The following is a 47,864-nucleotide window of genomic DNA, read 5'->3' as shown; positions in this document are numbered from 1 at the left end:
CATGCGGGGACACTCGACATTGCGTGCTGGATACTTGGGCTTACTGGCAAGACAGATGTCCAACCCCTCCTCAGGATCCTCCCTGATAGAGGCCTCATACTCACGGACGTAACGTGTTACGGTCTTTCTGTTAAGACCTACTCTACGGGAAATCTCCCGTAAACTCAAACCATCAACACGATGGTAATGAAGGATTTGTTCTTTCTGATCCATCTCAATCATCTTTAAACTCTCTGTACGTTAAACAGCACTCATGCGAGCAACTATTATATAACGTAGAACTCTGATTGGATGGTATACTTTTCGATTATTATGGTGGTATACTTTTCAATTATTATCTACACATATTCAATCAATAACAATTTAAAATTTTAAAGATTATGAATACAATAACAATTTCAACTTCAAGTTTATCAAACCGCATGCATGCTCAGTATAACCAACAACCGGCGCATATGACGTCGCTCGAGATTGCTGAGATTTGCGGAAAACCCCACAACGACATACTGAAAGCCATCAGAAAGATGGAGCCTGCGTGGGAAAGGGTATCATTGGGAAAATTTTCCCAGTCATTCCGAAAAGTGATACAACCTAACGGTGGCGTTCGTGAATTCCCCTGTTATGAACTCACCAAAACCGAAACGCTGTACATTGCAACCAAGTTTCGCGACGAAGATCGTGCTAAGCTGGTGTTACGATGGGAACAGTTAGAAATGGAACGCTTGGCACTACACCCGCCAATGCGATTGCTGACAACGAAGCAGGAGGTGCTGCACGAGTCGGAAGAGATAGTTGGCGAGCAGCTGGATGCGGCGAACGAAGAGAGTGACGGCTGCCTGACCGTGACAGAGATTGCAGCCATCTACAACATGACAGCGCACGACCTGAACTCGTTCCTGGTTGACATGAAGATTCAACGGTGGCGATGCGGACAGTACCGACTGCTACCCAAATACGAAGGTTTAGGACTTACGGCCGACCGCCTGAACGTGAGTTACTCGCTGAAAGGCAAGCTGAAATACGAAACCTATCTGGTTTGGACGGAGAAAGGACGTGACTTTATTGTAAACCTGATAGAAAACGGTCATGGCTGGGATTAAACGAAAAGAATATCTGCTGTATCTGGCGGATGTGAGGGCCGAAGAGCAGCGAGCGTATGATCGAGGCTATCGGATTACACGAAAAAGCATCGAAGAGGTAAGGAAGGAATTCCAATCCAAATTCGGAAGCATTTATTGGGAAATGTAAAAAGGTAAAAATGTAAAAAAGTAAAAAGGTAAAAAAGTAAAAAGCAATAATTTTAAAAAACAAAAGTAATTATGAACGCAATGATTTTAAGAGTAAAGAAGTGCGGAGCAATGACTACCGTGCAGAGTGAGAAAAGTGAGAACGGCGTGCTGAACAAGCGAACCTTGGTGCTGCAGGAACTTGGCGGTAAGTATGCTAACAGTTATGTGGTGACGGCACTGGGCAACCTGGCTACCATCGAGTTTGCTGAGAACGAACTGGTTGTTGCCGATCTGCGATTCCAGACCCGCGAGTACAACGGGCAGGTGTTTATGGACATAGTTGCAAACGAAATCGTAAAAATGTAGAAAGATGAAAAGAATCAACAAACTAAACAAGACAGTGACCGTTAACGGCATGATGGCTGTAACAAAGAGTGAGTTAGAAATGGATTATGTGCAGTTTCTGCCCGATAATCCGAGTGTAGGACAAATGGATGCATTCCGTGGTCGTGGCTTAGGACAGCTGTTGAGCAACGGGTCGTTTGAGTTTATACGGACCAAACGGCTGCGCCGCAAGCCTGAATTCCGAGGGTGTTATGCCAGTTTGTCGTTTGGCGGTGACGGCTTCGACCGTGTAACTTTTGTGGTGCCTAATGCGCTGCGCACCCAGCTGCCCACCATCCTGCGAAAAGGTATTTGTCAGATTATCAGCCACCTTGTAAAGAAGGGATGGAGTAAATGATTTACCGCATAGAAAACAAGGGTAAGAAGTTTGCCTATCTGGTAAAGAATCGCGAAGAGTTCCTGGCGCTGAGAAACGCCAAGGAGAATCTGGATAATCTGGCTAAAGCCCGCCAAGGCGACGAGAAGGCCAAAGCCCAGTTGGTGCAGTTTGCGTACAACATTGGTGTGCTGCAGCGTTCGGCTCTGGCTGGTTGCAAGAGCATCGGCAGCTACTTTTTCCACGATGTGGATTGCTACGATGCTGCCCAGAGTGCGGTAATGGCGCAGCAGATACTGGCCAAAAAAGATGAGATAGGCCTAATGATGCTGGAGAAGAGCGCGAGTGGGGGCTACCATCTGGTTTGTAAGCGCCAGCCGGGCACCACCATCTTAGAGAATCAGGTACGCATTGCTACCATTCTGCAGATTGAGATGGATACCAATGTGAAGGATCTGCAAAGGGTGGTGTTCTCGACAAGTGGCGATGAAAAAGATTTACTTTATCTTGACGACGAGCTGTTTGGAGAGCCCATGACGGCTGAGGAGTGCGAGGCGGAATATGCCCGGTTAAAAGAGCGTGAGCGCAAGGGCTTGGAACAAGTGCCGCCCGGTGCCAAGAAAGCGCGGAAGCACTATAAGCCGTGGTTGGAAGTTTTAGCAACGGACTACAGGACTAACAGGAGTGATTCTGCTGTTGGTTGTGTCACGGCAATCGATGAGCGGGCGAGATTCGTGATGGAGGCTGTGCTGAAAGCTAAGAATCTGGATAAATCGGACTTTACGGACATCGGTGGCCGTCATAATGCAGTAAAGATTTTCCTGAGCGGCACCAACCAGTTGTTGAGCAAGGAGGAGGCCAACGGGGCGCTGGCCGAACTGATGCCTGAACACTGGGCTGACGATAACATCCAGAAATGCCTGAACGATTTCTACGACAGGTATTACGACCCGGAGCGCAAACTGAACAAGGACGAAGAGGCCATTTTTACGAAGAGCAGGAGAATAGCGAATGATAAAGAAGCGGAAGTGATGGATCGTGCTGCTTCGATTCCACCGGAGATGCCGGCGAAGTTGCCTAAACTGATTAAACTCCTGACCAAGAACACCCCCAACCAATACAAAGCTGCTGTGGCGCATGCGGTGTTCCCCTCGCTGGGTACACACTTGAAAGAGGTGGAATTCGAGTACACCGATTACGTGAAGCATGAGGCCACGCTGATGAACTGCTTGATGGCACATACGGGCGCAGGAAAGGGTTGTATTGATGAACCCATCCGCCATATTATGGCCGATATCAAAGCGCGTGATGTCGAGAACACCCGCCGTGAGGCTGAGTGGAAAAAGGATTGCCAAAAGAAAGGTGCCAACAAAGACAAGCAGGTGCGCCCCGAAGGACTGGTGATACAAGAGATTGATCCCGATATGACCAAGCCTGCACTCGTTACCCGTATGGACGAAGCCGAGGGCCACTTTGTGTACGTGAAGCTGAACGAGATTGATCTGTTTGAGCAGTTGAAAGGTCAGACGGGCAAGCAGCATTTCCAGCTGATGTGCCTGGCTTTCGACCCTGGTGCCGAGTTCGGACAAACGCGTATCGGCACGCAGAGCGTAACCGCCCGACCTAAGTGCAGGTTTAACTGGAACGCCTGTACCACCGTGCAGAAGGGTAGGCGGTTCTTTAGCAGGGTGCTTACCGATGGGCCTATCAGTCGTATCAACTTCTGTACCATCCCCGAGATGGAGATCGGTGCCGAGCAGCCCATCTACGGCAAATACGACGAGGCGTTTGACGAAGAGTTGAAGACGTATATCAACAACCTGACATCGGCCCATGGCGTAGTGGATTGTCCGCAGGCATTCAGGCTGGCCAAAAAGTTGCAGGAGGAGTGCGCTGAAGTTGCCCGGTTGTCGCAGGATGAAACCTACTGGAATCTGTCGCATCGCGCCATTGTGATAGCCTGGTTAAAGGCTTGCGTGCTGTACGTGGCTAATGGCTGCCAGTGGGAGAAGACGATGGAGGAGTTTATCCGATGGAGTCTGCAGTACGATCTGTGGTGTAAGATGCAGTTCTTTGGCGACGACATTGAGAAGGCTGCCCGAGAAGGCGAGCGCACTGGCACCCGTGGGCCTCGAAATCTGCTGGAGCTGTTGCCCGATGAGTTTACATTAGAAGATGCTAAGCGCGTACGATTGCAACAGGGGCTGACTGCAGGTCACAAAGAAACTTCGCACATGGTTAGGACCTGGCGTATGCGTGGATACTGCGCACAGAGCACAGAGCACAGTTTTATTAAGAGCGAAAAATACAAGGGAAAGGCAAAAAAGTAAAAAGGTAAAAAAGTAAAAAGGTAAAAAAGTAAAAAGGTAAAAAAGTAAAAATGGAACAGAAAGTACAATTGAATAGTAAAGCAAAACTCTCCCAACATTTCGTGTTGGGAGAGATGTGTAAGACGAGTGTGAAGACCGCAGATGGAAACATCCCTTCGCACGTACATATTGAGAACCTGAAGCGCCTCTGTGGCTGGTTGGAGATGCTGCGCAGCGAGTGGAACAGCCGCTATGGCGGAGGTAACGACCCCATCATCATCAACAGTGGCTACCGGTCGCCCGAGGTGAACAGAGCCGTGGGTGGCGTCGCCACCAGCAATCACCTCACAGGGTGTGCGGCTGATATCAAGGTGAAGGATATCTGTCAGCTCATCCGCTACGCCACTATCTTGCTCGACATCGCAGACGAGAGCCAGGAGGATTTCGACGAGCTGCTGATAGAGCGAAATGCCAGCGGCGCCATCTGGCTGCACTTCGCCGTCCGACCATCAGGCAACAGGCGCAGGGTGAGGTTGATTCAGACGTAATCAATAAAGTAACAGTTGAATATCCAAATTTTCCTAATTCCCAAGGCCGAATCATTGTGCTTTGGGATTTTTTACGTATATTCGCAGTCGGAATTTAGAAGAAGAAAAATGGATCGCAGTCAAGAAATCATCCGAACCAGTTGGATAGGCATCGCCGCTAATGTATTGTTGGCAGGCTTCAAGGCCGCAGTAGGCATTCTGGCCAGCAGTGTTGCCATCGTGATGGATGCCGTCAACAATCTGAGCGACGCGCTGTCGAGTGTCATCACCATCGTAGGTACCAAACTCTCGCAAAGGGCCCCCGACCGTAAACATCCCTTCGGTTTCGGGCGTATCGAGTATTTCAGCGCCATCATCATTGCTGTCATTGTATTGTCGGCAGGTATCACCTCGCTCATCGAGTCGGTCAAGAAAATCTTCGACCCCACGGAGCCTTCGTACACTACCACCACACTGGTGGTCATCGTGGTGGCCATCGAAGTAAAGCTCGTCCTTGGCCAGTACGTCAAGAAGAAGGGCGAGCAACTGAAGAGCGACGCGCTGATTGCCTCTGGCTCCGATGCGCTGTTCGATGCTGTCATCACGCTGGCAACGCTTATTTCGGCAGGCGTCATGTTGCTGTGGGGTGTGTCGCTCGATGGCATTCTGGGTGCACTGATTTCCGTCGTTATCATCAAGGCTGGTATCGAGATGTTAGCTTCGCCTGTCAACGAACTCTTGGGTACAAGCATTTCGGCTGACTTTGCCAAGCAGATTCAGAAGGAGGTATCAGATTTCGAGGGCGTACATGGTGTATTCGACCTGATACTACACAACTACGGTCCTGACGTAAAGATTGGTTCGTTGCACATCAACGTCTATGATACGATGACAGCCCACGAGATTCACGGACTGACACGACGGATTTCTACACAGATGTATGAGAAGCATGGTATTATCATGACCGTTGGCGTATATGCCATCGCTACGGGTGATAACAAGCGGGCTGAATTGCAAGCAACGGTGACGCAGACCCTTGCAGCCCACAAGGATATCGTTCAGGTGCACGGCTTCTACTATTCAGAGAAAAGGAAGTATCTGTCTGTAGATGTTGTGCCTGATATCTCCGTTCACGACGAGGCAGCCTTTATCAGTCAGCTTACCGCAGAACTTCAGCCGTTAGTTCCCGATCAGCAAGTGGTTGTCGTAGTGGATCATAACTACACAGATTAACAGCATAATAATCGCCAATGCTATCGTAGGCATCGACCTGGACTATGAGACCATCGGTGACAGTGGTTCGATGCTGATGGTAGCAGCCAGCGGCACAGCCGTAGTACTGTAACCGCCTGGTTCGAATCTATTGTCGAGCGTGAATGATAGTCGGGCATCGGTGGCTATGAGTACACCATCTTCTATACCGTTTCCAGACTTCTGGGGACGGTATTTTAGTATCTGGTTGTCGTATAGACCTATATAAGTAAGCTTACCTGTACTGGCATCCATCCACCAAACCTTCTTCTTGTCGCCAGATATCTTGCGAAGATCAATCTTCATGTCGCGGCTCGTGTAGTTGTAAACCAATAGATAATCGTTGCCACGGGTGCCCATTAAACGATTGTATCTGGTGCCGTTATCAAGGATGATACTCTGATCGGGCACACGCTCGAAATACGGAAAGGCGAGTATCAGACGTTTAAGATGTTTCATCTGGTTGAATCCAGGATCATTGAGTGCTTCGGTCCACACCTTTTTATTAAAATAGGCTGGGGGATAGCCTGGCTTGTAAAACTGCATGATGGCATTATGACCATAAGTGTGGCCGCAACTGCCTGCAAACACGCTCCAATAGGCATAACGGCGCACATCGCTGGCCTGCCACAAGCCTTCGTCGGGATAGTGCAGACCTTTGGGGATGGCCTCGTATATAGGCTCATCGTCGATGACTGGTTTGATGGGATTATGAGTCCAGGTTGAATCAACGTACATCCAGTTATCCTCTTCGGTATTGTCGGGGATAGGGTAGGTGGTGTCGTTCATGCGCTGACCGTATCTGCGATGCCCACTCTGGAAGGTGTGGAAATCAATCCACGAAGCCTTACTCCACCATTTGGCCGATGTATAGCGACCACGTGGATGATACGTCATGAGGTGATTATGATCGATAGCCTTGATGGTGGTGGCGAGTGTTTCCCAAACATCGGCCTTTACATCTCCTTGAATGTCGCCACCGATAATCCAGATGATGTTGGGACTATCCTTATAGCGGTTGGCCAGGAAACTGCCGTAGGTCTTAGCCTGCTCAACCGTAAGTTTGCCGGCCTTTACCACGCCGCCCCAGATGCACACCATACCAATGTAGATGCCGCGCTGTTCAGCCTGTTTGATCATGTAGTCCATGTGGTTCCAGTAGCCATAATCTGCCGTAGTTATCAGGTTACCTTGTTGGTCGTGCGAAGGTTGTCCGTAAACATTCGTCGAGGGCACATCATTAAGCACCTGTACCTGTGCCATATTATAACCCGCATCGCGTGCCTTATCCAGATAATACACCATCTCCTCACGATTCAATCGTTCGGGCATGAGCCAGGCCGTTTCGCCCATCAGGAAGAAGGGGGTACCATCGGCGTGTTGCAGGAAACGCTGATTAGTTGACACCTCTAATCGTCCGTGTTGCCACGGCTTCTGTTGCGCCATCATATGGTATGGCATGAGTTGCAGCAACAGCGCTGCCAAGAGTAGTTTTACTGTAGTTTGCATATTCATATTCATCAAAAACACTGCAAAGATAGGAATAATAATTTGTTTATTAACCAATTTATTACAAATAAATCATAAATCCCAAAGCATAATCAAATTGCTTTGGGATTTTCTTTGAATGACAATGTTCTATAAGTGATAAAATATGTCCGATAGGTTTCATCGATGATTTTATTTTCAAAACATTATTTATCTTTGCAGCCAAAAATTAAATAAGTAATCTTTTTATTATTATGATGAAACCATTTATCTATCTATCTCTTGTAGCCATACTGCTAACAGGAACAACCACCATGCAGGCTCAAACCAAAGTAAAAGCAAAAAGCCAGGCAAAAGCTAAGAGCCAAAAGACCACCGCGAAAACTACCCCAAAGGCCACTGCAAAGATACTCTACGTAGAGCCTGAAGACCGCAACTATGCCCAGAATCTGGGCGGACACATGTTCTGGGACTATACAGCCAGAGAACCGGATGGACTGCATGCAGAGTACGACATCAGCAAAGAGGAGAGAAAAGCGTTGGTAGATAAATACTCTTACAAGACTTACGAAGAGGCATTAGAGAATCTGCCCGTTTTGCCTGCCGCATCAGAGGTGGACACACGAGAGAAGATGGCTCGATACGCCGTTGAGCTTGGGGCACGTGGCGAGGCACTCGATAACTACGAGCCAGAACCAGAACTGAAAGCAGAAGCAGACAGAATTAGTAAGCTAAGAATGGAAATAGCCAAAAAGGCACGTAAAGGACTGCCCTTCGACACCATCCATATAGACAAGAAGAATGCTCAATATCTGAAGGTGCTGGAGAAACTGAAGACTATCTGCACACCGCTGTACAACAAGTATAATGACAATGTTTTATACAGTGATGCAGCTGATCACGACAGAGGATGCTGGTTACTGGAGAAACAGGGTGGTGCACCTCGTTTCTACTATAACATCTATTCGCCTGTGGTAAAGCAGATGATTAAGGAGTGGTTTGGCTCTGACGAGTGCAAGCGTGTGCAGCCCATAGAAGACGAGCTGCGTGCACGTGTAGCAGCAGAGAACCCAAAGAAGAAGACGCCCGACTGGTTTGTGGAAGGTCGTAAGCGCGAGGCCGAGATAGTAGCCCAATACAACCGTAAGATGATAGACCGCTGGAAACAGAAGTCGCCAACGACAGTCTTAGCGCAATGTAAAACGGCCATCACCAAACTGATAGCATGTAATAAAGAGTTGACTGCCATCCGTGGCAATGACCCCATCAGTTCAGAATACCTCTCAGCCCGCGTGTCAGTAAAAGGATGCATCAAAGATATGTTCAGTTACTATCTTTATCTGATGGATATTTCTGACATTCCTCTGGTGCGCACACCAAAGACTCAGGAAGGCGCCAAGAAGTTTAAACTGGAGGATTCGCCCTGGAAATTGTCATATCCTTATAATATAAGAAGAGAATAAGCATTGCAATGCTGAAAACTTATATCATTTTTTTGTGTTCATCATCTGCTCTATTTCATCGCGGTGCTCAAAAAGGGTGCAGCCGCCGGTGTGCTCCCAACCTAAGGCACGAGCAGCGCGGATTTTCTTGAACAATGGCGATTTAAGTGCCTGGCGCACACCAAGTTCCACCACATTGCTATCGCTGAATGGTGAGAACGGACAGGGCTCGGCCGAACCATCAGGACCGATATGGAAGAAGCCACGACCAGAGGCCAGACAACCACCTAAAGCCTTCTCATCGCCTGGGAACGACAGGAAGATGATATTCTGATATATCCTCGGCTATTCCGTTTGAACGGGCATAGCAGCCCTTGCAGTGCAGATTGCAGGTGGTTGAGATACTGCTGATCAAGAAGGGAGGCACATCCAGACCTTCGCTCTCTGCCATCTTCTTACGGCGTTTTTCCGATTTCTCAAACAGTCGCTGCATCTTGAAGGCAAACTTCGCTTCACGGGGATTGCTCAGCACATTCTTATAGGCTGTAGCCATAATGTTGCGAATGCTGCCATTCATGTATTCAGCCAAATCAATGGCACTCTGACTTTCCATATATTTTTTGTTTTATCTTCTTTTTTTAGGTGCTACTTTACGCTTGGGAGTAGCTTTTGGAGCAGGTGGGGCAGGGAGGTCCTTGGTAACGGTGGCCTTCAGGATGCGGATATCCTCCAAGGGGCGATCGTTCTTATCTACTGCCACGCCTTGAATAGCCTCAACCACATCCATGCCTTCAACAATCTCTCCAAAAACGGTGTATTGGCCATCCAAATGGGGTGTACCACCAACAGTCTTGTAGGCCTCAATCATCTCGGGCGTCAGCTTCACCTCGCCATTGGTGGCCGAATCGAGCTTCTCCTGAATCCTGGCCAATCGGCGATCGTCGTACACCTTGCCCCATACAATGTAGAATTGACTGGCACCTGAACGGCGCTCTGGATTCTTCTTGTCGCCCTCACGCGCAGCGGCTACAACACCACGACGATGAAATATTTTAGGCAGGCGGAACTCTGCCTCGGTGGTATAGTCGTAATCACCTGAACCTAACAACTGTCCAGGTTTGGCTTTCTTACTGAAGATATCGCCCGTCTGGATCATAAAATCCTTTATCACGCGATGGAACAGCAGTGAATCATACGAGCCCATTTTTGTGAGTTTCAGGAAGTTGTCGCGGTGCTGTGGTGTTTCGTCGTATAAAGCGATACGGATGTTACCCTTGGTGGTCTCGAAGAGCACTTCGGTGGTGGTGGTTTGTGCATTTAATTGCGAAGATGCCAGAAAAATGGCATAGACAAAAGTGAGTAATCGTTTCATATTGCATGTATTTGGGCTGTAAAAGTAACAAAAAGTAGCGAATAATGCGAAAATTTAGCGTATTTTTTTGCATTATTCGCATAAATTCTTAACTTTGCACCCGATTTTGATTTGATTACAAACACAACAGATAAACTTTAAAATAACGTGATGAAAACTAGTAAATTGTTTCTGACTGCCGGGCTCCTGATGGCGGGGCTGAGTGCTCATGCCGAAGAGGGACCACTATGGATGCGGTACACTGCCATCTCGCCTGATGGCAAGACCATCGCCTTTTCGTATAAAGGCGACATTTATACAGTAGCTGCTACAGGAGGACAAGCTCGACAGCTTACCACCAATGCAGCCTACGATGCTTATCCGGTATGGAGTCCTGACGGCAGCAAACTGGCGTTCGCTTCAAGTCGCGAAGGCAGCATGGATGTATATGTGATGGCAGCTCAAGGCAGCGAGCCTGTTCGCCTGACAACCAACAGCACCAACGAGACGCCTATGGTTTGGCGTGATAACGAACACGTGCTGTTCTCGGCTTCGTGGATGCCATCGGCACAGTCCATTCTCTTTCCAGGCAGTAATCAGGTGTACGAGGTGAGCATCAAAGGCGGTCGTCCACGCATGTTCTCAACACTACCCATGGAGGATATCAGCTTTGCCAAGGATGGTCGTATACTGTATCACGACTATAAGGGCTACGAGGATCCTTTCCGCAAGCACCATCAGAGTCCTATCTGTCGCGACATCTGGATGATGCAGGATGGACACTATACCCGTTTGACCAACTTTAAAGGCGAGGATCGTACACCACGTTGGGCTGACGACAACTCGTATTATTACACCAGCGAGGAAGACGGCACATTCAACGTATATCGCCGGAATATCGACGGTACAGGCAAAAAGCAGCTCTCGCACCACACAATGAATCCCGTACGCTTTCTCACAGTGAGCAACGAGGGAACGCTCTGCTACAGCCAAAACGGCGAGATTTACACACTGAGGGAAGGTGCTGAACCACAGAAGGTGAAGGTGAATATTACTGCCGACCGACAGGACAAGGACCTGATCCGCCAGTTGCGTTCAAGCGGTGTGACTGAAATCAGTCTATCGCCTGATGCCAAGGAGGTGGCCTTCATCCTACGTGGCGACATCTTTGTAACTTCGGTAGAATACAAGACCACCAAGCAGATAACAAACACCCCACAGCAGGAGCGCAGCGTGAGCTTTGCGCCAAATGGACGCAGCTTGGTGTACTGTGCTGAGCGTGGTGGCGTATGGCAGATATATCAAACCAAGCTGAAGAACAAGAACGAGAAACTCTTTACCTATGCTACCGCCTTGCAGGAAGAGCGACTGACCAACAGCAACGAGACATCGCTGCAACCTCAGTACAGTCCCGACGGAAAAGAGGTGGCTTACTTCAAGAACCGTTCTGAGCTGTGTGTGATTAACCTGAAGACCGGACTGGAGCGCACTGTGCTTGATGGTAAGTACAACTTCTCGTACCGTGATGGCGACCTCTGGTTTGAGTGGAGTCCCGACAGCAAGTGGCTGTTGGCCAGCTATATCGGTACTGGTGGATGGAACAGCAGCGACATCGCTCTGGTAAACGCCAGTGGTAATGGCGAAGTACACAACCTGACCGAGAGTGGCTACAACGAGAGTTCTGCCCGTTGGGTGCTTGGTGGTAAGGCCATGTTGTTTGAAAGTGATCGCGCTGGCTATCGTAGTCATGGCAGCTGGGGTGCTGAGTCAGACTATTATGTGATGTTCTTCGACGTTGATGCTTACGACCGCTTTACCATGAGTAAGGAGGACAAGGAGATACTGGAAGAGGCTGAGAAGGAGGCCAAGAAAGAAGAAAAGAAGGACGATAAGGACACCAAGAAGAAGGACAGCAAGAAGAAGCAGACCGCTGAGAAGCCCAAAGCCGAGAAACTGCTGGCATTCGACCTGGAGAACTGCCGCGATCGCATTGTGCGCGTAACGGATAATTCAGCTCGTATGGGTGATGCCGTACTGAAGGGCGACACCCTCTACTATCAGGCTGCATTCGAAGGGGGTATGGACTTGTGGGTACACTACTTGCGTGACGACAAGACTGAACTGCTGATGAAGCGTGTTGGTAGCGGCAGAATGTATGCCGACAAGAAATACAACAACTTGTTCCTGGCTTCGAGAGGCGGCATCAAAAAACTGGAACTGGGTAAGAAATCAACCAAGAATATTGATTTCGAGACCGTATTCAACTATCGTCCCTACGAGGAGCGTGAATATCTGTTCGACCACATCTGGCGCCAGGTAAAGGATAAGTTCTATGTAGAGAACCTGCATCAGGTGGATTGGGAAGGCTATCGTGACAACTACCGCCGATTCCTGCCTTATATTAATAATGAATACGACTTCAGGGATATGCTGAGCGAGATGTTGGGCGAGTTGAATGCATCGCACACTGGTTCAAGGTACTATCCTAATGGGGCTACACTCAGTACTGCTACATTGGGCGTATTTATCGACCAGAACTATCAGGGGGATGGATTGCGCATCGAAGAGGTTATCAAGCGCTCACCATTGGCACAGAAGAAGACTGGTGTGGTAGCAGGATGCGTGATTGAGGCTATCGATGGCGTGACTATCAAGGCTAACGACGACTACTTCCCCTTGTTGGATGGTAAGGCTGGTAAACCTGTACGACTGACCATTCTGAACCCTGCTACAGGAAAACGTAACGATGTGACTATCAAGGCCATCAGCCGCAGCGCACAGACCGAATTACTGTATAAGCGCTGGGTTGACCGTCAGCGCGAGATGACCGACAGCCTGTCGGATGGTAAGCTGGCTTACGTGCATGTAAAGGCGATGGACAGCCCAAGCTTCCGCACTGTTTACCGTGAGCTGCTGAGCGACAAGAACCGCAATCGTGTGGCTGCTGTAGTTGACGAGCGCCATAACGGTGGTGGCTGGCTGCACGATGATTTGTGCACGCTGCTGAGCGGCAAGAAGTATCAGGAGTTTGTGCCTCATGGCAAGTATGTAGGTTCCGACCCATACAACAAGTGGTTGAAGCCATCGTGCGTATTGATTTGCGAGGATGACTACAGTAACGGGCATGGTTTCCCATGGGTATATAAGGAGCTGAAGATTGGAAAGCTGATTGGTGCACCTGTAGCCGGTACCATGACTGCCGTATGGTGGGAGACCCTGCAGAACGGTATGATTTTCGGTATTCCTCAGGTGGGCTGCCGCGATATGCGTGGTGTGTTCGGCGAGAACACAACACTGTATCCTGATGTAGAGGTATATAACACACCAGAGGATTACATCAACGGTCGCGACCGTCAGCTGGAGCGCGCCGTGCAGGAGATGCTCCGTTAAAAATACTTGGTGATGTGGGCGTTGTCGAAGTTGTTCATCTCGTTCATCATACGAACAGCCGAATCAACAATCGGGAATGCACAGAGTGCGCCAGTGCCTTCGCCTAATCGTAAACCCAGATGTAGCAAGGCTTTTGCACCCATCGCATCGAGCATGCGTTTGTGTCCGCTCTCATCACCACAATGTGTAAAGATCATATAGTCCTGTGCGGCAGGATATAGCTGAACAGCAGCCAGTGCACAGGCCGTCATAATAAAGCCGTCGATGAGTATCACCAGATGCTTTTCGGCGGCTTTTAGCATGGCACCGACGGCTGCTACCATCTCGAATCCTCCGAAATAACGGATGTGTGTGATGGGTGATGATTGGCGGATGTTCTCTTGATAGTTTGTGACTGCCTTTGAGAGTATCTCATATTTATGACGGATGCCTGGGGTATCGAGACCTGCACCAGCACCGATACAATCAGCTAAGGGTATACCAGAAAACAGGTGCATCCAAATGCTGGAGGGCGAGGTGTTTGCAATACCCATCTCGCCGATACTCAGTACACGACAGCCCTCGGTGATGCAATCGTCTACCAGGTCGCAACCTATCTGGATGGCGAGATTGAACTCTACTTCGGTCATCGCCGACTCATAGAGAAAATTACGTGTACCACAAGCTATCTTGCGGTCGATAATACCATCGATACTCGTAAAATCATAATCTACGCCTACATCTACGATGCGGAGTTTAAATCCGTGCTGACGACACAACATATTTACGCCACCGCCGCCATGAGTGAAGTTTATCATCTGCTGCCAGGTGACACAGCGAGGCGATACACTAACGCCCTCGCGCTCAATGCCGTGATCGCCACCAAAGAGCAAATGACAAGGGTGGGCGAGTGATGGTTCTAACGTATGTTGGACCAAACAGATTTGCCGGGCTATTTCTTCCAATCTACCTAACGAGCCCTTGGGTTTGTTCAGATTGTCAATCTTTGCCTGTATCGCTGGGACGATGGTCTTGTCTGTGGGGTGTATATCGAATGTTTTCATGTCTATTTGATTTTGACGGGGATGCCCGAGACCATGAGGATCACTTCATCGGCCTTTTGGGCAATATACTGGTTCATCCATCCCTGCAGGTCGGTAAACTTACGTTGCAGGGCATTGGTAGATGTGCCGCCACTTCCAATCTCGTTGGTTACAAAGATATAAGTGGCATCGGGCACAGTGAATTTATCAAATTCGGCTTTGGCTTTATCAAGGGGATTGTTGCTGGCTTGTAGCCAATTTGTGAGCCAAAGGGTTATGCAATCAATCACTACCACACGACCTTCGAGGTTGTGCTTCGAGAGTTGGAGTTCTTCCTCGATATTGGTCCACTCAGGACCGCGACGCTCCTGATGCTTACGTACTCGTTCACGAAACTCATCGTCCCAAATGTGGGCTGTAGCCAAGTAAACGGGATTCGTACTCAGTTGCAGTGCTAATTCTTCGGCCTTGGTGCTCTTACCCGAGCGCTGACCGCCTGTTATCAGAATAATCCTTTTCATTGCGTACAAACTACCAAATAAACACTCAACTCAACCAGCAGGCAAACGGCTCCGCAACAGTCGCCGGTATAGCCGTGAATCTTTCGCCAGATAAGCAGATATAGGAAATACATCACGAGGGCAGGGATAAAGATTATCAGGTCCCAGCGTATGCCCGTGTACCAGATATAAGCGGCCATAGGTAGCAATCCTTGAACAGCTAACCCAACTCCTGCCGGCCAACTGATTTTGCGATAGACGGTTTTGTTCTTTGCATCTTCCTCGCGCCGTGCGTAGGGCATCATCGTGATGAGTTGCGATGTGACCATTTTTGAGTATGGGTCGGCAGCCAGGATGGTGAGTGCAGCCAACTGTGGTGTCATCGAAAGTAGCGAAGCAGCCAATAACAGTTCGTAACAAATCAGTCCTATCACGCCATAGGTGCCGATATGTGAATCTTTCATGATGGCGAGTATGCGCTCTCGACTGCTGCCGCCACCTCCGAAACCATCCAGAAAGTCAGCCAATCCATCCTCGTGCAGAGCACCCGTTACGAGCAGTCGAACCACTATCGCCAGCAGCACAGCCACCATATACGGCAGATACCAACTGCCGAAATACAGCGTGGCAGCCATTGCTCCACCGGTGATCCATCCTGCCAACGGCCAGTGTTCAACCACCGTAGCGTAACATTCCTTAGGTGGCTGGTGCAATCGCCAAAACGGCAATCGCGTAAAAAATATCAGCGCCGCCCAGATGCGGTCGTACCAATGCGTTCTATCTATATTTATCTGCATAATTTTCGATTTTGAGGGCAAAGATACTAATTATTTTTGTACTTTTGCAAACAGAAACAAATAAATTATAGCATCGTGTTCATAAACCCTGTATCACTGATTTTAGGTTGGCTGGCCGATTTGGTATTTGGCGACCCAGAGAAGTTGCCACATCCCATTGTATGGTTCGGACGGATAATTGCCTTTGGCGAGAAGCATCTTAACCATAGTGCCCACCGCAAACTAAAAGGTGCACTGTTGGCAGTAGGATTGATAGCAATGGTGTTTGGTGTCACTTGGGCTATACGCAAGCCGCTCGTCCAAGAATGGTCAATGATATTCGATGCTATTATTGTATTTTACTGTCTGGCAGGCACTACGCTGATACGTGAGGTGCGACAAGTATTTGTAGCGCTCGAGCGTTCGTTGGATGAGGGTAGGGCGCAGGTGGCACGAATTGTGGGGCGCGACACATCCGAACTCACAGCCCAAGAGGTACGAAAAGCTGCACTCGAAACACTGGCCGAGAACCTGAGTGATGGTGTGATTGCTCCGTTGTTCTGGCTTGCGCTACTGGGTACACCAGGTATGTTGGCCTATAAGATGGTGAACACACTCGACTCGATGATTGGCTATCGCACCGAACGCTATCTGCTGTTTGGCTGTTGGGCTGCCCATATCGATGATGTAGCTAACTATATCCCGGCTCGTTTAACAGCGGTGTTGATGGTTCTTGGCAGACCCAAGCACCTTAGTTTTGTGATGCGTAACGGGCGAAATCATGCATCACCTAATAGCGGCTACCCAGAGGCTGCATTGGCCAGTATACTGAATTGCCGTTTCGGCGGACCGCATAAGTATTTTGGCGAAGTATTCGACAAGCCTTATATTGGTGATAACGATAGAGAGTTGAACACGGCAGATATGAAAACAGCTGTCCGCGTGAATCGGACAGCTGAAATTCTAATGCTAATCATTGTTTTTGCAGAGAGTACAATCAGCCTACTTTTAGCTGTATCGACTTACTGATTCCCCGTTTCTTATCCATCACCTTCAAGGTAACTGTACCAGACTGTTTGGCAGCACGTACAACGACAACCAACTGACCGTTGAAGAGCTTCATTGTGGGCTGCTTAAACGATTCCAGACTGGTGGCATCACCATTGCAGACTGCCTCAAAAGTTCCCGCACCCGTAACCTGGAAAGTGAGTTGGTCGTCAGCCTGAGGAACTAATGTACCTCGACTATCAGTCAGTGATACGGTAACGAATGCCATATCCTCACCATCGGCATTGAGTTGGAAGCCCTCGTTGCTGGTTGCTTGATTGTGCTGAGTCCAGACATCAAGTTTCAGTACGGCAGGCTTATTTGCCGTACGGATAGTCTTCTCGCCAACACGTTTGCCATCAGCATCATAGACCACAACCTTCAATGAGCCTGGCTGATATCTGACATGATTCCAACGGAGACGGTAACGATCCAAGCGTGATGTTGGATCCTTCGTGATCTTACCTTGACTCTTGCCATTCACAAAGAGTTCTGCTGTAGGATAGTCAGTGTAGCAATACACGGGCGTTATTTGTCCGATACGTTCGCGCCCGAAGCTCCAATGGGGCAACAAATGGATGGTATGCTGTTTCTGGTTCCAGTGTGAACGGTACAGATAGTAGCGGTCCTTAGGCAGTCCTGCGAGGTCGCAGATACCGAAATAGCTACTACGAGCGGGCCAGTACTCATCGTAGGGTGAAGGCTCACCCAGATAGTCATATCCTGTCCAGACGAACTCACCAATCACCCAGGGATAATCGTCCTGCATGGCCCAATCGTCATCAGGCAGATTGCTCCATGGGCAATACTCCAGATCGTAGCTCGAGCATTGTCCATCGGCCTTCTCGATTGCTTTGGGATCGTAACCTGGTGCCCATGAGGCGTAACGTGCATTATCGTCGGGTTCTACGGGGAACTTGTAGATACCGCGACTGCTGACTGTCGAAGCTGTTTCGGAACCAAGTAAGAAACCTTGAGGCAATTGCTGGATGCTGTTCTTATATTTATGTACACGATAATTGAAACCGGGTATATCCATCAGCTTGGCCACGCCACTTTCTATTGATTTCTCAGCATGATCGAGTCCCTGTGTTACAGGACGTGTAGGGTCGAGGCTATGGCAGATATCCTGTAAATACTCCGAAATCTCCGCACCATCCTCGCTTCCTTGTTCTGGAATCTCGTTTCCGATGCTCCACATCACGATGCTGGGGTGATTACGGTTGGCAAGTACCAAATTCTCTACATCACGATAGCACCATTCCTCGAAGAAACGTGCGTAGCCGTTCTTACACTTGGGATAGATCCACATATCAAAACTCTCTGCCATCACCATCATGCCTAACGAATCGCAAATGTCCATCTGCATCTGTGAGGGCATATTGTGCGATGTACGGATGGCGTCGCATCCCATCTCCTTCATCGTCTTGATCTGTCGGATGAGCGCCGCCTTGTTTACTGCTGCTCCAAGCGGCCCAAGATCGTGATGCAGACACACACCCTTGATTTTGCGCGTCTGACCATTCAACTGAAAACCACCATCCTTCGATACCTTGACGGTACGAATGCCGAACTTCTGGGTGGTAGCATCTAATACCTGACCATTTTCAAGATATTTAATGCGCGCAGTGTATAAATAAGGTGTCTCAGGTGTCCATAGCTTTGCATTTTCCACAGTGATGCTCATATCTGCAGTTCCCATGCTGCCCACCTTGTTACTGATGCCTTTGGCAACCATATTTCCTTCGCGGTCATAAATCTCCACCTCGAATAAGAAATCTGTATCTGCGGGACTTCCTGTACCTACGGTGATATCGAGTTTGGCGTCGCCAAAACGCAGGCTACGTGTACGGATAAAAGTCTTCCATGGGTCAATCCAATCTTCACCCGTGAGTACAAGTTTCACGGGGCGGTAGATGCCTGCTCCAGGATACCAGCGACTACTCTCTTCGAGGTTCTGCAAATCAACCTCAAGTAAGTTATCGCCCGCTTTCATATAGGGGGTAATGTCAACGCGGAAGGTGTTATAGCCATAAGCCCAGAATGCAGCCTCCTTACCGTTGATATAAACATGCGGTTCTGCCATCGCACCATCGAAAACCAGTTCAGCATGTGGACAATCCTTGGGGATGGTGAAAGTGCGTTTATAATATCCTTTTCCTATCCAAGGCAATGCACCTGATCGACCGCTTTTCTCTGTAGCTTCGGTCTCACCGTTCTGTACAATAGCTACTGTTTGCAGATCCCATTTCTTATCGAACGGACCAGCAATAGCCCAATCGTGAGGTACGCTTACATCCTGCCACGACAATTTGTCGTGCGAGAATTGCCAATTGTCTGTCAGTGTCAACTCTTGTCGCTGCTGAGCACCTACAGCTAAAGGAACAGCTAAAAGCCATGATAATAGTTGTTGTTTCATTTCAATTTGTTATTAGTAATCATTATTTTGCTGCAAATTTACTAATAATTTTCCGAAATAGTTGGCTATTTGATAGTTTATTTGTACTTTTGCGGCTAAATTTTGGGATTTAAACAAATATTGAAATATGAAACACCAGTTGAGAAGTGCTGTATGCACCGAAGGCAGAAGAATGGCTGGCGCCCGCGCCTTGTGGGTAGCCACGGGTATGAAACACGAGCAGTTTGGTAAACCCATTATTGCCGTCGTCAACTCGTTTACCCAATTTGTACCCGGTCATACACATCTCCACGAGATAGGTCAGATTGTACGTGAGGAAATAGAGAAAATGGGCTGTTATGCTGCTGAATTCAATACTATCGCCATCGATGATGGTATTGCAATGGGACATGATGGTATGTTATACAGTCTGCCTTCGCGTGACATCATTGCCGACTCTGTGGAGTACATGGTAAATGCCCATAAAGCAGATGCTATGATTTGCATTTCGAACTGTGATAAGGTAACCCCAGGTATGCTGATGGCATCGATGCGACTGAATATCCCTACGGTGTTTTGTAGTGGCGGTCCTATGGAGGCTGGCAAATGGAGAGGCGAGAATGCCGACCTGATTACGGCCATGATTAAAGGTGCCGACCCAACGGTATCCGACGACGAGATGAAGGAGATAGAACAGTGTGCATGTCCTGGTTGCGGTAGCTGCTCAGGTATGTTTACTGCCAACTCGATGAACTCACTCACCGAAGCTATCGGTCTCTCACTGCCTGGCAATGGTACCATCTTGGCTACCCATACCAACCGTATCGAGCTGTTCAAGGCTGCTGCCCGTCAGGTTGTAAAGAATGCATTCGCATACTACGAGGATGGCGACGAAAGCGTATTGCCACGTAACATTGCTACCCGCAAGGCCTTTATGAATGCAATGGCGCTGGATATTGCCATGGGTGGTAGTACCAATACGGTACTGCACTTGCTGGCTGTAGCCCAGGAGGCTGGTGCCGACTTTACGATGAAGGATATTGATGCACTGAGCCGTAAGGTTCCTTGCTTGTGTAAACTGGCTCCTAACACCCAGAAGTACTCGGTACAGGAGTGCGGACGTGCTGGTGGTATCCTTGGTATTTTGAACGAACTGAATAAAGGTGGGTTGATTGATGGCAGCGCCCCACGTGTTGATGGACTAACACTCAACGAGGCCATGCAAAAATATAGTATCGTGGATGGTGCTGTAGATGCTGAGGCTAATCGCATCTATCAAACGGCTCCAGGCAATCGTTTCTCAACCAAAATGGGATCGCAAAGCGAAGAGTGGGGCACACTTGATACCGACCGCGAGAACGGTTGTATTCGTGACTTAGCCCATGCTTACACCAAGGATGGTGGACTGGCAGTGCTGTTTGGTAACATTGCCCAGGACGGTTGCGTAGTAAAAACCGCTGGTGTAGATGAGAGTCTGTGGCACTTTGAAGGCCCTGCTGTTGTATTTGATTCACAAGAAGACGCATGCGAGGGAATTCTTGGTGGAAAGGTAAAGAGTGGCGACTGCGTGGTGATTACCCACGAGGGACCAAAGGGCGGTCCTGGCATGCAGGAAATGTTGTATCCTACCAGCTATATTAAGAGCATGCATCTGGGTAAGGAGTGCGCACTGATTACTGATGGCCGTTTCTCGGGTGGTACATCAGGTTTGAGCATCGGACACATCTCGCCAGAGGCTGCTAATGGAGGTAACATCGGCAAGGTAAAGGATGGCGATATTATCGTGATTGATATCCCCAGTCGTTCTATCTGCGTAAAACTGAGCGACGACGAGCTGGCAGCACGTCCACAGCAGCCACTAAAGCGTAAACGCGTGGTTAGTAAGGCGTTACGTGCGTACGCACAGAGCGTATCAAGTGCCGATAAAGGTGGTGTTAGAATAATCGACTAAAAGGTCAATGTTCAATGATCAATGTTCAATGAATTATGAGAGATAGAATTACAGGAGCAAAAGCGCTGATGAGAGCACTGAAGGCCGAGGGTGTGAAGACCATCTTTGGTTATCCCGGTGGATCGATCATGCCAACATACGATGCGCTCTTTGATTATACACGAGGCGAAAAGAAATGTTTCGACCACATATTGGTGCGCCACGAACAGGGCGCTACCCATGCTGCTGAGGGGTATGCCCGCGTTAGTGGCGAAGTAGGTGTAGTTTTGGTGACCAGTGGTCCTGGCGTAACCAATACATTGACAGGTATTGCTGATGCCATGATGGATTCGACACCTATTGTGGTGATTGCCGGACAGGTGCCAACAGGCGCTCTGGGTACTGACTTCTTCCAGGAGGTAGATTTGGTTGGCGTATCGCAGCCTATCTCAAAGTGGAGCTACCAGATTCGTCATGCCGAAGATGTTGCCTGGGCTGTAAGTCGTGCTTTCTATATTGCCCGTACGGGTCGTCCTGGTCCTGTGGTACTCGATTTTACCAAGAACGCACAGGTAGAGGAGATCGACTGGGAGCCTATGAAATGCGACTTCATCCGTTCGTATGTGCCTTATCCAAAGTTGGATAACGAGGCTGTACGTAAGGCTGCCGAACTGATTAATAATGCCAAGAAGCCATTAGCTTTGGTTGGTCAGGGTGTGGAATTGGGTAATGCTCAGAAAGAGCTGCAGGCATTCCTCGAAAAGGCAGATATCCCTGCTGGTCGAACCATGTTAGGTCTTTCGGCACTGCCTTCAAACCATCCACTTAATGTAGGTATGCTGGGTATGCACGGCAACTATGCCGTGAACCTGAAGGAGCAGGAGTGCGATGTGCTGATTGCTATCGGTATGCGTTTCAGCGATCGTGTAACTGGTAATCTGAAAACCTACGCCAAGCAGGCCAAGATTATTCACTTGGATATCGATCGTAGCGAGATAGACAAGAACGTAAAGACCGACGTGGCAGTAGTAGCTGATTGTAAGGAATCATTACCTGCTATCACCACACTGATTAATGCGAATAACCATCAGAAATGGCGCGATTCATTCAAAGAGCTTGATGCCAAAGAACGCGAAAAGGTCATCGAACCAGCCATCCACCCAACCGAAGGCCCGCTAAAGATGGGCGAAGTAGTAAACGTGGTAGCTGAGATGTCGCCAGACGACACTATTCTGGTTACGGATGTTGGTCAGAACCAGCTGTTTGCAACCCGCTACTTCAAGTATCACCACAAGCGCAGTTTGTGTACAAGCGGTGGTTTAGGTACCATGGGCTACGGTTTGCCAGCAGCCATCGGTGCCACCTTTGCCAACCCAAACCGTACGGTATGCTGCTTTATGGGCGATGGCGGATTCCAGATGAATATTCAGGAGTTGGGCACTATTATGGAACAGCAAAAACCTGTAAAGATGATTGTCATGAACAATCACTACCTGGGTAACGTGCGCCAGTGGCAGGATATGTTCTGGATGCGTCGTAAATCGTTCACCAAGATGATGAACCCGAACTACGAGCTCATTGCCAAAGGTTATGGTATTAACTATGCGGCTGCAGTTGATCGTAAGGATCTGCCCGGACTTGTAAAGAAGATGCTTACTACCGATGGACCATTCCTGTTGGAATGCGCCATTATGGAGGAAGATAATGTTCTACCAATGACACCTCCAGGTATGGACGTTGACAAAATGCAGCTTGAGATATAGTTAAGAGTGAATAGTGATTAGTGAATAGTGAAAATGGAAAATAGGAAGAAATTATATACATTGCTGGTTTACTCGGAGAACGTTGCAGGTATCCTTAATCAGATTACCGCTGTGTTCACCCGTCGCCAGGTAAATATCGAGAGCTTGAATGTATCGGCATCAAGTATTCCTGGCGTACACAAGTACACCATCACTGCTTGGAGCGACGAAGATCAGATAGTAAAGATTACCCGTCAGATTGAGAAGAAAATAGATGTGGTAAAAGCAAACTTCTTTACTGACGAACAGTTGTTTATCCGTGAGTCGGGACTTTACAAACTATCAACGCCAATGGTACTCGAAAATCCTGAGATATCGCGTACTATCCGCAGGTTCCAGGCCAGCATGATTGAGGTAAATCCTACCTATACCATTGTACAGATGCATGGTGTAACCGAGGATATTATTTCGTTGTTTCGTGCCCTCGATACGTTTGGTTGCGTGCTGCAGTACACCCGTAGCGGACGTATTGCTGTAACCCGTGGTATGCAAGAGCAGGTTAGTGAATTTTTAGAGTCGAGACAGGAGAATGGATAAAGTAGGAAAATATGAATTTCTAGCAGAGCCCTTTCATTGCGACTTTTCGCATCGATTATTTATGGGCCATATGGGCAACCACATGCTGAATGCTGCCGATTATCACTCATCAGCACGTGGTTTTGGCATGAAATATCTCATGACCATCAAGCGTTCGTGGGTACTCTCACGACTGGCCATCGAGATGGACGAGATGCCACAGATGTACACGAAGTTTAATGTAGAGACATGGGTTGAGAGCGCGATGCGCTTCTTTACCAGTCGTAATTTCCGTGTAGTAGGCGAGGATGGCAAGGTGTATGGCTATGGACGTAGTATCTGGGCCATGATTGATACCGAAACACGTCAGCCAACCGATATCTTCGCGATTGATAACGGTGCCATCAACAACTGGATTGTTGCCGACAAGGAATGTCCCATTGATAAAGGCGGACGTGTAAAAATGGACGATAGCGCCCAGTTGGTTAGTACAGTAGAAACCAAATATAACGACGTAGATATCAATGGTCACATCAACTCGGTTAAGTACATCGAACATGTACTCGACTTGTGGAATCTTGACTGGTATCGTGAGCATCAGATTAAACGTTTCGAAATAGCTTACGTAGCCGAGGCCCATCAGGGCGATACGCTCTCGTTCTATCGTATACAGACAGGCGAGAACGAATATTGTATCCGTATTTGCAAAGATGGCGATGTAGAGTGTTGTCGAAGCAAAGTAGTGTTCAAATAAAAATGGACATCAAAAAAATACTGAATGAAACCGACCATTTTGCAGCTAATGCTGGCTGTAAGATTGTTGAAGTAGACAAGCATCACGCCGTAGTAGAGATGATTGTCACATCCGGACATCTTAATGGTGGTCATGTGTGCCAAGGAGGCGCTCTTTTTACCTTAGCCGACCTCGCTATCGCTGCGTTGTTGAACCAAAATGGAGAGCTTACCTTCGGCATTTCAAACAACATTATGTTTGTAACAAGTGCCAAAGAAGGTGACCATCTTTGCGCGGAAGCCATCTTCGTGGGTGAGCATCACAAGATCCCTTCTGTTGAAGTACGCGTCACAAATCAAGATAATACACTGATTTGTCACGTTACAGGTATGGGTTACCGTAAGTCAATGCCGCTTCCTAAAGAATAAGCAATGCATAAAATACTCTTCCTTCACGGCTTTTATGCCAGTGGCCAATGTGTACCCGCAAAAGCGTTAAAAGAAGCCTTTGATGGTAAAGCAGTTGTCTTGACACCTGATTTGCCCCTGCATCCAAAAGAAGCTTTGGCTTTTATTCGCGATCTTTGCAATCGTGAACAGCCAGACGTTATCGTTGGCAACAGTTGTGGCTCCTTCTATGCCCAGATGATTGCGCCAATCATAGGTATTCCCGCATTGCTTGGCAATCCTCATTTCAAGATGACTGACTTCCTGCAATCCAGAATCGGAGCCCAGAGGTATAAATCGCCACGTGCAGACGGCCATCAGGATTTCATTATTGATGAAACACTTATCAATGAATTTGCGGAGTTGGAAGCTCATCAGTTTAGCTGCTGCAATTCATTTAATCAAGAGCGTATCTGGGGACTGTTCGGCGAGCAGGACACTTTAGCCCATTTTGAGCCGCTATTCCTCGAGCACTATAAGTACTCGTTTCATTTCCCAGGTGCCCATACGCCTACTGAACAGGAAACCAGAATATGGTATGTACCACTGATTGAGGAACTCATAACTAACTTGGATTATAGATGAAAAAAATAAAAGTAATTGAAGGTGCTTATAATATAGCTAATTTCAAACAGTCAAGGTTGATCGTTTTTATGCTCGCCATCATGATGTCTATTGTTTCATTTGCACAAAAGGAGAAAATAATAAAGAACTCCTGGCATGCAAAGGTTTGGTTGAAAGATGGAACTACCGATAGTGGATATATCAGGAATGGGCATAATACCGTATGTGTTTATGATGAAACAGTTGTGTTAAATAATCTGGATGGTTTATTCAGTAAAAACAGAAGTCATGCCACTAAAGACATAGATAGTATGTATATATGGTTTGATACTGAACCTGATGAGGTATTGGTTAGCCACGCTGTTCCAGTCTATTATTACTATGGCAACGAAACTCCTATGGAATACGGTTATCCCAGTATGTGCTATGTGCTTTATCAAAGCAAAAATGTCACTATCTATGATGCATGGGACTTATTTTCAGGTGATTTCTACTTATATAAGACACCCGATATGCAGTATGCTAAAGCATTATTTAGAAAAGGGAAAAAACTAACAGAAAAACGCAGAGCGACACTATGTGATGAGTTCGAGAGCTATTCTATCATCAAGAATTATGTCAGATCCATCCATAAGGACAAACTAAAAGATGATCCTTTTTCATTTTTCTTAGTCATAGACAAAGCTCTGGGATCAGGAAAGATAGATTGATAATATAGAAACAAAGAAAGCAGACCACTTGGCCTGCTTTTCTTGTGCTTTATCGTGATTCCGTTGGGGCTCGAACCCAAGACCTACTGCTTAGAAGGCAGTTGCTCTATCCAGCTGAGCTACGGAACCAGCCTTTTGAAACCTCCTTGTGGAGAAATCGGCTGCAAAGGTAGGTATTTTTTTCGAACTTACCAAATTTTTACTTGATTTTTATACTTGAAATCGGATATATGAGCGATCGTCGAAAGAGTTATAGCCTTGTACGAACGCTTTTGTTGCCTTAAAGTCGCCGATATTCAACGGGTCGTTCTCACGTTGCTGAGCAAGTAGTACCTCCGATTCTTCAAGCGTGGCAGCGAGTTTGGGATAGCCATCGCTGGCCAATACAATCTCCCATGGACGGAAGTCGAGCGAAATCACGCGAACCTTATTTTGAGGGATTGGAAAACCATCAATAACGGCATAAGTCACATTCTGGTTCTTCATCACTTCAAGCATGGTGGGAATCATTACCTCTCGAGCCGGATCGTGCTGCTGCAACAAATCGTTTTGAGGTACGCCTTCAGCTAACAGCTCACGTACTTTCCGAGCACGCATCTCTGCTAAAGGCTGCTCGTAGGGTTTAGGATTATCAAAGTATTCGCCTCCAATCAGACATTGGCAGTCGCCAACCATCCAGACTTCACGACGTAACCTGCTGAAGATGACTGCCGAAGCACAGAGTCGTTCTTCCGGATGCTCCTGCATTCGCTTTACAGGGAAACGCCACATATAATGTCGTCTCAATGACTGGGTGGCTCCTGCACAGAACTGCTGGCACGACGTATTAGCTGACATCTTCCGGATATAACGACTAATGAGTTGCATGGCATATCGTCCGTTGCTCATCAAAGGGCAATGGCGACGCAGAGTCTTCGATGTACTTCCGTCGATAACGGCGATAAAGTTATCGGTGACGACGATCCCGTCCTCGCTTTTCTTCGCGGGGTTTTTCGCTATGCTGCTTTGTTCGATGATTTTCATTCTTGAAGTTCGGATTATATGATTTAGGCTTCTGTCCATTGCCTGTTCGGTAATCGCCTGATGGACGTTGTCCATTTGACACTGGACGATAGCCTCCCTGTGGTAGCATGCCGTTATACAACTTTGCAATGAGATCAGGACGACCAATACGACGCAAGGATTGTTCGATGCCGCGACGCTCCTCGGGCTTGTACCAGAAAAAGTACTGGCGCTGGGCCAACTTTTCTTTTGGCGTTTTGGCACTGAACACAGGCTCGAGCGTATAGGGGTCGTAACCTGTGTACCAAGTCTCGGTTGCATTAGTAAGCGGGGTAGGAGTAAAGTCCTGTACTTGTTCCAGATGGAAATCGAGATTCTTGGTAATCACGGCTAACTCTGCCATATCTTCCTCCTGACATCCAGGGTGACTGGATATGAAGTAGGGGATAATTTGTTGACGCAGACCTTCCTCACGATTGATACGATCGAAGATACGTTTGAACTCGTAGAACTGCGAGAACGACGGTTTGCGCATCAAGTACAATACACGGTCGCTGGTATGCTCAGGTGCTACTTTCAGACGCCCACTAACATGCCGCGTGATAAGTTCACGTGTGTACTGTATAGCAGCCTGATTGCAGGCTTCATCCTTGCTGCGATGTAACAACAGGTCGTAGCGCACGCCACTACCGATATAACTCCGCTTGATGCCCGGCAGGGCATCTACTGCATGATAGACGTCAAGCAGTTTCGAGTGATCGGTATTCAGGTTCGGACAGATTTGCGGATGGATACAACTTGGACGACGACACTTCTCGCAGGCGTTCTTATTCTTGCCGCTCATACCGTACATATTGGCCGACGGTCCACCCAAATCCGACAGATTGCCTTTGAAGTCAGGCATCTCTATTACTTGCTTCACTTCGCGAAGGATACTCTCCTTAGAACGACATGTGATAAACTTACCCTGATGAGCAGAGATTGTACAGAAGGCGCAACCACCGAAACAACCTCGATGGATGTTCACAGAGAACTTGATCATATCGTAGGCTGGAATACGCTTTCCCTTGTACTTAGGATGTGGCTGGCGAGTATAAGGCAGATCAAAAGAGGCATCGAGTTCCTCGGTGGTCATCGGAGGAAATGGTGGATTAACCACTACATATCTACCGTCGACCCCCTGAATAAGTCGTTGTGCATGCATCATGTTCGACTGCTCTTCAATATGACGGAAGTTCTCTGCTTCAGCTCGCTTATTACGCAGGCATTCCTCGTGACTATGCAGCACGATATCTTGATCCGTAATACCACCAGGTATCTGTTCCTTGTTAGCTAGATATACCGTCTGTGGCAAATCGCGTATATCACTGATTTTCTCACCGTTAGCCAATCGTTTCGCCAACTGGATAGTGGTCTTTTCACCCATGCCATAGGTAATCATATCAGCGGGCGAATAGCATAGCAGACACTTTTTGAGCTCATCGCTCCAATAATCGTAATGAGTCACGCGGCGCAATGAGGCCTCAATGCCACCCAGAATTACCGGCACATCAGGATATAGTTCCTTCAGTATCTTGGTGTAGACTATGGTGGGATATTCTGGGCGCATGTCATGACGACCATCGGGACTATAGGCATCTTCAGAACGAAGACGACGCGCTGCGGTATATTTATTCACCATCGAGTCCATACATCCTGGTGCAATGCCGAAGAACAGGCGCGGGCGCCCCAATTTCTTGAAATCGCGGTAGTCGCCATGCCAATCAGGTTGTGGAACAATGGCCACACGGAATCCTGCAGCCTCCAACGTACGACCAATAACCGCTGCACCAAACGACGGATGGTCAATATATGCATCACCCGAGAATAGGATTATGTCTACATAATCCCATCCTCGGAGCTCTAACTCCTTCTTTGTAGTAGGTAGAAAATCTGTTAATCTGTACTCTCTCAAACTAATTTCAAAATTAATAAATCATCAGTTGAACGGTGTTCCCTGCAGTGCCCTCATGGTCATGCCCAGTCCACAATTATCCTGATTCTTCCAGTTAATGTATAACAATACGAGTTGCTGCAGTCCAAAAGCCTTCATATTGGGGTGATAAATCACGTCCAGGCAGAGGTCGAGCAGCGACTTGTCCTTACCAGCGTCGCCTTCCAACAGCGCGCGAATATTCAGCTTCAGTTTATCGAGCACCTGCTCGTCAACATAGCCGTTTGAGTCAATCAGGTCCCTAAAGAGCTGATATTTCTCGATAGTTGTCAAATGAGCATCACTTACTTCGATGCTACGGGTTCCTGTTGAATTAGATTGAATTTTCATAATTGGTTGTTTTTTGGTGTTATTGTGATTTTAATAAAAACTGTAGTAATCCTCTCATGATGCTGTTGCGTTTGGATTCGTCCTTGATACACTCAAGTGGGAATCCCATGGTCACAGCTTTATAGTCTGTTCCGTCGTAAGCCACACAGGCACTGAAGTCGTCAGCGTATTTCATGGCTGAGAATGCCGGATAGACAGGCTCAAGTATCTCAGGATGATGCGCCGCATAGTGGTGCTCATTGAGATGACGGTAAAACGTAAAGGCGATACCGAGTCCGTTGATAGAGTCGCGCTGAAGACTATCCAAATCGCGCCCCCCATATTTCAATTTCAGAATGTCCTCGAGATATTTTCTGTCGATTGGATCCTGCATGTCGGTGCCCAGATATGCACCGCTCACCAGCAGGGAGCCTCCTTTTTTGGTCATCATGTAGATATGTTCGCGCAGGATGGGCGACATGATACGACAAGGCACAGTTGAGTAGCCGTCTTGTCGCTGCAGGCCCAATATCACGTCAAGCATTTCAAACTTCTCAGGTATCACGTCATCGTTATCGATAGCCTGCGAAGAGCAACTCACCACGCGGTATTTTCTGGCAGTGGCAATAGCAAGCGTATGTGTACGGATATAGTCAAAGTCGTTGCCTGCAATAAATTGCCCCATCAGTGAATCGTTGGTGTAGCCCAATCCGTCGCGACGCTCACTACCTATTTTCGATTTTTCCCAACCCGTCTGATATCCCAACCAGCCAGCCGTACGACCATAGGTCACACCTGCATCCTCTTCAAGGTCGAAACCCTGTGAGAAGGAGTTGTCAACTACTGTCGGTGAAGCTAAACGATCAAAGCCATTGACCACGAGAATCGTCTTCTGTGCCTCAGGCACATCGAATACCGAAACAACCTCGCTTGGAAAACTCTCGCCGCCTTCGTTAACGGCTGATACACGGAACGAGTATACTTGTTCTGGTTCAACGGGTACCACAAGCGATGTCTCACTACCGCCTTTCACATATGTTCCATTGTCGAAGCCATTGTTACCAACGGCTGTATAAACGACATACCCCGTTGGCTTGGCAGTTGCCTCGTATTCATCGTACACTGGACGCCAACTGATTTTGGCAGTACCCTTGCCAGTGAGCGTAGCACTCAAGCGGTTAGGAGTGAGTGGCTGAACCACATATTTCTTATGGTGCATGGTGCAGACATAGCGTAAAAGCGCCTTATAGATGCTGCGAGCTAAATCGAAACGGAAGTGTGGATCCTGTCCCAGACGCATGTCGGCAAAGTTTTGATGTGACATGGTTTCAAGGATGGCGCTAGGTACCATTGGGCATCTGCTTTCCGAGTAGTTACGGTCGTAGAGTTCACGCGTCACCCAGTTGCCGTATTTCTTGTTGATGTCAGCAGGTATGCTGTAAAGCAGTTCATCGGCAAGGTCGCGCGAGGCAAGTCTTGTCATTCCAGACTTCAGGATGCTATCGTTAAGTGTCGTGGTGCAGACCGTCAGTGTACCTATATGGCTTTTACCATCTTTTGCGTAACCAGCATCGGAGTGGATAGCAAGCGAGAGTTCGATGGGAACATTAAGTCCCGTAGTGTCGGGCACAAATACAGAACCGCCTGCCAAATGATTGGTCATATAGCTACGCACGTTGATGTCGTCGCCATAATCGTCCTGACCTTCTTTGGTGCTGTACACCTCATATGGCATTCCTGCCCATTGTGCATAATAACGGGCACCTTCCAGACAACGAGGCAGCCCACTGATACCCTTGCCACGATCAACGTTTCCCATACCGCCACCAAAGCGTACAGCATCTGCCGTAACTACGCCGTGATGATGGCGACTCACATTCGAGAGTGTCACACAATTACGAGTGCTCTGTCCTTGATCGAAGTAGAAGGTACCTAAATAAACCCATGTCTTCTGTCCCATCTGTTGGTTTACAGAGAATCTGGTGGGTACGCCTTGGTGCCATACCGTATAATGGGCATCGTCGATACTCTTCTCTACAGTATGATAGCTTACGTAAACCGCATAGTTTCCAGCTTCGGTGATAGCAGGTTGCCAAACAATCTGGCTTTTGTGTTTGGAATCAGCAGTGCTCGCCATACGAGCAGTACCTGCGTTGAAGGGATTTTCGGAATCTACGTAAGTCCCTGGATGGAAGGCAAAACCTGTCGAGTCAGCATTATGCCAGACCTGCAGACCATTAGTCTCACTGTAGCCGGTCTCAGGTGTATCGTTGTCAACGATGTACTCATTGCGCTGCCAATCACGCTCACGAGGTGTAAACACTACAGCTCCTGCATTCTGAAGCATCGGGATGAGATATGGTGTCACGATAGTTGGTGTGAAGAGGTCTTCACGCGTACCGAATAGCGGCGGTCGCTGCCATTTCCATACGCTGTCTTTTACATTGAAATAGCGACCGTGACTGGCCCAAATAGAGAGATGTCGATCCTGCAGGCCTTCGGTAATCTGGTAGGGTAGTGAGACGTTTCGCACCCAGGGGCGACCATGATAGTCGGTATGCCCCCATGTACGGTTCTTGTCTTTGATATCGCGTAACCGATTGGGCACCAGTTGTCGCAGGTCCCATCCGTTAGTTTTGATAGTCAGTTGATAATCCTGGCATGAGTCTGGCAGAAGCTTGTGCACACCCTGATAAATAGCCTCTGCCATCGAACTGGTAAAGAGCTGTTCACCCAAATTATTATTTGCGCACACCTCAATGGTGCGCGTTGTATCATTAACCACCAGTGTCTTCAGGTGGAAGGTGGCTCTGATGCGCTGCTCGTCGGGTTTGAAGCTGACGAAGTATCTGTCAATTTTTTCTTTGAGTGTTTTATAAGGGTCTGGCGGTGTTTTCACCTTCACCTTTCGAGCAGCGTCGACCGGTGTTGCAGTCAGCAGGGCAGTCAGGGCCAGAATTATAAACTTAGAATGACTCATTAATCAATATCTCCAATCGTAAAGTTCTCAGGTTTCTTGCCTTTGAAATCCTTAAAATACAGTTTAATTTCCCTCATATCGTCCTCCAGATTACCGCTCGGTATGATAGTCTTGGTACACTGTATCAATCGGCGTTCATAGTCTACACCATATAATAAAATAGGTATATTAGCTTTGAGGGCAATGAAATAGAAACCCTTTTTCCATTCCTCTACGCGCGAACGTGTACCTTCGGGTGTGATACAGAGTTTAAACTGATTCACCTTCTTGGCCGTCTCTGCCATAGCATCGGTCATGCTCATCTTTTTCTGCCTGAACACCGGAATACCGCCCATCCCGCGGAAGATTGGCCCTAAAGGCCAGAAGAACCATTCCTTTTTCATCAGGAAGTTAATCTTCATACCTTCAGCGCGACTATAAAGCTGTCCAAGAAGAAAGTCCCAATTGCTGGTATGAGGGGCGAGACATATAATGAATTTTTCGGGGTGGACTTCGGATATTTCCTTTTTCCACCCCATACGTTTATAAAGAAGCCAGTTACAAAAACCTCTAATCATGGGCAAAAACTAAGCATTAATCTGATCCATGATCTCTGTAGCTCTTTCTACAAAGCTATCGCGCAGGTTCTTATAAAAATCTTGTTTCTTCATGCCGGGCTCAGGGTGAGAGATGCGACTTACATAGTCTGCGCGCAACGCTATGATAGAACGGATCATAGCCTCATCATTCTCGCGATTCCTGTTGTTCCCATACAATGAGACAGCTACTGCCTCAGCGAAAATCTCATCACAAATAGCATTAATACTTTTCTTGAGTGATCTCTTATTCATCATAATCATTAATATCCCTTCCTTTAAGGGTGTTTTGTTATATTCAGTAAGCAAAGTTAGAAAAAAAATCTGAGATACCAAGCGTTTCACCCCAAAAAAATATTAAAATGGTAAAAATAGCCGTTTTTCTTTCGTATTTCTTACAAAAAATGCCTAATTTTGCGGCTCAGAAAACAATTACTCATAAAATTTATAGTTAGACATTATGGAAAAAAGTGCATTACAGTTGGCGAGAGCCGCTTATCAGCCTAAGCTGCCTAAGGCGCTTCAGGGTGCAGTAAAAGTGAAGGAAGGAGCCGCTACACAGAGTGTTGGCGACCAGGAGGAAATCAAGAAGCTCTTCCCTAACACCTACGGTATGCCTATCGTAGAGTTTGAGCCTGCTACCGAGGCTAACAACACCAAGATGAACGTTGGTATCATCCTTTCAGGCGGTCAGGCTCCTGGCGGTCACAATGTAATCACCGGTCTGTTTGACCAGATAAAGAAGCTCAACCCTGAGAACCGTCTGTTCGGCTTCATCCTGGGTCCTGGTGGTCTGGTTGACCACAATTATATGGAGCTCACAGCCGATATCATCGATGAGTATCGTAACACCGGTGGTTTCGATATGATCGGTTCTGGTCGTACCAAGCTTGAGAAGGTAGATCAGTTCGAGAAGGGTTTGGAGATCATCCGCGAGCTCAACATTAAGGCTATTGTAATTATCGGTGGTGATGACTCTAATACCAACGCCTGTGTACTTGCAGAGTACTATGCTGCCAAGAACTATGGTGTGCAGGTAATCGGTTGTCCAAAGACTATCGACGGTGACCTGAAGAACGACCAGATCGAGACTTCATTCGGTTTCGATACCGCTTGTAAGACATACTCTGAACTGATTGGTAACATCGAGCGCGACTGTAACTCAGCACGTAAGTACTGGCACTTCATCAAGGTAATGGGTCGCTCAGCATCTCACATTGCCCTGGAGTGCGCTCTGCAGACTCAGCCCAACATCTGCCTCGTATCAGAGGAGATTGAGCAGAAGGGTATGAGCCTCGACGATATTGTTACATACATCGCTAACGCTGTATGCCAGCGTGCTGCCGATGGTAACAACTTCGGTACAGTTATCATCCCTGAGGGTGTTATCGAGTTCATTCCAGCTATCAAGAAGCTCATTGCTCAGCTCAACGACGTTCTGGCTATGCCAGAGGCCAAGGAGCTCGACCGCCACGAGTCAATCGACTTCGTGAAGGCTCACCTCACCGACGAGAACCTCGCTGTATTCAACAGCCTGCCTACAGGTGTTGCTCGTCAGCTGGCTCTCGACCGCGACCCACACGGAAACGTACAGGTATCACTCATCGAGACCGAGAAGCTACTCTCTACCATGGTAGCCCAGAAGCTCGAGAAGATGAAGAAGGAGGGCAAGTACACTGGTAAGTTCTCAGCTCAGCACCACTTCTTCGGTTACGAGGGACGTTGCGCAGCTCCTTCTAACTTCGATGCCGACTACTGCTATGCTCTCGGTACTTCAGCTGCTCAGCTCATTGCTAACGGCAAGACCGGTTACATGGCTATCGTTAAAAACACAACCGCTCCTGCAGAGCAGTGGATTGCAGGTGGTGTGCCCATCACTATGATGATGAACATGGAGAAGCGTGCTGGTGAGATGAAGCCAGTTATCCGCAAGGCTCTCGTTGAGCTCGACGGTGCTCCATTCAAGGCATTTGCTTCACAGCGTGATCGCTGGGCACGTGAGACCGCATACGTTTATCCTGGCCCAATCCAGTACTGGGGACCCACAGAGGTTTGCGATCAGCCAACCCGTACCCTCGCTCTTGAGCAGGCTAAGTAATTAGATGGTCAAACGACGTGTAGTTCGCCGAAAAGGAATCGGCACCACTCATACATACCACGGCCCCGGGCGTAGAAAACGTCCCGGAGTCGTGGTTCGTTTGTTGCGCCATATGCCCGGTTGGGCTTATTGGCTTGGTGGTGCAGCCGTAGTGGCGGTCTACGTCTATTTCTTCTATTATTTCTTTGTAGGCCCGTTCGGTTTCCGTTGGCGTGCTCTCTATGGCGATGTCAGCTATCCCGAAGGCTACGAGATCCACGGTATCGACATCTCGCACCATCAGGGACGTATCAACTGGGATGAGCTCAAAGATAACGGAACTATAAACCATTGTCCTATCCGCTTTGTAATGATCAAGGCAACTGAAGGAGCCACACAAACAGATCGCAATTTCCGCGATAACTTCTATCAGGCACGTGAGAACGGTTTCACCCGTGGCGCCTACCACTTCTACAGTGTACATACACCTGCCGAGCAGCAGGCATATCATTTCATCAAGACTGTCGACCTTGAGAACGGCGATCTGCCTCCTGTTTTGGATGTAGAGCATAAACCCAAGAATCAGACCGACCAGGAGTTTAAGAAATCCGTACTCAAATGGCTGAACATCGTCGAGAAACACTATCAGGTAAAACCGATTATTTATACCTATTTTAAGTTCAAGACGCGCTATCTTTCAGATTCCGTATTCGACGACTATCCTTATTGGATAGCTCACTACTATGTCGACTCGCTCGAGTATCAAGGTCCCTGGAAGTTCTGGCAGCACACCGATGTTGGTCGTTTGCCGGGCATTAAGGGCAATGTCGATTTCAATATCTATAATGGTTCTTACTACGACCTTCGTCAGATGACCATCGGCTCGCAGGAAACCATCGGCGAAAAAGCCTACCGAGAATAAAAAACTACCAACCGTAGGCAGACCAGTTGACGGCGTAGTACCACTGCAGATTGCGGATATGCTCGTTGTAGCGGTAATTACTGCTGGCATAGTCGTTCCGAGGAATGAACATGCTAACACATCCGTACATATCATCGGCATATTCGAAAGAATCGAAGTCTCTATAGATATTCGAGCTAATGGTCATCCAGTGCTGTGAATAGCGGACATAAGGCACAGCCTTATTATAAACAGAGAGCCATGCTGCATAATCGCTGGCCGCTGCATGGCGTTTGATGACGGCTTGCATATCATACATCACTTTTTTGCCAGAATAATAATAGTAAGTAATACCATCCAGATTAATTTCATCTGGCTTATCTGGCATAAAGGTGGAAAGCACTGTCTTGGTAGCATCTGCCAGCTGTTGCATCTTGCTCAGATCGACAACCGACAGCGGCACACTATAACCAATAAGATAATTGTATTTCTTTGTATAATCCGGATCTTCCTGATAGGCTTTCTGATAGTAGTTATAATAACATTCAGCCATATCCTTATAAAAGGTTGACGACTGCGAGAACATACAGGTTACCAGTTCATCATAAGGCGCACCTGAACCTGGGATTTCGGCAGGTGAGCCGATAAGGTAGTCAGCAGTATTACGCAACTCATAGGCACTCTCTATACACTGGAAATTGCAGCAGTCGGCCAAGATAAAGCGCAACTTGGGAAGTCCTTCAAGCGCACGGGCCATCTGCGTAACATTCATCCATTTGCCATAGTCTGAGGCCGTGTTATTGCCGCTATCGATACCATAACTACGCGTCGAAGCAACTGAATCGGTTGAGATTAGCCACCCTGTAGCGTGGCCCCAAAGCACCAAACCATAGTCGTCTGATGGGTATTTAGCTCTAACATAGTCAATAACCTCACGGAACTTAGCAGGATTGGAGGCATAGAAATCCTCATTATAGCTATAGATAGTACGTTTTGTACCGCCTGCGATCTCGACAATGCTTGGGTACTCGTTCGGATTGGGACTATCGATAAAAGCGATGAGATGCTGGTTATCGGCAAGTTTCTTAGAGCCTTCTACAAGCTCCTCAAGGTCGCACTCCATATAGGATGGGAACCCATCACTATCATCACCGAGACTGTTCTCACCCGACATATAGATCAGCACCGTATGTTGCTGAACAGGAGGAACATCGGGATCGTCGTTATGACTACAACTGCATACGAGTACAAGTGAGAATATAATTAAGAGAAATCTGTTCATATATCAAAATTTTGGGGCAAAGTTACAAAGAATTAGGCAAACACGCCCATATTTTGTCGTTTTTTTGTATCTTTGCGGCTCAAAATACAGTGAAGCTGATGAAGAGACTATATATACTGCAGACTTTGATACTACTGATGGTCGGCGCAAACAGCGGATGGGCACAACGCTCAAAATACAATCGCAACCACTCGAAACACCGCACTACACGTGTGGTGAAAAAGCATAAGAAAAGTAAGAAAACAAGGAAACGTTCGGTAGCTACCTACCGCCCTGACCCACGACTGCTTGACCCAGACTACGATCCTTTTCTGCAATGCGAGGATACGTGCAGCCATGTACACGGCATAGACCTGTCGCACTATCAGGGCGAGGTGTTCTGGGAAACGGTGGGTGAGAATACCAAGATGGCTTACGTTTATCTGAAAGCCACTGAAGGCGGCGACCGCATCGACGCCCAGTACGAGCGTAACATCGACCTGGCACATCGCTATGGGCTGAAGGTGGGATCATACCATTTCTTCCGGCCCAAAACACCTGTTATGACGCAATTAGAGAATTTTATGACTCAGTGCCGACCAGGCGAGCAGGACCTGATACCAATGATTGACGTGGAAACAACCGGTGGTATGAGCAACGAGGAATTCAGCGACTCGCTACATGCTTTCCTCGACCTCGTAGAGCAGGCCTACCATCAACAGCCGTTGATTTATACCTTCCGCAACTTCTACAACCGCCATCTGGTCGGGCAAATTAACGACTATAAACTCATGATTGCCATGTACACCGATGAGGAACCGGTTCTGATCGATGGGCGCGACATCACTATGTGGCAATACACTAGTCATGGCCGCATAGTAGGCATACGTGGCAGTGTGGACAAAAGCCGATTCTTAGGCCATCACGGACTGAGAGACATCAAATTCAACCACGTTAGGCGGTTGGAGAAGCATGTCTCATTCTTCGATGTGCGTCAGCGAATGGGCAAATGATGCAAAGAAATTAGTAAAGGCTTCACTTGGAATGAAGCGCATGTAGCGGGCTGATCGCCTGATATGGCTAAACAGCGCCGAACCGTTGTTGGTGTGTACGAAGATACTATCAGACCCTTGTGAGAAATAGAAATCCTGATGGATGGCCGTATATTCAGCCAACTCCTGGGCCACTTGTGCGGTCTTTCGATTGATGTCGGTATCAACAAAGGGGATGTCCTTAGGTTCAAAGCCGAGCAAATCTATGAGCAGGGCGGCCTCGAGCTGAGCCATCTGCTGGAAGCGCAACTTACGGAGCCACTCTGCCAATTCTGTATAATCTGCTTTTAGTCCTTGTTCACGCAGCGACACGCCTAATTCTACCAATCGCCGTAATGGCAAACCCTCGTTCAGAATACGACGTGCAATACTGATGATTTGTATGAGTACCCGACGAGTCTGCAGATCGGACGTCTCGTCGTCGAGAATGTTCTGCAACTGGCGGTTGAGTATCGGATTGGTTAGTTTATCAGGGCGCAGCAGTTCGTCGTCGTCCAGATCCTCCAAACGGGCGTGGGTCAGCTCCCACTGCCCCCACTGACCATCGGTCATGTGGAGCGTAAACTGATTCTTACACTTGAGCAAACCCTGATAAGCATAAGGCTGCACATCAAGCAGAACTGCCAACTGATGAAGTTTGTCCCACTTGCACACCGACATGGGTTCCAGCGTTTCAGTGGTCTGGAATACGCCACATCGCAATAATCGGAACAGGTTGCGCTGAATGATATTCATGAGTAACGTTTAGGATAACGAAACAGAATAGACAAAATGGCGGCAATACCGAGTGCGAACGGATAGTAGAGATAGGGCACAATGGCAACGGGATTGACTGAAGCCAGACCAGCAGCTATCAGCAATTGGGCACCATATGGAATGAGTCCCTGAACAGTACACGAGAACGTATCGAGAATCGATGCACATTTCTTATTATCAACACCATAACGGTCGCCAATGCGCTTGGCGATATCACCCACAGTGAGAATAGCCACCGTATTGTTGGCAGTACATATATCGACCAGCGATACCAGTGTAGCGATACTAAGTTCGGCACCACGCTTACTGTTAACACGACGCGTGAGCTGCTGGATGATAAAGTCGATACCGCCCTGCTGACGGATGAGTTCAAGCATACCGCCAGCCATCATGGTGACGATAATCAGCTCGCCCATCGACAGGATACCATCACCCATCGCTCCAAACCAACCGTAGAGATTGAATGAGCCCGTTAACAGACCGATGGCACCACATAGCACAATACCCAACGTGAGCACAGCCATCACGTTCATGCCGTAGATGGCGGTAGCGAGCACAGTGAGGTAGGGGATGACCTTCACCCACTGTACCACTTCTATTTGCTGGGGCGCAGCTGTGTGCTGACCTAAGAATACATATACAATCAGGATGACCACAGCAGCAGGCACCACAATAAAGGCATTTACACGGAACTTATCGCTAAGGCGGCAGCCCTGCGTCTGCGTGGCCATAATGGTGGTGTCGGAAATAAACGACAGGTTGTCACCAAAGAACGAACCGCCCACTATGATGGCAGTCATCATAGCTAAACTAACATCAGTTTCCTGCGCAAGTCCCACGGCTATCGGTGTAAGCGCAGCAATAGTACCTACACTGGTTCCAATACTGAGCGAGATAAAACAGGCGGCTAAGAACAGGCCTGCAAAAATCATAGAAGGCGGTAACAGACTGAGCGCCAGATTAACAGTCGCATCGATGCTACCCATGGCTTTGGCCGAATGGGCAAATGCGCCTGCAAGAACGAATATCCAGATCATCAGCATCATCTGTTCGGTGGCGGCACCACGGCTGTAGCTGTTGATACGGTGCATAAGCGGTCGGTCGCCAAACACACAGATGGCATAGATACTCGACACCATAAAGGCTACAGTAATGGGAATCTTGTAAAAGTCACCAGCGATGATGCTGGTGACCAGATAAAATAAGATAAACACCACGATAGGTGATAATGCGATAAATCCTTTCTTCACGTTTTATTACAATGTTACACCATTCTTGAAAATGGATATTTCACGATAATCGTTGGCCTCGTTCATAGCTTTCTCGCCGCTTGCCACAGCCAATACTTTGTCGATAAACTCAGGTACAAGCTCGGGCATGGTGCGACCTTCGATAAGCTGACCGGCCGAGAAATCGATCCAGTTCTGCTTGCGACGGGCCAAATCGGGGTTGGTGGCAACCTTCATGGTGGGCACAAAGGTACCGAAAGGTGTGCCACGACCAGTGGTGAACAGCACCAGATGGCAACCGCAAGAGGCGAGGGCAGTAGCGGCCACAAGGTCGTTGCCAGGAGCCGACAGCAGGTTTAATCCTGGATTCTGCAGGCGATCGCCATATTCCATCACACCGCTCACAGGAGCCTTACCACACTTCTGGGTGCAGCCAAGCGCCTTATCCTCAAGGGTTGAGATACCGCCGGCCTTATTACCAGGACTGGGGTTCTCGCCTACGGGCTCGCCGTGCGACAGGAAGTAATTCTTAAAGTTATTGATCATCGAGACGGTCTGATTGAACAGATCCTCGGTGGTACAACGGTTCATGAGGATGGTCTCGGCACCAAACATCTCGGGCACCTCAGTGAGTACAGAGGTTCCGCCCTGGGCCACGAGCCAGTCGCTGAATTCACCTACAAGCGGATTGGCCGTAATGCCAGAAAAGCCATCAGAGCCACCGCACTTCAGACCGACGCGCAACTTGCTGACAGGCACCTCGGTGCGTACATCCTGACGGGCAAGGTCGTAAAGCTCGCGCAGCATCTCCATTCCGGTTTCCATCTCATCGTCAACACGCTGCGTGACGAGCAACTTGATGCGCTCATGATCGTAATCGCCCAGCATCTTCATAAAGTCCTCAGGCTGGTTGTTCTCGCAACCCAAACTCAGCACCAGTACGGCTCCGGCATTGGGGTGCAGACAGATGTCGCGCAGCACTTTGCGGGTATTCTCATGGTCCTCAGAGAGCTGAGAGCAGCCATAATTATGATGCCAGGCATAAATAGCATCAACGCCTTGTTCACCTGTCTCAGCACGCAACTCCTTGACCAGGCGCTCTGCTATACCATTGACACAGCCCACAGTGGGCACAACCCAGATCTCGTTGCGGATACCCACATCGCCATTCTTACGTACATAACCCTTAAAGGTCCGGTTTTCAGAATTATACTTAAGTGGCTCGCTTACAGGATTATATGTATACTCGAGCGTACCTGACAGATTGGTCTTCAGGTTATTCTCGTTTACCCAGTCACCAGCCTTCAGGTCGGTCATTGCGTGACCGATAGGGTAGCCATACTTAATGATGTCAGTGCCCTGGGCAACATCGTTAATAAGCACTTTGTGACCAGCAGGAGTGTCCTGATTTACAACAATCTGTTTGCCGTCGATGTCGATGATATCGCCCTTTTTCTTGGGCTGCAGACATACAACTACCGAGTCGGCGGGATTAATCTTTAAAAATGTAGCTTGTTCCATTTTTTACGTTATACTTTATTATTTGTTTTAGTTTAAATTGCCGTTCTGCGATAGAAATCAACATTCTCTTTAGTCAGAATCTCAATGGGCATATAGTTTACTGGATTGACAGCACGCTTCATGACGATGGCATTGAACAGCGCATCGACGCTGGCATAGCCCTGCTGGTAGGCATGCTGCGCAATCAGGAACGAGATGCTGCCCTTGCGTACGCACTCCTCGTTCTTGGCCACCATATCGTAGCCCATGATCTGTACATTCCGACGGTTACTCTTCTGCAGGAACTCACCCACAATATGCGCCTTCGAGTTGAAGGTTATACAATGATGTACGTGCGGGTGCGTAGAGAAGAATTTCTCGAGGATGCCGTCATATTCCATGTGGTCCTCGTCGAGTGGCAGGTCCACTTCGGTAATCTTGATCTTCGGGAAGTGGTCGACCATGTAGTGACGGAATCCCGTCTCACGGTTGGCCTGCTGTTTAGAGCCCACAATACCATCGCGCGTCTGTTTCATCAGCGCAATCTCTTTCTCCTTGTTAGCAATGAGCATCAGCATCTTGGCGGCGAAATAGCCACTGGCGAAAGAGTCCTGTCCGAAGAACGACAGGGGCTTCAAGTCGGGCATATATGAGTCGAGCAGCACATAAGGGATATTGCGCTCGGTAAGTTTCTCGGTGAATCGGGCCGTCTGCTCCAAGGTTGCCGGCACAATGATGACACCATCAATCTTAGCGGTGAACAACTCGCGTACCATTTTGGTGAATGCAGGCGGATTGAAACGCTCGTAATAAATAAACTTGAGTTTGATGCCGAAATCGCGACGGAACTCGGTGCATGCAGCTGCGCCTTCCTCGATTTCGTCCCAATAAGCTTCCTGTTCGTGTTTTGGTAGTACGCAATAAAAGGTGTATTCCTTATTATAGGCAAGCGCCGAAGCATACATATTGGGGCGGTAGTCCATTTCCTCAAGGGCCTTGTTCACCTTCTCCAACGCTGTTTTCGATACGTTGGGGCGATTGTGAAGCACACGGTCGACCGTTCCTGTAGATACACCTGCTCTGGCAGCGATATCCTTAATCGTAATATTTTCCTTTGCCATAAGTTTCAGATATTTTGTGCAAAGGTACACAATTTTTCCGATTCTCCAAATATCTGAGCCAAATATTTAGTTCGAAATCGTTTCCGTAAGTTTTTTGAAACAAAAGCACCGAAATATTTGCGTGGCTCGAAAATTCTTCATATCTTTGCCGCACAAACGAAAAAAAAGATTGAAAATAATTCAAAAAAATCAAACAAAGCAATGGCAAAAATTGTAACTTTGGGCGAGATTATGCTCCGCCTTTCGCCTCAGGGCAACGACCGTTTCATTCAGAGTGAATCTTTCCGCATCATCCCTGGTGGTGGTGAGGCTAACGTAGCTATCTCAGTGGCTAACTATGGTCACGAGGCTTACTTTGTATCTAAGTTGCCTAAGCACGAAATCGGACAGATTGCAGTCAACGCACTGCGCCGTTATGGTGTTAACACCCAGTTCGTAGCTCGTGGTGGCGATCGCGTTGGTTTGTATTATGCTGAGACCGGTGCCTCAATGCGCCCATCAAAAGTTATTTATGATCGCGCTCATTCTTCAATTGCAGAGGCCGATCCTTCTGATTTCGATTTCGATGCTATCATGGAGGGTGCTGCCTGGTTCCACTGGAGCGGTATCACACCTGCTATCAGCGATAAGGCTGCCGAACTGACCAAGCTGGCTTGTGAGGCTGCTAAGCGTCATGGTGTAACCGTATCAGTAGATCTGAACTTCCGCAAGAAGCTCTGGACCAGCGAGAAGGCTATTTCAATCATGCGCCCGCTGATGAAGTATGTTGATGTATGTATCGGTAACGAGGAGGATGCAGAGCTCTGCCTCGGTTTCAAGCCTGATGCTGACGTAGAGGGCGGTCAGACCGATGCTGCCGGCTACGAGGGTATCTTCAAGCAGATGATGAAGGAATTCGGCTTCAAGTATGTGGTTTCTACACTCCGTGAGAGCTACAGCGCTACCTTCAACGGCTGGAAGGCACTCATCTACGACGGTAAGGAGTTCTATCAGTCAAAGCGCTACGAGATCAATCCAATTATCGACCGCGTAGGTGGTGGCGACTCTTTCTCTGGTGGTTTGATTCACGGTCTGCTCACCAAGAAGACACAGGGCGAGGCTCTCGAGTTCGCTGTTGCAGCTTCGGCTCTGAAGCACACCATCAATGGTGACTTCAACTTGGTAAGCGTTGACGAAGTAGAATCACTCGCAGGCGGTAACGCAAACGGTCGAGTTCAGAGATAAATAAGACTATGAAACAGTTTGAATATAAGGTAATCAACTGCGTGATCGGTGTTGAGAAAAAACTCAATCAGTTAGGTTTCGAAGGTTGGGAACTGGTATCTGCCGAGTGTGGTAAGTACATTTTCAAACGTGAATATAAAGAATAAATAGTATGGCTAAATTTGATAAAATAGCAGTCCTGAAGAAGATCGGAGATACCGGTATGGTACCCGTTTTCTATCATAAGGACCTTGAGACCTGCAAGAATGTTGTGAAGGCTTGCTACGAAGGTGGCGTTCGTGCTTTCGAGTTTACAAATCGTGGCGACTTTGCTCAGGAGATTTTCGGCGAGCTGGTAAAGTGGGCCGACAAGGAGTGCCCTGAGCTGGCACTGGGTATCGGTTCTATCGTCGATGCACCTACAGCAGCCATGTACATCCAGCTGGGTGCCTGCTTCGTAGTAGGTCCGTTGCTGAATCCTGACATTGCACCTGTGTGCAACCGTCGTCTCGTACCTTACTGCCCTGGTTGTATGACCGTTTCTGAGATCGGTAAGGCTCAGGAGCTGGGTTGCGACCTGACCAAGGTATTCCCTGGCGATGTGGTTGGTCCTAACATGGTGAAAGGTCTGAAGGCACCAATGCCTTGGTCGAAGATCATGGTGACCGGTGGTGTGGCTCCTGAGGAGGAGAACCTCACCAAGTGGTTCAAGGCTGGTGTTTTCTGCGTTGGTATGGGCTCGAAGCTCTTCCCAAGCGACAAGGTAAAGGCTGGCGACTGGCAGTATGTTACCGATAAGTGCAAGGAAGCACTCGGCTACGTAGCCAAAGCTCGCGCATAACATTATATAGGTATCCCTCTCGCTACTGATGGAGTTGGCGGGAGGGACTTTTGCTTTCTAACTAACATGAAACTGTGGCTATTAGTCATCTCAACCTTACTCATATCAGCCTGTTCGCGCCCTGATAGGCAAGCGGTGGACAAGCTGAACGACCGTTCTTATGCCTATCACTACCGACAGATTGATTCTACCGAAGCTCTCGCACGACGCTCGTACGAGTTGGCCGCCAACTATCCGGCCGGTCGCGCAGAGGCTCTTAACAATATGGCATTCGTCAATATCGTACGTATGCGATACGACGAAGCCGAAAAGCAACTGAACGAGGCTATCGAGACGACCGACAACCAGTTGCAACAACTCATCGCTTACGTACAGCAGATGCGCTTGTGCCAGCGTCGCTCCCGCAATCGTGAGTTCCACGAATACCGTGAGAAGGCGAATCGTACACTGATGCGTATCGACGAGGAGCGCGACCAGCTGAACGAACGCGATATGCGACAGTTGCTCTATGCCGAAACTGAGTATGCCATTGTCAACTCTACCTACTATTATTATGTAGGACTGGAACAACAGTCGATTGATGCGCTGGAAGCCATCAATCCAGAAGAGGTTCAGCGCGATACGGCGCAGTACTTAAACTATCTCTATAACATCGGTGCGGGCGGTATCATCACGCAAGGCTCGCAACAAGAAATCAATCAGGAGGAGTTCGACAAGCTGATGCGCTGTTTCCTGACGGCTCGCAAGGGCAACTACCCATATTTTGCCGCCAATGCGCTCGAGGCATTGTCGGAGCACCTGATGGATCCAGAGAGCCGTCGCCAGCTAATGATCGACAATCTGCCAGCCATGAAGTTCATCAACCCTGTGGGCATCGACGAGGAGATGCTGGCTGGATTCCTTGCCGAGAATGCGCTGACCATCTTTGAGCGCTATGGCGATGTGTATCAGATTGCGGGTGCCTACCGTACCTTGGCATCGTGCTATCGACAGATAGGCGACTATCAGTCGGCCCTCTATAACCTGGAGCAGGCGCTATCCGACAGCATCATCAACCAGGCCCCCGACCTGGTGGCCTCAATCCGTGAACAGCTCAGTGTGGCTTATGCCGCTATCGACGATAAACAACAGAGCGACGAGAACCGTAATCTCTATCTCGACTTGCAGGAAACTACCCGCCAGGACCGCCAGCTCGAGGCGCGTGCCTCGCAGTACGAGCACCAGTTGTCGCAGCTCAATCTGATGCTGATAGCTGTTGTGGCAGCCATTGTGTTGCTGCTCTTCTCGCTCTGGCTGTTCAACTACCTGAACAAGAAACAGCCCAAGCCTGAGGACGAGGACAGCATGATGGAACAGAAGAGCGAGGAACTGGCAGCCAAACTGCTACAGGTAGAGAACAATGAACGTCGCAATCTGGAGCAGCGTGCCAAGGTGTCGCTCATCTGTAACATCACACCATTCATCGACCGTATGCTCCACGAGATAGCACGTATGCAGTCGGATTGTGCTGACCGCGAGGAGCGCCTGACATATGTACGCGAACTCATCGCCCAAATCAACGACTATAACGATGTACTGACGTACTGGATACAGTTGCGTCAAGGCGAGTTGTCGCTACACATCGAGAGCTTCCCCTTGCAGCAGCTGTTCGATGTGCTGCATAAGGGACACACCTCGTTCCAGATGAAGGGCGTTGAACTACAGGTAGAGCCCACCGAGGCTGTGGTTAAGGCCGACCGCGTGCTGACCCTGTTCATGCTGAACACGCTGGCCGACAATGCACGAAAGTTTACCGAAAAGGATGGCAAGGTAAGCGTGAAGGCCATCCAGACCGACAGCTATGTGGAAATATCAGTCGAGGATACGGGTAAGGGTATGGACGAGGAACAGCTGGCACATCTGTTTGACCATAAGATTGTAGAAGGTCATGGTTTCGGTTTGTTGAACTGCAAGGGCATCATCGAGAAATACCGAAAGATCAGTCAAATATTCTCCGTCTGCCAAATTGGAGCCACCAGCGCGCTGGGTAAAGGCTCGCGCCTGTGGTTCCGGCTGCCGAAGGGTATCGCCCGCATACTGATATTATTAGGACTGCTACAGATGTCAGCAGGCACGTTGCAAGCACAGCCTGACACGCCAGTGAACTTGCCACAGGAGCAGGAAATCGATGCTCTTGGTATGGCAAGTATCTATTCCGACTCGGCCTACTTCAGCAATATCAACGGCAACTACGAACGTACGTTGAAGTTTGCCGACACATGCCGCTACTACCTGAATCGACACTATCTTCAGCAGGTGCCTCACGGCCGCTATCTGATGCGACCAATGGGCAATCAGTCGCTGCTGCCACCTGAAATCAAGTGGTTCCACGATAATCTCAACACCAACTACCACATCATTCTCGACATCCGTAACGAGAGCGCAGTAGCAGCATTGGCATTGCACGAATGGCAGCTTTACAGCTACAATAACCGAATCTATACGCAGTTGTTCAAGGAGATGTCGGCCGACGATACTTTGGGCGAATACTGCAGCACCATGCAGCAGTCGCAGACCAACAAGACCATCGCCATCATCCTGCTGGTACTATTGCTGATAGCCATTGTGCCGGCATACTATCTGCTGTACTACCGCCATCGACTGTATGAGCGTTTCGTACGTGAGCAGCAGCGTAAGACCGATCTGGAGCTGTTGGACGACGAACTGCGCAAGGCGGAGCTCGACGATAGTAATCTGCACGTGTCGAATGCAGTACTCGACAACTGTCTCTCAGCACTGAAACACGAGACGATGTATTACCCCTCGCGCATCCAGCAGTTGCTCGACACGGGTGATATGGAGTCGCTGAGCGAGGTAGCCAACTACTATCGCGAGCTCTATGGCGTGCTGAGTCAGCAGGCGCAGCGACAGGC

General features: G+C 48.4%; 43 protein-coding genes, 1 tRNA gene and 1 pseudogene (1 of these 45 only partly in view). 24 read left to right on the top strand and 21 right to left on the bottom strand.

The features are described from left to right. A partial coding sequence (locus T491_RS17445) for a helix-turn-helix domain-containing protein (RefSeq protein WP_197018848.1) occupies nt 1–213 on the bottom strand: 213 nt, incomplete at its 3' end. A gap of 167 nt (nt 214–380) precedes the next feature. On the opposite strand from T491_RS17445, the gene T491_RS17105 reads away from it, so the two are divergent. From T491_RS17105 to T491_RS18260, 7 genes and pseudogenes are all read left to right on the top strand, one after another. Beyond that, a complete protein-coding gene (locus tag T491_RS17105; RefSeq protein ID WP_231480230.1) occupies nt 381–1,100 on the top strand; it encodes a Rha family transcriptional regulator in 720 nt (239 codons plus the stop codon). Between the two features lie 228 nt (nt 1,101–1,328). Continuing rightward, on the top strand, nt 1,329–1,595 hold the full coding sequence (locus T491_RS0109950) for a DUF3127 domain-containing protein (protein WP_231480229.1): 267 nt from the start codon (nt 1,329–1,331) through the stop codon (nt 1,593–1,595). A gap of 4 nt (nt 1,596–1,599) precedes the next feature. Then, the gene (locus tag T491_RS0109945; protein ID WP_028903759.1) at nt 1,600–1,971 is read left to right on the top strand and encodes a hypothetical protein; all 372 of its coding nucleotides are present in this window, start codon (nt 1,600–1,602) and stop codon (nt 1,969–1,971) included. Continuing rightward, nucleotides 1,968–4,280 (top strand): hypothetical protein, encoded by a 2,313-nt coding sequence (locus T491_RS17100; RefSeq protein ID WP_051523099.1) that lies wholly within the window; start codon nt 1,968–1,970, stop codon nt 4,278–4,280. Before T491_RS0109945 ends, T491_RS17100 begins: the two co-directional genes overlap by 4 nt. A 50-nt stretch (nt 4,281–4,330) precedes the next feature. Further along, a complete protein-coding gene (locus tag T491_RS17095) occupies nt 4,331–4,807 on the top strand; it encodes a D-Ala-D-Ala carboxypeptidase family metallohydrolase (protein WP_081773334.1) in 477 nt (158 codons plus the stop codon). A 108-nt stretch (nt 4,808–4,915) separates the two neighbouring features. After that, nucleotides 4,916–6,019: a cation diffusion facilitator family transporter gene (locus T491_RS0109930; protein ID WP_028903758.1), complete on the top strand. Its 1,104-nt coding sequence runs from the start codon at nt 4,916–4,918 to the stop codon at nt 6,017–6,019. Continuing rightward, nucleotides 6,000–6,086 (top strand): annotated as a pseudogene (locus tag T491_RS18260) (hypothetical protein); the annotation flags it as partial. The gene T491_RS0109930 and the pseudogene T491_RS18260, both read left to right, overlap by 20 nt. Here the strand turns inward: T491_RS18260 and T491_RS16235 are convergent. After that, nucleotides 6,062–7,552 carry a glycoside hydrolase family 140 protein gene (locus T491_RS16235; protein ID WP_081773337.1) on the bottom strand — a complete coding sequence of 497 codons (1,491 nt, stop codon included), beginning with the start codon at nt 7,550–7,552 and terminating at the stop codon, nt 6,062–6,064. The pseudogene T491_RS18260 and the gene T491_RS16235 sit on opposite strands and share 25 nt — an antisense overlap. Before the next feature lie 227 nt (nt 7,553–7,779). Here T491_RS16235 and T491_RS0109920 point away from each other — a divergent pair, with 227 nt between their 5' ends. Next, the gene (locus T491_RS0109920) at nt 7,780–8,988 is read left to right on the top strand and encodes a hypothetical protein (protein WP_028903757.1); all 1,209 of its coding nucleotides are present in this window, start codon (nt 7,780–7,782) and stop codon (nt 8,986–8,988) included. Between the two features lie 24 nt (nt 8,989–9,012). On the opposite strand, the gene T491_RS17915 is transcribed toward T491_RS0109920, so the two are convergent. From T491_RS17915 to T491_RS0109905, 3 genes are all read right to left on the bottom strand, one after another. Then, nucleotides 9,013–9,162 carry a hypothetical protein gene (locus tag T491_RS17915; protein ID WP_197018847.1) on the bottom strand — a complete coding sequence of 50 codons (150 nt, stop codon included), beginning with the start codon at nt 9,160–9,162 and terminating at the stop codon, nt 9,013–9,015. Nucleotides 9,163–9,265: 103 nt separating this feature from the next. Beyond that, on the bottom strand, nt 9,266–9,580 hold the full coding sequence (locus tag T491_RS17910) for a hypothetical protein (RefSeq protein ID WP_028903756.1): 315 nt from the start codon (nt 9,578–9,580) through the stop codon (nt 9,266–9,268). A 12-nt stretch (nt 9,581–9,592) separates the two neighbouring features. After that, the gene (locus T491_RS0109905) at nt 9,593–10,339 is read right to left on the bottom strand and encodes a peptidylprolyl isomerase (RefSeq protein WP_028903755.1); all 747 of its coding nucleotides are present in this window, start codon (nt 10,337–10,339) and stop codon (nt 9,593–9,595) included. A 150-nt stretch (nt 10,340–10,489) separates the two neighbouring features. On the opposite strand from T491_RS0109905, the gene T491_RS0109900 reads away from it, so the two are divergent. After that, complete coding sequence (locus T491_RS0109900) at nt 10,490–13,708, top strand: S41 family peptidase (protein ID WP_033148095.1); 3,219 nt, start codon at nt 10,490–10,492, stop codon at nt 13,706–13,708. On the opposite strand, the gene cobT is transcribed toward T491_RS0109900, so the two are convergent. From cobT to T491_RS0109885, 3 genes are read right to left on the bottom strand one after another with little or no spacing between them, the layout of a single operon-like run. Further along, nucleotides 13,705–14,751, bottom strand: coding sequence for a nicotinate-nucleotide--dimethylbenzimidazole phosphoribosyltransferase (gene cobT, locus T491_RS0109895; protein ID WP_028903753.1), 1,047 nt, complete (start codon nt 14,749–14,751; stop codon nt 13,705–13,707). The two genes, T491_RS0109900 and cobT, sit on opposite strands and share 4 nt — an antisense overlap. A 2-nt stretch (nt 14,752–14,753) precedes the next feature. Further along, the gene (cobU, locus tag T491_RS0109890) at nt 14,754–15,251 is read right to left on the bottom strand and encodes a bifunctional adenosylcobinamide kinase/adenosylcobinamide-phosphate guanylyltransferase (RefSeq protein WP_028903752.1); all 498 of its coding nucleotides are present in this window, start codon (nt 15,249–15,251) and stop codon (nt 14,754–14,756) included. Next, nucleotides 15,248–16,027 carry an adenosylcobinamide-GDP ribazoletransferase gene (locus tag T491_RS0109885; RefSeq protein WP_028903751.1) on the bottom strand — a complete coding sequence of 260 codons (780 nt, stop codon included), beginning with the start codon at nt 16,025–16,027 and terminating at the stop codon, nt 15,248–15,250. Before T491_RS0109885 ends, cobU begins: the two co-directional genes overlap by 4 nt. Nucleotides 16,028–16,099: 72 nt before the next feature. On the opposite strand from T491_RS0109885, the gene cbiB reads away from it, so the two are divergent. After that, nucleotides 16,100–17,035: an adenosylcobinamide-phosphate synthase CbiB gene (cbiB, locus tag T491_RS0109880; protein ID WP_028903750.1), complete on the top strand. Its 936-nt coding sequence runs from the start codon at nt 16,100–16,102 to the stop codon at nt 17,033–17,035. Here the strand turns inward: cbiB and T491_RS0109875 are convergent. Beyond that, nucleotides 17,004–19,472 carry a glycoside hydrolase family 2 TIM barrel-domain containing protein gene (locus T491_RS0109875; RefSeq protein WP_028903749.1) on the bottom strand — a complete coding sequence of 823 codons (2,469 nt, stop codon included), beginning with the start codon at nt 19,470–19,472 and terminating at the stop codon, nt 17,004–17,006. The genes cbiB and T491_RS0109875 overlap by 32 nt on opposite strands. 127 nt (nt 19,473–19,599) lie before the next feature. Here T491_RS0109875 and ilvD point away from each other — a divergent pair, with 127 nt between their 5' ends. Genes ilvD through T491_RS0109840 form a run of 7 tightly spaced genes read left to right on the top strand, consistent with a single transcriptional unit; the run spans nt 19,600 to nt 26,152 of the window. Beyond that, entirely contained in the window at nt 19,600–21,402 is a 1,803-nt protein-coding gene (ilvD, locus tag T491_RS0109870) for a dihydroxy-acid dehydratase (protein ID WP_028903748.1), read from the top strand. A gap of 35 nt (nt 21,403–21,437) precedes the next feature. Then, nucleotides 21,438–23,144, top strand: coding sequence for a biosynthetic-type acetolactate synthase large subunit (ilvB, locus tag T491_RS0109865; RefSeq protein ID WP_369699757.1), 1,707 nt, complete (start codon nt 21,438–21,440; stop codon nt 23,142–23,144). A gap of 33 nt (nt 23,145–23,177) precedes the next feature. Continuing rightward, nucleotides 23,178–23,720 carry an acetolactate synthase small subunit gene (ilvN, locus tag T491_RS0109860; RefSeq protein ID WP_028903746.1) on the top strand — a complete coding sequence of 181 codons (543 nt, stop codon included), beginning with the start codon at nt 23,178–23,180 and terminating at the stop codon, nt 23,718–23,720. Next, on the top strand, nt 23,713–24,453 hold the full coding sequence (locus tag T491_RS0109855) for an acyl-[acyl-carrier-protein] thioesterase (RefSeq protein WP_028903745.1): 741 nt from the start codon (nt 23,713–23,715) through the stop codon (nt 24,451–24,453). Before ilvN ends, T491_RS0109855 begins: the two co-directional genes overlap by 8 nt. 2 nt (nt 24,454–24,455) lie before the next feature. Next, nucleotides 24,456–24,860 carry a PaaI family thioesterase gene (locus T491_RS0109850; protein WP_028903744.1) on the top strand — a complete coding sequence of 135 codons (405 nt, stop codon included), beginning with the start codon at nt 24,456–24,458 and terminating at the stop codon, nt 24,858–24,860. A gap of 3 nt (nt 24,861–24,863) precedes the next feature. Beyond that, on the top strand, nt 24,864–25,463 hold the full coding sequence (locus T491_RS0109845) for a YqiA/YcfP family alpha/beta fold hydrolase (RefSeq protein ID WP_028903743.1): 600 nt from the start codon (nt 24,864–24,866) through the stop codon (nt 25,461–25,463). Further along, a complete protein-coding gene (locus tag T491_RS0109840) occupies nt 25,460–26,152 on the top strand; it encodes a hypothetical protein (protein WP_028903742.1) in 693 nt (230 codons plus the stop codon). The genes T491_RS0109845 and T491_RS0109840 overlap by 4 nt, the downstream gene beginning before the upstream one ends. 55 nt (nt 26,153–26,207) lie before the next feature. Here the strand turns inward: T491_RS0109840 and T491_RS0109835 are convergent. The 7 genes from T491_RS0109835 to T491_RS0109805 all read right to left on the bottom strand — a co-directional run bounded on the left by T491_RS0109835 (nt 26,208) and on the right by T491_RS0109805 (nt 33,269). Next, nucleotides 26,208–26,281 (bottom strand) — tRNA-Arg (locus tag T491_RS0109835). 81 nt (nt 26,282–26,362) lie between these two features. After that, nucleotides 26,363–27,175: a hypothetical protein gene (locus T491_RS0109830; protein ID WP_028903741.1), complete on the bottom strand. Its 813-nt coding sequence runs from the start codon at nt 27,173–27,175 to the stop codon at nt 26,363–26,365. Beyond that, entirely contained in the window at nt 27,099–29,108 is a 2,010-nt protein-coding gene (locus T491_RS16230) for a YgiQ family radical SAM protein (RefSeq protein WP_033147929.1), read from the bottom strand. The genes T491_RS0109830 and T491_RS16230 overlap by 77 nt, the downstream gene beginning before the upstream one ends. A gap of 24 nt (nt 29,109–29,132) precedes the next feature. Beyond that, nucleotides 29,133–29,477: a hypothetical protein gene (locus T491_RS16225; protein WP_033147928.1), complete on the bottom strand. Its 345-nt coding sequence runs from the start codon at nt 29,475–29,477 to the stop codon at nt 29,133–29,135. A 19-nt stretch (nt 29,478–29,496) separates the two neighbouring features. Further along, complete coding sequence (locus T491_RS0109815; RefSeq protein WP_028903740.1) at nt 29,497–32,436, bottom strand: xanthan lyase; 2,940 nt, start codon at nt 32,434–32,436, stop codon at nt 29,497–29,499. Next, nucleotides 32,436–32,993, bottom strand: a complete 558-nt coding sequence (locus T491_RS0109810) for a 1-acyl-sn-glycerol-3-phosphate acyltransferase (RefSeq protein ID WP_028903739.1) — start codon at nt 32,991–32,993, stop codon at nt 32,436–32,438. Before T491_RS0109810 ends, T491_RS0109815 begins: the two co-directional genes overlap by 1 nt. A 9-nt stretch (nt 32,994–33,002) precedes the next feature. Beyond that, nucleotides 33,003–33,269, bottom strand: a complete 267-nt coding sequence (locus T491_RS0109805) for a hypothetical protein (protein ID WP_028903738.1) — start codon at nt 33,267–33,269, stop codon at nt 33,003–33,005. A gap of 202 nt (nt 33,270–33,471) precedes the next feature. On the opposite strand from T491_RS0109805, the gene T491_RS0109800 reads away from it, so the two are divergent. Together T491_RS0109800 and T491_RS0109795 are read left to right on the top strand one after the other, a co-directional pair. After that, nucleotides 33,472–35,109 carry a diphosphate--fructose-6-phosphate 1-phosphotransferase gene (locus tag T491_RS0109800; protein ID WP_028903737.1) on the top strand — a complete coding sequence of 546 codons (1,638 nt, stop codon included), beginning with the start codon at nt 33,472–33,474 and terminating at the stop codon, nt 35,107–35,109. A 4-nt stretch (nt 35,110–35,113) separates the two neighbouring features. Next, a complete protein-coding gene (locus T491_RS0109795) occupies nt 35,114–36,010 on the top strand; it encodes a glycoside hydrolase family 25 protein (RefSeq protein ID WP_028903736.1) in 897 nt (298 codons plus the stop codon). 4 nt (nt 36,011–36,014) lie between these two features. Here the strand turns inward: T491_RS0109795 and T491_RS0109790 are convergent, their stop codons facing one another. Beyond that, the gene (locus tag T491_RS0109790; protein WP_028903735.1) at nt 36,015–37,271 is read right to left on the bottom strand and encodes a clostripain-related cysteine peptidase; all 1,257 of its coding nucleotides are present in this window, start codon (nt 37,269–37,271) and stop codon (nt 36,015–36,017) included. A 98-nt stretch (nt 37,272–37,369) separates the two neighbouring features. Between T491_RS0109790 and T491_RS16220 the strand changes: the two genes are divergently transcribed. After that, on the top strand, nt 37,370–38,263 hold the full coding sequence (locus tag T491_RS16220; protein WP_231480228.1) for a glycoside hydrolase family 25 protein: 894 nt from the start codon (nt 37,370–37,372) through the stop codon (nt 38,261–38,263). Here T491_RS16220 and T491_RS0109780 read toward each other — a convergent pair. The 4 genes from T491_RS0109780 to T491_RS0109765 are packed head-to-tail and all read right to left on the bottom strand — an operon-like array spanning nt 38,228 to nt 42,908. Further along, nucleotides 38,228–39,037 (bottom strand): hypothetical protein, encoded by an 810-nt coding sequence (locus tag T491_RS0109780; protein WP_028903733.1) that lies wholly within the window; start codon nt 39,035–39,037, stop codon nt 38,228–38,230. The genes T491_RS16220 and T491_RS0109780 overlap by 36 nt on opposite strands. Beyond that, on the bottom strand, nt 39,034–40,308 hold the full coding sequence (locus tag T491_RS0109775) for a Na+/H+ antiporter NhaC family protein (protein WP_028903732.1): 1,275 nt from the start codon (nt 40,306–40,308) through the stop codon (nt 39,034–39,036). The genes T491_RS0109780 and T491_RS0109775 overlap by 4 nt, the downstream gene beginning before the upstream one ends. A 6-nt stretch (nt 40,309–40,314) precedes the next feature. Continuing rightward, the gene (locus tag T491_RS0109770; RefSeq protein WP_028903731.1) at nt 40,315–41,808 is read right to left on the bottom strand and encodes a UxaA family hydrolase; all 1,494 of its coding nucleotides are present in this window, start codon (nt 41,806–41,808) and stop codon (nt 40,315–40,317) included. Nucleotides 41,809–41,840: 32 nt separating this feature from the next. Next, nucleotides 41,841–42,908: a LacI family DNA-binding transcriptional regulator gene (locus tag T491_RS0109765; RefSeq protein ID WP_028903730.1), complete on the bottom strand. Its 1,068-nt coding sequence runs from the start codon at nt 42,906–42,908 to the stop codon at nt 41,841–41,843. 201 nt (nt 42,909–43,109) lie between these two features. On the opposite strand from T491_RS0109765, the gene T491_RS0109760 reads away from it, so the two are divergent. The 4 genes from T491_RS0109760 to T491_RS0109745 all read left to right on the top strand — a co-directional run. Continuing rightward, nucleotides 43,110–44,132, top strand: coding sequence for a sugar kinase (locus T491_RS0109760; protein WP_028903729.1), 1,023 nt, complete (start codon nt 43,110–43,112; stop codon nt 44,130–44,132). A gap of 8 nt (nt 44,133–44,140) precedes the next feature. Next, complete coding sequence (locus tag T491_RS17695) at nt 44,141–44,278, top strand: DUF4177 domain-containing protein (RefSeq protein ID WP_155267501.1); 138 nt, start codon at nt 44,141–44,143, stop codon at nt 44,276–44,278. Between the two features lie 5 nt (nt 44,279–44,283). Continuing rightward, nucleotides 44,284–44,952, top strand: a complete 669-nt coding sequence (locus T491_RS0109750) for a bifunctional 4-hydroxy-2-oxoglutarate aldolase/2-dehydro-3-deoxy-phosphogluconate aldolase (protein WP_028903728.1) — start codon at nt 44,284–44,286, stop codon at nt 44,950–44,952. Between the two features lie 66 nt (nt 44,953–45,018). Further along, nucleotides 45,019–47,864 carry the 5' portion of a DUF5112 domain-containing protein gene (locus T491_RS0109745; RefSeq protein WP_028903727.1) on the top strand. It continues 364 nt past the right edge of the window, so the window shows 2,846 of its 3,210 coding nt (coding positions 1–2,846); its start codon is at nt 45,019–45,021; its stop codon lies beyond the right edge, outside the window.

It is taken from the genome of Prevotella sp. P6B4 (genome assembly GCF_000619985.1).
GTDB lineage: Bacteria > Bacteroidota > Bacteroidia > Bacteroidales > Bacteroidaceae > Prevotella.
Note: the sequence above shows the minus strand (reverse complement) of the source record. Positions and strands in the feature narration are given on the sequence as shown.

What these genes read in the sequence shown, in the direction of transcription:
- T491_RS17105 (WP_231480230.1), top strand. Translation starts at nt 381, where the DNA reads ATGAATACAATAACAATTTCAACTTCAAGTTTATCAAACCGCATGCAT.
- T491_RS0109950 (WP_231480229.1), top strand. Translation starts at nt 1,329, where the DNA reads ATGATTTTAAGAGTAAAGAAGTGCGGAGCAATGACTACCGTGCAGAGT.
- T491_RS0109945 (WP_028903759.1), top strand. Translation starts at nt 1,600, where the DNA reads ATGAAAAGAATCAACAAACTAAACAAGACAGTGACCGTTAACGGCATG.
- T491_RS17100 (WP_051523099.1), top strand. Translation starts at nt 1,968, where the DNA reads ATGATTTACCGCATAGAAAACAAGGGTAAGAAGTTTGCCTATCTGGTA.
- T491_RS17095 (WP_081773334.1), top strand. Translation starts at nt 4,331, where the DNA reads ATGGAACAGAAAGTACAATTGAATAGTAAAGCAAAACTCTCCCAACAT.
- T491_RS0109930 (WP_028903758.1), top strand. Translation starts at nt 4,916, where the DNA reads ATGGATCGCAGTCAAGAAATCATCCGAACCAGTTGGATAGGCATCGCC.
- T491_RS16235 (WP_081773337.1), bottom strand. Translation starts at nt 7,552, where the DNA reads ATGAATATGCAAACTACAGTAAAACTACTCTTGGCAGCGCTGTTGCTG.
- T491_RS0109920 (WP_028903757.1), top strand. Translation starts at nt 7,780, where the DNA reads ATGATGAAACCATTTATCTATCTATCTCTTGTAGCCATACTGCTAACA.
- T491_RS17910 (WP_028903756.1), bottom strand. Translation starts at nt 9,580, where the DNA reads ATGGAAAGTCAGAGTGCCATTGATTTGGCTGAATACATGAATGGCAGC.
- T491_RS0109905 (WP_028903755.1), bottom strand. Translation starts at nt 10,339, where the DNA reads ATGAAACGATTACTCACTTTTGTCTATGCCATTTTTCTGGCATCTTCG.
- T491_RS0109900 (WP_033148095.1), top strand. Translation starts at nt 10,490, where the DNA reads ATGAAAACTAGTAAATTGTTTCTGACTGCCGGGCTCCTGATGGCGGGG.
- cobT (WP_028903753.1), bottom strand. Translation starts at nt 14,751, where the DNA reads ATGAAAACATTCGATATACACCCCACAGACAAGACCATCGTCCCAGCG.
- cobU (WP_028903752.1), bottom strand. Translation starts at nt 15,251, where the DNA reads ATGAAAAGGATTATTCTGATAACAGGCGGTCAGCGCTCGGGTAAGAGC.
- T491_RS0109885 (WP_028903751.1), bottom strand. Translation starts at nt 16,027, where the DNA reads ATGCAGATAAATATAGATAGAACGCATTGGTACGACCGCATCTGGGCG.
- T491_RS0109875 (WP_028903749.1), bottom strand. Translation starts at nt 19,472, where the DNA reads ATGAAACAACAACTATTATCATGGCTTTTAGCTGTTCCTTTAGCTGTA.
- ilvD (WP_028903748.1), top strand. Translation starts at nt 19,600, where the DNA reads ATGAAACACCAGTTGAGAAGTGCTGTATGCACCGAAGGCAGAAGAATG.
- ilvB (WP_369699757.1), top strand. Translation starts at nt 21,438, where the DNA reads ATGAGAGATAGAATTACAGGAGCAAAAGCGCTGATGAGAGCACTGAAG.
- ilvN (WP_028903746.1), top strand. Translation starts at nt 23,178, where the DNA reads ATGGAAAATAGGAAGAAATTATATACATTGCTGGTTTACTCGGAGAAC.
- T491_RS0109855 (WP_028903745.1), top strand. Translation starts at nt 23,713, where the DNA reads ATGGATAAAGTAGGAAAATATGAATTTCTAGCAGAGCCCTTTCATTGC.
- T491_RS0109850 (WP_028903744.1), top strand. Translation starts at nt 24,456, where the DNA reads ATGGACATCAAAAAAATACTGAATGAAACCGACCATTTTGCAGCTAAT.
- T491_RS0109845 (WP_028903743.1), top strand. Translation starts at nt 24,864, where the DNA reads ATGCATAAAATACTCTTCCTTCACGGCTTTTATGCCAGTGGCCAATGT.
- T491_RS0109840 (WP_028903742.1), top strand. Translation starts at nt 25,460, where the DNA reads ATGAAAAAAATAAAAGTAATTGAAGGTGCTTATAATATAGCTAATTTC.
- T491_RS0109830 (WP_028903741.1), bottom strand. Translation starts at nt 27,175, where the DNA reads ATGAAAATCATCGAACAAAGCAGCATAGCGAAAAACCCCGCGAAGAAA.
- T491_RS16225 (WP_033147928.1), bottom strand. Translation starts at nt 29,477, where the DNA reads ATGAAAATTCAATCTAATTCAACAGGAACCCGTAGCATCGAAGTAAGT.
- T491_RS0109815 (WP_028903740.1), bottom strand. Translation starts at nt 32,436, where the DNA reads ATGAGTCATTCTAAGTTTATAATTCTGGCCCTGACTGCCCTGCTGACT.
- T491_RS0109810 (WP_028903739.1), bottom strand. Translation starts at nt 32,993, where the DNA reads ATGATTAGAGGTTTTTGTAACTGGCTTCTTTATAAACGTATGGGGTGG.
- T491_RS0109805 (WP_028903738.1), bottom strand. Translation starts at nt 33,269, where the DNA reads ATGATGAATAAGAGATCACTCAAGAAAAGTATTAATGCTATTTGTGAT.
- T491_RS0109800 (WP_028903737.1), top strand. Translation starts at nt 33,472, where the DNA reads ATGGAAAAAAGTGCATTACAGTTGGCGAGAGCCGCTTATCAGCCTAAG.
- T491_RS0109795 (WP_028903736.1), top strand. Translation starts at nt 35,114, where the DNA reads ATGGTCAAACGACGTGTAGTTCGCCGAAAAGGAATCGGCACCACTCAT.
- T491_RS0109790 (WP_028903735.1), bottom strand. Translation starts at nt 37,271, where the DNA reads ATGAACAGATTTCTCTTAATTATATTCTCACTTGTACTCGTATGCAGT.
- T491_RS16220 (WP_231480228.1), top strand. Translation starts at nt 37,370, where the DNA reads ATGAAGAGACTATATATACTGCAGACTTTGATACTACTGATGGTCGGC.
- T491_RS0109780 (WP_028903733.1), bottom strand. Translation starts at nt 39,037, where the DNA reads ATGAATATCATTCAGCGCAACCTGTTCCGATTATTGCGATGTGGCGTA.
- T491_RS0109770 (WP_028903731.1), bottom strand. Translation starts at nt 41,808, where the DNA reads ATGGAACAAGCTACATTTTTAAAGATTAATCCCGCCGACTCGGTAGTT.
- T491_RS0109765 (WP_028903730.1), bottom strand. Translation starts at nt 42,908, where the DNA reads ATGGCAAAGGAAAATATTACGATTAAGGATATCGCTGCCAGAGCAGGT.
- T491_RS0109760 (WP_028903729.1), top strand. Translation starts at nt 43,110, where the DNA reads ATGGCAAAAATTGTAACTTTGGGCGAGATTATGCTCCGCCTTTCGCCT.
- T491_RS17695 (WP_155267501.1), top strand. Translation starts at nt 44,141, where the DNA reads ATGAAACAGTTTGAATATAAGGTAATCAACTGCGTGATCGGTGTTGAG.
- T491_RS0109750 (WP_028903728.1), top strand. Translation starts at nt 44,284, where the DNA reads ATGGCTAAATTTGATAAAATAGCAGTCCTGAAGAAGATCGGAGATACC.